Raw genomic sequence first — 49,738 nt, 5'->3', positions numbered from 1 at the left:
GGCGGGGCAAGCCGGATAATTGCGTGGCCAGCTGGCCCACGGTGATTTGCCGGCCAGCCAGCGTGGGGATGGCGTAGCCGGGCAGCAGCTCGGCCACCGGCTGATCCAGCCGGGCCTTGCCCGCCACGACCGCGTCGGCCAGCAGCAGGCCCGTCATGGTTTTCGTCACGGAGCCGATTTCATACACGGTGTCGGCATCGGGTACGCCCGAGTCGCCTGGCCGCGCGCGGCCGAAGCCATACACGGCGCTGTCCTTGCCGTCGATCACGGCGATCGCCAGGCTGGCATGCTTGCCGTCACGCACCAAGTTTTCCGCCCGCTCCCGCATGGCGGCGTCGAGCGTGGGGGCGGCCAGGGCCGCGGCGCCGGACAGGGACAGAATGGGCAACAGCAGAGTGCGCAGGCGTGGGGGCATCGTGGTTCCGTCAGGTTAATGATTGATGGGAAGATAGCATAGCATCTGCGCTGTAAAGATGACTGTTTTGGCAAGATGGCGGCGTTGCTATTGCCAGCAGCGCCGCCAGCTGCGCGCGCATGCCGTCGGCCATGCCATGTAGCAATTCGCCGCGCCGCCGCGCATCGGCGCGCTTTTTCGATGGCACGTCGGCCAGGTCGGGCGCCCGGTACGGCGCGCACGGCAAGTGATAATTGCCGTCGCGCATACGCAAGGCGTGCAACTCCTGCCACGCCAGGTCGTAGTCGGCGGCGATATGGCGCCGGCGCCGCGCATTCAGGGCGATGCGGTTGTCATTGCTGATCAAAAACAGGTTATTGCAGGCAAAAAAATCGCCGAAATCGCGCAAGGCCGTCACCATCAGGTTTTTCGGACGGCAACCGTGCAGCGCCCGCGTGGCTTCCTTGACGGCCAGCTTGCCCGCTTCCGAGCGCAAGCCTTGCAGCGCGCCGAGCTGCAGCGAGACGCCATCGGCGCGCGGCACGAACAAAAAGCTGGCCAGGTACAAAGGCTGGCCGTCGCGCGTCAGGCGCAGGCACAGTTCGCCTTCACGGTAGCTGTCGTGGATGGCCGTCAGCTGCAAGCGGTACAGCGCCCCGTCCTTGCCTTCGAAGGCGGCCAGCACCACGGGTCCGCACGCGGCACGCTCGACCAGCGCGCGGGCGCCGGCCTGCCACAGGAAGCGGTAGTGTCCTTCCAGCAAGGCCAAACGATCCGCGCAACCGAGCTGGCGCGAAGCGTAAGGACGGTAAATCTTGAAGCGCAGGCACGGGTGCAGCTGCGCCAGCGAGTTCAAGCCCGGCATGCTGCCGAGGAAGGCGTGCCAGCGCGTGCGCTGGCGGGGAAAGAAGAGGGCGCCCAGCGCCGCTTTCAGGCGGTGGCCGCTGGCGGGAGGCTGTGTCACTGCGGGCGGCACGGCGGCGCCGTGGCGCAAGGTTAAAGCGATGTCATTCATGGTTCTGCCGGAAAAGGGCAGGCGCTGCACAATGAGAGCCTTGCCAACATGAATGCTACGCGGGCCAGGTGAAGTTCATATTAAGAAGCTATCCCATGGGTATTTAGAGGATGGCAACTAAACATTTGCCTTCTGGCAATATAGACGGTTATGCTCGCCGCACCTTGATACGATGACTGACGCCTCTCATGAACCACCGCCATTTGCTTGCCATCCCCGTATTGCTCGCGACACTGGGCGTCCAGGCGCAAGACCGCACGGCCGATCCTTTGGCGCCCTTGGCGCAATGCATCAACCGCAGCCAGTTCCAGTTTAAGACGCAGGACCGCCTGCCGGCAGGCGCGACCACGCGCATCGTCAAGATGGCGGCGGGGGATAGGCAAATATCGACGGCCGATGGCTATCGGCTGATGCTGTTCCGTAAGAGCAGCTTGCCTTTCGTGAATCTGAAGATCGAACGCAGCGCCGAAGGCCAGTTCGCCGCCGACCGCGAGACCATCGTGGCGCAGATGCGGGAAATGGCCGCCAGGGGCAAGCTGCCGCAGCAACTGCCGCTGGAAACGGACGCGCGCGATGGCGTGGAAGTGCTAGGATTGAATAACGCCAGTATCGCGCAAGCGCAGGGCATCATCAGCTTGTATACACTGCTGCACGCCGCCAGCGGCACGGTCGCCACCGCCTATCTGCTGAACCAGCCGGCCGATCCGCGCGACTTTGCGACGGATGCGCAATACCAGGCGCTGCGCACACAATTGTTTGCCTCGCTTGCCAGCTGCATGGCCGATCCTGCGCAGTAAGGCAAGCGCACAGGGAAGGAGATGTCAGCCATGAAAAAAGCGGAAGCGGGTGCGCGGCCCGGCGAGGATGCGCAAAACGCAGGGTCCGCCGCCAGCCAGATCGACTCGAAGATCGCCTCGCTGGGGGACTGGCGCGGCAAAACCCTGGCCAATGTGCGGGCGCTGATCCGCCAGGCGGACCCCGAGGTGGTCGAAGAAGTCAAATGGCGCGGCGTGCCCGTCTGGTCGCACGCGGGCATGATTTGCACGGGCGAAACCTATAAATTGGCCGTGAAACTCACCTTCGCCAAGGGCGCCGCCTTGCCCGATCCGGCCGGCCTGTTCAATGCCAGCCTGGACGGTAACACGCGCCGGGCCATCGATATCCACGAGGGTGCGCATCTCGATGCCGCGGCGTTCAAGGCGCTGATACGCGCCGCCGTGGCCGCAAATACGGCGCCAAAACCAAAACGGACTTCTACTTGAGACATTATCTGTACATCTGGCACGACCCGGTCGAGCGCATGCTCGTCGCTTCCGGCATTGAATTCAAGGATGTTATCCCCGCGCTCGGCGAGGCTGACGGCATCGTGCTGCGCAAGGGCAGCGCCGGGACAATCAAAAAGCCTGCGGCTTTCCAGACCTTGGCGCGGCAACAACTGCCGGCCCTGGCGCTCGAAGACATGCATGCGTTGGGCAGCCACGCCTGGGCCGATTGGCAAGGCGCGCCGCCGGCTTCCCTCGATGCGGAAGTGGCCACGACGCTCGATCACCGTGGCGCCCTCACGCCGCTGCCCGCCCTGCAGGGCCGTTTTCTCGCCTTTGCCCACGACGACGGCTGGTATCTGAAACTGTTTTATGGCGAATGGGACGACGTGGCGGCCTTGCTCGCCGGCGCCATCCCGCCAAGTTTGGGCGCGCTCGACATGGCGGCACTGCAGCAGGGAGGCGACGGCTACTGGTTGCAGGACGGCACAGTCCAGGTGGAACTGAAAACCCACGCTATCGACAGCGTGCTGAATCGCCGCCTGTAACGAATGGATAGCGCGCCAGCCATGTGCCTGATTCGCCCTTTCGCCAGCGCGGACACGGAGTTTTGCACCGCCATCCTGGCCCTGGCCGGGCGCGACGCCTTCGGCCCTGTCGTCGGCAGCGCTACTTTTACGGCGACGACGCGGGGCGAAGCCATCCTCGTTGCCGAACGCGGCGGCATCGTCACCGGTTTTGCCGCCGTGTACACGGGCGATGCCCCCGACTATTTCCTGCATCACCTGTATGTACACCCGGCGCAGAGTGGGTCGGGCATCGGCGGGCAACTGCTGGCGGCCGTCGTGGCGTGCTTCGGTCCCCGCCTGAGCCTGAAAACGCAGCTGAGCAATACGGGCGCGCGGCGCTTTTATGCGCGCGCGGGCTGGGTCGAAGATGCGGCAGACAGCGGCGTGGACGCCATCGGCGCGTGGATACGGGTGCGCTACCGGCAGTAAAGCGTCAGATTCAGCGAGGCGCGCAAGGCAGTCATATAGACAGGTTCAAACATCGCGCTTCTCCTTGCTATCCGAAAGCAGGGCCAGGCGCGCCGCCATGCCGGCATTTTCGCGCAGCAAGCCATCGCGTTCCAGCGCCAATGCTTCCATTTTCTGCTGCGATAGTTGCCCGTTCTCCGCCAGCATGTCGAGCTGCCGGTCTTGCGCGGCCAGCGCCACCTTGGCGTCGTTCAGCGCCAGCAGGGCCGTGTCCAGCTTGTCCAGCAGGGCGTCGGCCGAGGCGGCCGCCTGCAAGTATTGAAATTCAAACTGGTCGCGCTCGGGGCGCACGGTGGCCAGCGCTGCGCGGTCGGCGGCCGCTTCATCAGCCAGGCGCGTGTGTTCCGCCTGCAGTTGCGCCAGGCGCATGTCTTGCTGTACCAGGGTCGCTTGCTGGCCTTGCAAACGCTGCTGCAGCTGGGCGTTCTCCTGTTCCAGGCGGCTGATCCGCTGCTGCGCCTGGGTCCGCTCCTCGCTGCGCTGCGCGGCCGCCGCTTCCTGGTAATGGTCGAACTGCGAGCGCACTTGCGCCAGTTGGCGGTTCAGGGCCGCGATTTCCTCGCTCCGGTCGGCCAGGCGTTGCGTCAAGCCGGCGTTATCGCTGTGCAAGGTGGCCAGCGTGACGGCGCGAAAATGGTGTTCTTCCTTCAGTTGCGCCAGCGCGTGCTGCGTGGCGCGCAATTCCTGGGTGAGGGCGGTGCGCGCCTCCGCCAGTTTCAGCCGTTCCGTTTCCGTCTTCTTCAGCTTTTCCAGCGCCGCGTCGAGTTCGGCGCGGTTTTGCTGCATGCCCGTTTCCAGCTGCCGCGCCACGTCGCGCTGCTGCTTGTCATAGACGCCGCGCATCGCTTCCATCAGCTCGGCCGGCAAGCCCGATTCCGTTTTCACGGCGCCCGCGCCCTGGAACTCTTCCTTCCAGCGCTTGAGCAGGGGCGCGATGGTGCTCTTGCTGCCCGTGCTGCCCAGCGCTTCGCGCACGCTGTCGACCGTGGGATTACGCCCATCGGCAGCGACGATTTGGGCTGCTTTCATAACGTCAGAGTACAAAATGCCGGTGCGGGCCATAAAACCACCTATGAACGAAATTTAGTAATATATTACATGATACGTAATATCAAATAATATTACGATACATATTTTATGGATTCTTGAAAAATATAAGTTGCGATAAGTTCGCTTATCGCGTGTTATTGGGGTGGTTTGCATGCTATTCTGCGTATCTCCCAGTACAAAACCGCGATTTCGCCGCCGCCATGCCCGATTTGCCCCTCTCGAAACGCCGTGCCGCCATGCCCAAAAGCACCGCCATCGCCGCTGCGCCATTACGCGGCGCCCTCATTGATGCCGAGCTGGCCGCGCGCCACCAGGCGTTTCTCGCCGCCGCCACGTCGGACAACACGCGCCGCACCTACCGTTCCGCCATCCGCCATTTCCAGGTATGGGGCGGGGCGCTGCCCGCAGACGAGCCCACCGTCATCCGCTACCTGATGGCGTATGCGGACAGCCTGAACGCCCGCACCCTGGCCCTGCGCCTGACGGCTTTGTCGCAATGGCATGTGTACCAGGCCTTTGCCGACCCCGCGTCCACGCCCACCGTGCGCAAGACCCTGGCCGGCATTGCCCGCCTGCACGGCAAGCCGAAAAAGAAGGCCAAGGCGCTGCCATTGGAAGACCTGGAACTGATCGTCGCCAAACTGGCCGCGCTGGGCACGAACAAGGCCTTGCGCGACAGCGCCTTGCTGCAGCTGGGGTTTTTTGGCGGTTTCCGCCGCAGCGAACTGGCGGGATTGACTGTGGAAGATGTTAGCTGGGAGCCGCAGGGCATGGTGATTACCTTGCCCCGCTCGAAAACGGATCAACTGGGGGAGGGCATCGTCAAGGCGATTCCGTTCGGCGACGGCGTCTGCTGCCCGGCGACGGCCTTGCGCGCGTGGCTGGCCGCGGCGCACATCCGCACGGGGCCGCTCTTGCGCACGGTGAACCAGTGGGGACACGTGGGCGCGAAGGGTCTGCACGCGAGCAGCATCAACACGATCTTGGAAGCTTGTGCCAGGCTGGCGGCGCTCGATTACGTGCCGGAACTATCGAGCCACAGCCTGCGCCGCGGCATGGCCACCAGCGCGCACCGGGCCGGCGCCGACTTTCAGGCCATCAAGCGCCAGGGCGGCTGGCGCCACGACGGCACCGTGCATGGTTATATAGAAGAGGCGGGCCGCTTCGAGGAAAATGCGGCCGGGAGTTTGTTGAAGGGGAAGAAGAAGCCGGCGGGGTGAGGGTGCCCACAAAAATATTGCGGTGGACCTTCAACAGGAATTGATGAAGTTCCGCTCGTCGCTCATGACGGATGCGCAGTCGCAAAATCGGTGTAGCCACCGAAGGGTTTGTTAAATGCCGCATCCTAACTGTTGATGAGAAGAGAGATCAGTCTAATGCTCATGCTATTGATTTGTGCATCTGCTTTCACCCCATTGCAGGCATTCGCTTCAGGCCGTCGTTGACTGCATTTCCGCCATCGCCTTAACCCGTTCGATAACGTGAAGAAGTTCCGTATCAAACGGATCACCTGTGAACTCAGATAGGCAAAGATCCCGCGTGGGTTGCCGCTGGAGCTTTTCGCGGCTGTCATCGATCATGATAATCTCGTCTACTGCATACCCCTGCTTCAACGCCTTGCGCAGATCTTTTATGTACACATAACCGTTACTTTTCGGATCAACTTTCTGAACGCACTTTGATACCGCCCAAGAAAATGCAACGGGATAGGAAGTTCCAAACAGCTCTGCGGTGACTAATTCGACATAGCGTTCGCTCGATGAAGACCAGACTCCGATATCGAAGTGCGACGCACAGAACCTGATCAGTTCAGATGCAAACGGTCGTACGTAGACAAAATATGGACCAGTGCGAAAGGAGTGGGCACAAGGTAATGCAACCTTAGTCGCATGTACCAAGGTTTCATCTAAGTCGAATACAATCAGTCGGACCCGCGCCATGTTCATGCCTTTCGTTGCCCGCTTTTGGCCGGAGGCTGCCTAAAAAGCATCACCTAAGCATAGCGGAAGAGTAGCGTCTCACTTTACAAGCGCTCGTCGTTAGTATCATGGATCGACGTACTCGGAAGCAGAAGCCTTGCCTCCCTCATTGGCGCACCAAACCGTAACACGGCGCCTGACGTTGACAGCACCACAACCCAGCCGCCCTTGATTGTTATTTGATCAAATGGATTGGATTGATCCGAAACAAACGTCCAAACAGGTTCATGATTTTGCAGCGATTCCAAAACGACTACGCCGATTGAGCCGTGTTCCATAGCCTCTCCGCATTTAACTATGTACTGTCCACCATACAGCTCTTCTTGCGCCAGAATCGCGACATTGAGCCAACCGCCAAGCTCCTGTTTTTCATGTACTCTGGCCATCCAGGTTTCTTGCACTTCGTAGATGTCACCGTTGCTGCACATGAGGCCATTGTAGCTTCGCACCTCCTGGTTCCTCCACTTTATTGCCATCACTGTCATTGATTCCATATTTAGGAACGGGCGACTGCACGCCCTGAATTAAACAACATCTACTCTATCGAACGGCTGCTCTTGCAGTAGTTAGCCTCGCTGAAAGTAGCCCAGGAAAATTCGACGCAAAATCGACTTGAGTTCAGAATCGTTGAAGACGATTGTGTTCTTGCCCGTAAAGGCAGGCAAGAAGCAGCGCATGCCTTTCAACGTCCGCTCCTGGCCGGCAGCAGGCGGTGTAGGTCAGGCTTCCAGAGGCTTGCCGTCGATGAGTACGCGAAATCGCTCACCTGAAAACCCTGCCCGGTGGCTACCGTAAATGGCCTTTCCGATAGACTCATACCATTTGGAATCGGTGGCCTCGACAGAAACGGTCATATCCGAATTTTCGGCGCCGATTTTCTCAAGAGCTTCCGCGACCTCACTTGTTGAGCGTAGTTTGACACCATTCAAGTCTACGCCGTCATTGTCGGAAATTCTCAATACAACTAGATTTTCCAAATCGATGCTCCAAAAATAAAAGTGGTGATGCTTCAGTTCTTGCATTGGCGAATGGCGGCAGATGGCCGGTTACCGTCGTTGCCAAGTTCCGTACCAAAGGAGGCATTCCGCGTTCAGGAAAAAGTGATGTCCGCGTGAGTTACTTGATCTGCGCAAGCACATCCAATACAGCCTGCACCACCGCATCGGGCTGGTCAGCCTGGATCACGTGCGAGGCGCCCGGGATGACCCGCTGCTTGCCCCTGGAAGACAGCGAGGCAATCTCCCGATGTATCTGTTCGTTTTCAATCTCGGTGGCTTTATTCATGGGGCTTTGCGGCTGGTCCGGTACCGCATACGGACTCACGCCACGCGTGAGCACCAGCAGCGGAAGGTCGCCGAACGGCTTGCGCAGGGCACGCAGCTGGTCGTCGCTCGTATCGATGGCGTTGTATTCGTCGACGCGCGCGCGCCAGTAGGAGGGTTTCTTCGTGATCGTTTGGACCGCTTTTCCCAGCACCGGCCCATAGAATGCAATCGTATCGCCGACACAATTATTCAGCGCTTCGCTACCTGGCTTGAACCCTTTTTTAGCTGCGGCCAAGCAATACGCGTCCTGCTGCTTCACCATGGCGTAGACCTGCTTGATCTTGCCAGCGGTTACCTTGTCCAATCTTGCCGTTTCGTTTTCTGTCTGCGGCTCCACCAGAACCAGACCTTTGATTTGGTCGGGATAACGGTAGGCATACACCTGCGCGTTGGCACCGCCAAGCGAATTTCCAACCAGCAGATACGGCGGCTTGATCCCGGCGGCAGCCAACGCCCCATGCAAATCCTCGACGGCGTTTGCGGAAGTGTTCGGGCGCGGCGCCGGGTCGCTGAAACCGAGTCCGGCGCGGTCGTACACGCAGGCGCGAGTATGCTTGGCGACTTCCGGCTGAACTTTGTACCATGACCAGCCGCCATCACCGGATGGGGCGTCGAACACGACGGTAGTGGCTCCCTCACCGCTGCAGTACAGGTGCAGTTTGCGACCGCCGAGGTCGACGCGCAGTTGCGGTTTGGCGAATGCCGCATCGGTCGAGGATGTTGCTTCGGCGTGGCCAGACAGCGGAATGCTCATTGCCAGCATGAGTGAAATGTTGCCAATCCAGATCTTGTGCATCGTCATCCTTGGAGTTAAGGCCGCAGTGACATCGATTCACTGCCGAGTTTTATAGCCGCGCGAATGGCCGATATCGGATAGCCAGAATAGCGCAGTGTATGGTGCTGTTGCTCCTTTGGCAAGCAAGACGGGCTGGCCGTCCGCTTCCGCACTGCTGCCGGGCCGTATCATGCGGCGGCTTGCTCCCGGGGACGGATGATCATGCAGGTGGCCGTCGCGTGGGCGTAGACTTTACCTGCCTCGTCGCGGATCGTGCCTTCGGAAATGACCAGGTTGCGTCCCGCGTTGATGACTTTGCCTTCCGCGTAGACCGTCACGTTGAAGGGCAGGGGACGGCACATCTTGATGTTCAGGTCCGTCGTGCCGTAACTTTCGCCGGCCGGCAGGACCGTGTGCGTGGCGCAACCCGTGACCGTGTCGAGCACGGTGGCGGCGAAACCGCCGTGCACGCCGCCCATGGGATTGGTGTGCGTTTCATTTGCCGTCGCCGTGAAGATGACACGGCCATGCTCCACCGTGTGCGCGTCCATGGGCATGGTCTTGGAAATGCCGGGCCGGGGAAACAGGCCTTGCGCGAAAGCCTGCATCAGTTGCAAGCCGGTCATGTCTTTCGGGTGCATGGGTAACTCCTGTGGTGGTGATGTGGGGATGGGTCAGACGTCCTGCGCAAAACGCAGGCGCGAGGCATGCAGCAGGAAGCGGGCGACGACGGCCAGTTCCTCCTCGCTGAAGCCTTGCTTCAGTTGTTGATTCAAACTGTCGAGCAGGGGCAGGGCAGCGGCCAGCACCTCGCCGCCCTTGGGCGACATGTGCAGGGTGCCGGCGCGCGCGTCCAACGCCGACTGGCCGCGCACGATCAGGCCGTTTTCTTCCATGCGCGCGACCAAGCCCGTGACGGCCGAGTTCTTCAGTTGCAGCGCCCGCCCCAAGTCCTTGAGCTGGCAGCCTTCCTCGCCCTTCAGGGCAAACAGGGCGACCACTTGCGTGCCGGAAAATCCCAGTTCGCTGGTGAAGACGGCGTCTGCCGAACGAAACAGATTCTGCCGCGCCAGGTTGAGCAGATTGAACAGGCGCGGCGAACGCTCGCCCAGCGGGCAGGCTGCGGCATCGGGGACGTCTGAAGCAGGAGAGGTATTGGTACGCATGCGAAGTATACTACTACGTATGCGTAATAAATCAAGCGTCGATTTCTAATCGCTCTGGTGGCGTCCGATATAGCGTGCGCGTGGACGGATCAGCGCCGCGCTGGCGGCTTGCTCGTTGGCATGCGCGATCCATCCGGCCGAACGGGCCAGCGCAAACACGCTCAATGCTGCGCCCGCGGGCCAGCCGAACGCCTGTTCCATGGCGGCCAGCGCCAGATCCGCATTCGGACGCGCACCGAGCAGTTCGCCCGCCGTGGCGCAGACGGACAGGATGGTGGCCACTTGCGGATGCGCGTGCGACAACGCTGCCAAACGGTCCAGCAGATAAGCGGCGCGTGGGTCGCCTCGCGGATACAGCGGGTGGCCAAAGCCGGCGAATTCCGGCGCGATGGTCTTGTAAAAAGCGCCGATGGCGTCCCTGGCGTCCGGCGCGGCCAGCGCCTGCGTCAACATACGCCGGGCCGCTGCGCTGCCGCCGCCGTGTCTGTCGCCGGACAAGGCAGCCAACCCTGCCCCCAGCGCGGCTGGCAGGCTGGCGCCCGTCGAGGCGACGCAGCGCACGGCAAAGGTCGACGCATTCAATTCATGGTCGGCCAGCAGCACGAGGGCCGCGCGCAGCAATTGCGTTTGTTCTGCGTCGGCTTGCCATGCCTGGGCCATCTGCCGGTGCAGCGGCAAGGCGGACGGGGCCGTCTGGAGCAGGGCGGCGGCCAACAATCGCATCAAGGCGGGGCCGGACTGCAGCATGTCAGCAGGCGCAGGCAGGGACGACAGCATGGCCATGGCCAGCATGGCGCGCGCCAGCGGCGGCGTATCTGGCACGCTGGCCAATCCCTGTGGCAGGGCAGGAGCATCTTGCTGGAAATAGTCGCCCGTGCAGTCGTCCCACAGCAGGCCGGCGGCCGTCTCCAGCGTCGCGGACTCGGCCAGCGCCGTCGCATCGTGTCCCCGGTACAGCAGCCGGCCATCGAGAATGTGGGAAATCTGCGTCTCGAGCACGGGCAAGCCCCAGTGCATGGCGGCCACGGCCGTCTGGCCGCCCCGCTTGGCGTCATTCTTGCGCGCCGCCAGGCGCAGCACGTCTTCCTGCGGATAGCGCTTGCTGCGCGAATCGCCATTGCTGACGGACGCCAGCAAACCCCGGCTCACGTAGGAATACAGGGTGGGCAGGCTGACGCCCAAGAGGCGCGCCGCGTCGAGGGCGGATAAGTCGTTTTTCATGGCGGCGATTGTATCTGTATATTGATTCGCAGAATCAAGATTGACGGGCCGGGCAGCGCGTCACTAGACTCATGCCTTTCCTGGAGTTTCCATGAGTACACACATCATTCGCACCCTGCGCTCCGACGACGCCGCGCCCTTGCTGGCCTTCGAACACGCCAACCGGGCCTGGTTCGAGCGCCATATCGACCGGCGCCCGGACGATTTTTACAGCGCTGACGGCATCCAGGCGCACGTCGCGCAATTCCTGGACGAGCACGCACAGGGCCGCATGCACCCCTGCGTCATCGTCGACGAACACGGACAATTGATCGGCCGCGCCAATCTCAAGGACATTGACCGGCAGCAAGGCGTGGCCGAAGTCGGTTACCGCATCGGAGAACAACAAGCGGGCAAGGGCCTGGCCACGGCCGCGCTGCGCTACTTGATCACTCTGGCGCAAGAGGAATGGCGGCTGCAACACCTGTGCGCCTACGCTATCGACGGCAATGCGGCCTCCATTCGCGTACTGGAACGCTGCGGTTTCGTGCAGGGTACGGCCGTGCCCGATATTGCCATCGTGGAAGGGAGCGTTGTCGATGGCCATGCCTATGCGCTGGATTTGCGGGCGGCTGGGGTAGACTCTGCCCTGTGATAAATAAACAAAGTTGGCAGATATGAATCATGGAAGACCCCAGCACATTATCGTCATCGGCGCCGGCATCGTCGGGGCGTCGCTCGCGTACCACCTGGCCAGCAAGGGTACAAAAGTCACCGTGGTCGAGGCGGGCGGCATCGCTTCCGGCGTGACGGGTACGTCGTTTGCGTGGATTAACACGTCCTGCGCCGGGCCAGACCCCATTGCGGCCCTGCACGGTGGCGCCATCGCGGCCTGGCGCCAACTGGAAACGCAGGTGCCTGGATTGAAAGTGCGCTGGCATGGTGCCTTGTCATACGGCACGCAGGATGGGCGGGTGTCGCCCGAATCCATATTGCTGGACCGCTCGCGCATCGTCCAGCTTGAACCGCACCTGCGGCAGCCGCCGGAACAGGCCATCCACGAGCCGGAGCAGGGCGCCCTCAACGCCGTTGCCGCCACACGCGCCATGCTGGCAGCGGCCAGGGCGCTGGGCGCGACCATCCGCACGCACACGCCTGTGCTGGGCTTTGTGGTCCAGGATGCGCGGGTGACTGGCGTGGAAACGGCCGCTGGCCTCATCGAAGCGGACGTGGTCGTGCTGGCGGCAGGCACGGGAACTGCTACGCTGGCGCAGATGCTGGGCGCCAGCCTGCCCATCGACGCCTCGCCCGCCATTTTCATGCGCTACCAGGCGCCGCCCGGCTTGGTGCGCGGCATTATTTCCAGCCATGCAATGGAGGTGCGGCAAGACGAAGATGGCACCATGCTGGCGGCGGAAGACTATGTGGACGAGGCGCCGGAAAACCAGCCCGCCGCCATGGCGCTGCGCACGGCCAGCGCGATCCGCGATGAACTGAAAGGAGCTGAGTCCATCGCGCCAGAATTCGCCCGCGTCGGCCTGCGCCCCATGCCCTTTGACGGCGTGCCCATCGTCGGCTATTTGCCGCAGGTGGGCGGCGTGTACGTGTGCGCCATGCATCCTGGCGTGGTGCTGGCCGCCATCGTGGGTCAGCTTGCCAGCGAGGAAATCGTCACTGGCAAGCCCGCGTCAGCCCTGGAGGCTTGCCGGCCCGCACGCTTTCTGGCGTGATTGCGCCGCGCTGATTCCTACGGCACGGGCACGACAAATACGGGCAGGACGAACGGCACTTGCTCCTGCTCATCGCCGTCCTCCGACGGGGCCTGCATATAATGTTCGTTGCGCCAGTCCACGTTCACCACGCGATCGGCGATCAGCGCCAGATCCTGCGTTTCGTGCAACTCGCAGCGAAACGGCAGCCGCCCATGCGAGCGCGACACCAGGCTGAAGCGCAACTGCCGGCATTGCGCATCGTGCCAGCAATAGAACAGCATGTCCTCGCCTTTGACTGCGCTGCGGCGCGCCGCGATCACCTCACCAATGAACTCAACGATATCGGCCGCATGGATCTGCGGCGTTTCCTCGTCCGTGGGCGAAAAGCTCCACATATTGTTTATCGCTTCGTGATTGATATCGTCGGGATCAATGAGCACTTCATCATTTTGCGCCATTTCCAGCCATGCATTGACTGTTTTGCATTTCATCATTGCATTATGCATCCCATGTTTCAAAAGCCGTCCATACCGACCTCCATGCGCCATGCGGAAGTTTGGCCTGCATGGAAAGTGACAGTGCGCCTACACCCAAACAATCACCCGGTTGCCATTGTGCATTTTCCAAACTAAGCGCCCGTGCTCTTCCCACGTCGACATTTTTCATTTCAGTTGTGTCATAGCCGATTTCCAGTACTGGATGGAGCACTTTTCCATTGGCTGTCAAATATAAAGTACTAACATGAACCTTGGGTTTGTCAAAACGTTCGTAGAGCCTTGTTGCAGCGGATTTGAAACCCTGGCCAATGGCGATGCTGACGGTCGTTGGGCCATTGCAGCCCAGAAGCGAGGCAAGCGCCCAATAGTCATGATCAGCAGTGACAAGTCTGGTTAAACAGCGCTCTATCCATGCCGATTCATCAGCTCTGAATTCTTTCCAGTAAGGAGAAAACGAATTTTGCAGGTAGCCAACTTCGTGCATCGCCCCAACCAGGTTAATCTGCTTGTCCACGCAGCCTATATCTTGTAATAAATGGGCTGCGGCTGCGGCGACCGCATACTCGCCTTTGGCCATGGCTTTATCTTCGAGTTTTTTCAGTTTGGCGTTAATACTCATTATTTTCCTGGTATGGACGATGTCGCGCCTGTTTTGTCATTTCATGCGGCTGTTTTCATTAATTCAAGTTCAATCCATTCTGGATTGTGCCATACCTCGGCCTTTAACTCCGGCTCCTTGTCGTACCGGATCAGCTATCAGGGGCTGGCTTCTATTGAGCATTAAAACCCCAAGCATTTTTACATTGACTGTATACATTTACCCCCGCGGCCCATCCGCCAGCAACTCCGCCAACCTGATCGTCAGCCACAGACTCGTCTCGCTGAGTTTCTTGCCATGAATCGACAGCCGCCGCACCGGCAGCCGTGACAAGGCCAGCGCAGGGCAGGGCACTTCCTGCAGATACCCTTTGTAGTTGTCGTAATTTGCGATGTTCAGGGGCAGAATCGCCCAGCCCAATTCATCCGCAACCATTTCCGCAATACTGTAAAAACTGTCGGAAAACCAGACGGCGGGGCTGAACGCGTGTTCGCGGTTGAGCTCGGAATCCATGATCAGCTGGCGGTAGCGGGTCAGCTCGTTGCGGCTCACTTCCTGGCCATGCGCCATGGAGTGGCCTTTTGCCACGAACACGCCTTGGGCCACGCTGCCGATGTGCTGCTGTTCCAGCACGGGAGAAATCGGGCCGCGGTCGAAGTGGAAGGCCACGTCGGCTTGCTGCTGTTCCACGTATTGCGCCACTTCCGACGCTGTGGCGTTGAGCATCACCAGTTCCAGCGCCGGGTAGCGCGCCGCCAGTTCCTTGACCAGGGTGCCGATGGCCAGATAGGGCAGGGCTTCGTCCAGCGCCAGGGTCAGCCGGGCTTCGGGCGCCTCGCTCAGCAACTGGGCGCGCAGCTGCAATCGCTCGGCCTGTCGCAGCAGTTCGCACGCTTCCAGGTGCATCACCTTGCCCGCTTCCGTCAGCACGGCGCTGCGGCGCGAGCGGTCAAACAGTTCCACGCCAAATTCCGCTTCCAGCAGCCCGATCGAGGTGCTGACCACCGATTGGGCGCGGCCCAGCCGGCGCGCCGCGCCCGAGAAAGAACCGGCCGCGACGGCCGCTTCAAAGTAGCGCATTTGTTCCAAAGTCCATTGCATGGCATCCACCTATCTGTTTTACAGATGGATTTTAACTTGAATGCCATTCAGGGGCGACATAAAATGCATTTCATTGTCAATAATACGAGATCCGCCATGAAAAACGCTCAAGCCAATTCACCCGCCATCAGCTTCAGCTGGTGCCACGACGCCACCGCCGAAGATACGCTCTGCAAGCTCTACCTCGACAACGTCAGCGCCGACTATATCTCCCATTCGGAGCTGCAGGGCGAACGCGCCGATGCGCCCGGCAACTGGCGCGCGGACTTGCCTGAGGTCATACGCGGCGAAATCCGCGCCGCCCTGTCGCATGACTGGGCGCATGGCGATTCGACCCTGCTGGCTGTCGCCACGTCGGGCGACGCCATCGTCGGCATGGCCTTGGTCTCCATCGACACGCGCCAGCGCGCCTCGAAATCGTTCGCCGCGCTCGATGACCTGGTATTGCTGCCCTCCGTGCGCGGCAGCGGCATCGGCAGCCAGCTGGTGGAGTGGGTGGCAAGCGAGCTGCACAGCCACGGCATCGCCCGGCTGTTCCTCGAATGCGGCGCGCACAACCTGACGGCGCAAAAATTCTTCCAGGGCCGCGGCTTCAAGCAAGTGTCCGTCGTCATGCTGCGCGAACTCGACGTACCGGCAGTAACGGCTGCTGTGGATGACAAGGATGGCGACCGTGGCTGACGCCCGCCGCCCCCGACAAGCCCAGGCCCGTGGCAGCCTGGAACGTGAATATTTGCGCAGTACCCGCTTTATCCATACCGATAGTTGTTAAAAGTTACATAAAATCCATGAGTTGTTTATGCATCCAATGAAAAAATGGCTGACGCTGGCCATCGTCTCCAGCGCCTTGTTCCTCATCGTGGTCGACATGACCGTGCTCTACACCGCCTTGCCCGCGCTGACGCGCGACTTGCAGGCCACTTCCTCGCAAAAACTGTGGATCATCAACGTGTACGCGCTGGTCGTCTCCGGTCTGCTGCCCGGCCTCGGCACCCTCGGTGACCGTTTGAGCCACAAACCCGTTTTCCTTGCCGGCCTGGCCGTATTTGGCATCGCCTCGCTGTGCGCCGCGTTTTCGCCCGCAGCCGAATGGCTGATCTTTGCCCGCGTGCTGCTGGCCATCGGCGCCGCCTTGATGATGCCGGCCACCTTATCCATCATCCGCCTGACCTTTACGGATAACCGCGAGCGCTCGTTCGCCATCGGCGTGTGGGCGGCGATCGCCTCCGGTGGTGCCGCGTTTGGCCCCGTGCTCGGCGGTTTCCTGATGGAACACTACTGGTGGGGTTCCGTCTTCCTGATCAACGTGCCCATCGTGCTGCTGACCCTGGTGCTTGCCGCCGTCGTCCTGCCGAAACGGGCCGGTAACCGCGACAAGCCGTGGGACCTGGCCGGTTCCTTGCAAATCATGATGGGTCTGCTCGGTGGCGTGTATGCGATCAAGGAACTGGGCAAGTCGCAGCCGTCGTATGCGCTGGCTGCCGCCTCGTTCGCCGTGGGCGCCTTCTTCATGCTGAAATTCGTGCGCCGCCAGAAGCGGCAAGCCAAGCCGCTGATCGACTTCGCCCTGTTCCGCGAACTGCCGTTTTCCAGCGCCGTGGCCGCCGCCATGGTGGCGTCCGCCGCCCTGATCGGCATGGAACTGGCGCTGAGCCAGCACATGCAGCTGGTGCGTGAATTATCTCCGCTCGAAGCGGGTCTGCTGTTGTTGCCGCTGCCGCTGGCGTCCGTGTTTGCGGGGCCGCTGACGGGTTTCATGCTGCCGCGCGCCGACAAGGCCAAGGTGTTGTGGGGTTCGCTGCTGCTGTCCGGTATCGGCATGGCATCGTATCTGGTGCTGCATGACGCCGCCGTCTCGGCGCAAGTGGCCAGCCTGGTGATTCTGGGCCTGGGCCTGGGCGCCGTCATGACGGCCGCGTCCAGCGCCGTGATGCTGAACGTGGCGCCGCAGCAAGCCGGCATGGCCGCCTCGATCGAGGAAGTGTCGTACGAACTGGGCGCCGTGATCGGCGTGACGGTGCTGGGCACCATCCTGTCGGCCGTCTACAGCGCCACCCTGGTGATTCCGGAAAGCGCGGGCCTGTTGCCGAATGCCCATGACACCCTCGATGCGGCGCTGCTGGCTGCCGAGCAATTGCCAGCCGAACTGGGCCTGCAAGTGTCGGAACTGGCCCGCTCGGCTTTCGACAAGGCATTTATTGTCGTGCTGGCCACGGCTTCCGCCATCCTGATGGCGGCCGCGGCCACCATCCGACATCTGCATCTGCGGGCGCGCCGGGCGATCTCGGTCTGATGGATCAGCGCTTGAGCAACGGCGCCACCTTGTCGCGCAAGACCGCCCACTGGGCGTCGAGCACGACCTGGTTGGGGTCGTGCCCTGCGCGTTTCACCACAGTAAAATCCTTGGCCGGCGCCGTGATGAGGTCAAAATATGTGCGCGCGATGGCCGGCGAGGTCAGCAAGTCCGCTTCGCCCATGATGAAAAACACGGGCAAGTCAAAGCGTGTGCCCAGTGCGGGCAGGTCGACCTTGGCGAACATGCCATCGCCGCGCAGGCCGATGAACTGGATGTATGAATAGTCATCGGCCGCCTCGGCATCGGCCAGCGCTTGCGGCGTGGCGTAGAACGGCGCCGGCTGCCACCAGTGTTTCGGCGGCGCATCCGTTGCCATTCCCTCATATTTGCGGTCGAAGCGGCGCAAGATGCCGAAGTTGCGCGGGTCCGTCCATGGCGGCGCACCGAGCGCCGTCAGCTTGTCCACCGTGGCCGTATCGCCGGCCGCCTGCGCCAGCGCCATCACTTCCCGGTACATGCCCGTTTCATTGTCCCGCGCATTGACTACCTGCGCCGTGCCGATATACGCGTGGAACAGGTCGGGGCGCGCCTTGGCCATGTGCACGCCCAGTATCGATCCCCAGGAACTGCCCATCAAAATGACTTTCCGCTGGCCCAGATGCCGTTCGATATAGCGGGCCACGGCGACGCCGTCGTCGCGCATCTGTTCCACGGTCAAGGTCACGTCTTCCGTCGGCCGCTGTTTCGCATACGTCATGCCGGCGCCGCGCTGGTCCCACTGCACCAGGGTGTAGTGGCGTTCCCAGCCGGCGTAGATGGCATCCGCGTACGGACTGAGCGCATTGCCGGGGCCGCCATGAATGAACAGGATCACGGGATTGCCGCAGGCGGCGCCCGTGATGGTGATCCACTGCTCGATGCCATTGATGGGCACATAGCCCTGTTCGCGGATGGCTTGTGCGGGCGAGGCGCAGATGGACGGGAAGGCGGGCGGCGCCGCTTGCGCCATGCCGTAACAAGATAACAGCAGCAATGCCAGGCCTGTGATGCGCATTTCGTCCTCTTCTCAGTAGTTGGTGGAACTACAGCGTGCAATCCTGCGCCGGCTTGCCGGCAATAAAGCGGGTGCTGGCCTGTTCAAAGCAGGCGGGCGCCGTCCATAAAATGAAATGCGGGGCGTTCTGCACGCTGGACAGGGCCACCTTGCCGGCCTTGCTTTGCGTCAGAGCCCGCACTTGCGCCTGCGCGCCCGCGTATGGCGTCTTCGGGTCCAGCGTTCCCTGCAGTACCAAAGTTGGCGGCATTTTCTCCGGCAAGACGCCGAAATAAGTGTCGCGCGGGTAGGTGGGCAAGCCGCCGCCCAGCAGGATGCGGGGCAGGGGACTGGTAAACAGCAAATCCGCCTCGTCGCGGGCGATGTCGGCAACCGTCCAGCCGGGGCGCAACGACGGCTGCAGATTGTTTTCCGAATTGCTGATGATGCTGACCAGCGGAATCGACAGCGGCGACTGGGGATAGCTGCCCAGGCTGGCCGCCGCGTCCGCCAACGTGGCGCGCACGGACACCAGCTCCGTCTCGCCGCCCCGGTCCAGGTCTTGCAGCAGATACGGGATGCGGGCGCGGGCGGCTGGCACGTCAAGCATGCCTCCAAGGAAGTTTTTCAGGTTCTTGCCGGGAATTTGCGCCAGCAGGGCGGGATCGGCTTGCATTTTATCCAGCATGCTGGCGGTACAGGGTTGCGGCCGGCTCGCCTAGTGCAGAGTGGCAAGCCGCATCCGCATCGCAGCGGGCCAGTACCTGCATGCCGACCGTGTTGACCACGTGCGAACGCTGGCTCAAGTCCCAGCGGGCATCCGTTTGCGGCGGCACCAAGGAGTCGAAGATGACGCCCTGGACGGGTAGCGGCCCCAGCTGCAAGGCGCGCAAGACCAGCTGCGTGCCATACGACACACTGTATACATACACAGGCGGCTTCTTCTTGCCCTGTTCGCCTTCGATCAGGGCTTTCAAGTCGCGCGCGGCCATGGTGATGGAAAACTGGCCCGCGTATTCCGGCACCAGGTTGATGCCGGCAAAGCAGCTGCCCCATTCGGCCCCGGCCAGGGCGCGGCCGCCGGGACTTTGTTCCGACTCTTCCACCTTGCACAGGCGCGAAGAATGGCCCGTGCCGCGGTGGTCGGGAATCAGGAATTCAAAGCCGGGAAAGCTGCGGCGCAAGGTAGGCAGCAGGCTGTAGAACGCGGCGCCCGATTCGCCGGGACCGCCCGCCACCAGCCACAGAGTGCCTTTGGCCGGCTTGCCGGCAGGCACATCGGCGGCAAATTTACGCACGAAGACGTGCATGGCATCCGCGTCGCCGATGGCGCGGCCTTGCTCGTCATAACTTCCAGGCATGGTCAAGCCCGAGCACAGGCTGCCGGGGGCGGCCGTATCGGAACAGGGGGTGAAGTACATCGGTTCGGCATGCAGGGAGGAGCCAGCCAGCAGAGTGACCAGCAGGGTCAGGCGGGGAAGAAAGGTCATCGGCTACTTTGGCGGCGGTAGGGAACAGCCGCCAAAGTAGCTTTTTTTACAGCAATTGTCCAGATGGAAATATCTTTGCGTGGGGCTATGCTTGCTTGGTCTTGCGCAGCAAACGCAAGCCGTTCGCCACCACCAGCAGGCTGGCGCCCACGTCGGCGAACACGGCCATCCACAAGGTTGCCATGCTGGCCAGGGCCAGGCCGAAGAAGACGGCCTTGATGCCGATGGCAAAACTGATGTTTTGCACGAGGATGCTGCGCGTGCGCTGGCTCAGGCTGATGAATTCAGGCAATTTGCCCAGTTCATCATCCATCAGGGCCACGTCCGCCGTTTCGATGGCCGTGTCGCTGCCGGCCGCGCCCATGGCAAAGCCGATGTCGGCCTGCGCCAGGGCAGGGGCGTCGTTGACGCCGTCACCGAGCATGGCCACCACGCCGAACTGCTGCTGCAAGGCCTTGATTTCATCGAGTTTGTTTTCCGGCAGCAACTCTGCCTTGACCAGGCTGACACCCACTTCGGCGCCGATGCGCTGCGCCGTCAGCGCATTGTCTCCCGTCAGCATCACGGTGGTGACACCCAGCGCATTCAATCTGGCGATGGCGGACGCCGCCGTCGGGCGCAGTACGTCGGCCACGGCGATCACGCCCAGCGCGCCGGCGGAGGTGGCCAGCACCATGGCCGTGTACGCCTGCTGTTCCAGGCCCACCAGGATGGCTTGCAGTGCCGGCGTCAATACCTTCAATTCCGTCATCAGGCGCGCATTGCCCAGGTAATACGTTTGGCCATTGATAGTGCCTTGCACGCCACGCCCATGCAGGGCGGCAAACTGGGTCACGGGCAAGTGGCTGCCGACCGGCGGACCGGCCTTGACGATGGCGGCGGCCAATGGGTGGGCCGAATTGGCGTCCAGGCTGGCGGCCAGCAGCAGGATAGCATCGCGGCTGTTGCCTTCCATGGCCACCACGTCCGTCACGGCCGGTTTGCCCATGGTCAAGGTGCCCGTCTTGTCGACGGCGATGGCCTTGATGCGATAACCCGTTTCCAGGAATTGCCCGCCTTTGACCAGAATGCCGCGCCGCGCGGCCGCCGTCAGGCCGCTGACGACGGTGACCGGCGTGGAAATGACGAGCGCACAAGGGCAGGCGATCACCAGCATCACCAGCGCTTTATACACCCAGGCCATGAACGGCTGGCCCAGCAGCAACGGCGGCAGCACGGCCACTAAAATGGCGAAGACGACGACGGCCGGCGTGTAGTAGCGGGCGAAATTGTCGACAAAGCGCTGCGTTGGCGCCTGTTTTCCTTGCGTTTCCTCGATCACCTTGACGATCTTCGCCAGGGTGCTGTTGCCGCTGTTGGCCGTGACGGTGACGTCGAGCAAGCCCCGTTCATTGATGGTGCCCGCATACACGACGTCGCCCACGGACTTGTCCACCGGCATGCTTTCGCCCGTGATCGGCGCCTGGTTGACGGACGATTCGCCGCTTTGCACGATGCCATCGAGCGCGATGCGCTCGCCCGGCTTGACGCGCATCAAGGCGCCGATCGCCACCGTGGCGACGCTCACCTGGTTCCAGGCGCCGCTCGCGTCGGCAACAGTCGCCGTGTCGGGCGCCAGCTGCATCAGGCTGTGCACGGCATTGCGTGCGCGGTTCAGCGACAAACCTTCGATCAGTTCGGCAATGGCAAACAGGAAGATGACCATGGCCGCTTCCGGCCACTGGCCGATGGCGACGGCGCCGAAAACTGCCAGGCTCATCAGGAAATTGATGTTCAGGGTGAACGTTTTCAGGGCAATCCAGCCCTTTTTCAGGGTCGGCCAGCCCCCCGTGGCGATCGACAGCAGGGCCAGCGCGATGACGAGGGGCGAACTGTCTTCATGCGTGGTCCAGGCCAGCGCTTCGGCGGCTGCGGCAGCGAGGCCGGAGACGAGCAGCAAGCCTTTTTGCAGGCCGCTCAGCTTGCCCTCGTCCGGATCGCGCGCAACTGGCGCGTCCGCCTCCATGGGAATGGCCTGCATGCCGATGCCGTGCAGGGCCGCTTCCACCGTGGCCAGCGATGCCAGGGTGTGGTGCACGTCCAGCACGCGGTTCATCAGGTTGAAATCGAGGCCCACGACGCCTGCCATATTGCTCAGCTTGTTGCGGATCAGCCGCTCTTCCGTGGGGCAATCCATGTTGGCGATGCGGTATTTGGCCGTGCTGGCGCCGGCGATGGCCGTACTGGGCAGGGCTGGGCCAGACGGGGCGGCAGGCGTGGACGAGCACGCATGCTGGCTGGCACAGCAACTGGCCGCCTTGGGCGCATGGTCATGCTTGTGGTCATGGTCATGGTCGTGCGCATGGTCATGCTTGTGTTCGTGGGTGTGGTCGTGGCTATCGTGCGGCATCGCATTCGTCCTTCCGGTTTCGTGTATGCTTCCATTAGAAACCCTGTAGCCGCTACAGGGTCAAGCGCAATTTGCATAAAGAATGAAAAGGGGATGCCATGCGTATCGGAGAACTGGCCAAACGGACAGATTGTGACGTGGAAACCGTGCGTTACTATGAAAAGGCGGGCTTGCTGCAGGAACCTGGCCGCAACAGCGCCGGCTACCGCGAGTACCGGGAAGAACACCAGGAACGGTTGCAATTCATCCGCCATTGCCGCTCCCTGCAGATCGGCTTGACGGATATCCGCGCCTTGCTGGAATTTAAGAACAACCCGGCCGAAGGCTGCCAGAGCGTCAATGAATTGCTCGACCACCATATCTTGCGCATTGCCGAGCAAATGGCGAATTTGCAAATATTGCAGCAGCAATTGGTGACCTTGCGCCACCAGTGCGACCAGCCGCAGCCGTCGCAAGACTGCGCGATCCTGCAAAACCTGTCCGAGGCGGCCAGCGGCCACGACTGTGCCTGCCATACGGAACTGCATTGAACGATTGCTGCATGCTGAAACTGAAACTAAAGCTGATACCGAGACCTGGAAGAACTTTACTGGCCATATCCCTGCTGTCGCCGCTGAGCCATGCGGCCGATGTGCCTGCCGCAGCCGGCCACTACCTGACCCTGTACGCCGCGCCCGGCGTGCCGCAGGACGATGACCCGTATACGTGGAGCACGGCTGGCGGCAAGCAGCTGACCAAAGGCGTGACGAAGGCCGACGGCCGCGCCTATGTCAAAGGGGAGGAGGGCGAAGACACGTATATGCTGAAAACCGTCAGCATGCGCTGGCAGTTGAAGGTCCCCGCCGCATGCTGGCAGGGCGCGCCGGACGCCTTCCAGCAATGCATGCAACTGACCAGGACCACGAGCCGCCATGACGAGGAGCAGGATGCGCGCAAGCTGGCGGAGCAGCAGAAAGAAGTCAAGATGCAGGCCAGGATCGCCGCCTACGCGGTGGCGGCCCGCGCCAACGACGATGCGCTGGCCTGGCTGGGCCGGCTGCCCCCGAGCTGGACGATAGAAAGTTATGGCACGCGCCTGCTGCGCAGCGGCGACAAGATTACCGCGCAGATTGGCAACGCGCTCAAGGATGGCGGGCCAGATGCGCGCCAGTTCGTCTGCCGCGCACCCGCTGACTACGGCCCCGTGCCGGACCAGGGCGCAGTCGAGGCGTGGATGGTATTGCCGGGCGACCTGCGCAAGATACGCTCAGGTTCCGCCTGGGATGCGCTGGTGGCGGCCGGCGAAAAGGGCAACTGGATGGCCCGATTGGAACTGTATTACGCCTTGTCCAGCGTCAATGTCAGTGAATTGAGCCTGCTGGAACAGTACCGCATCGTGCAATTGATGGAATGGCTGCACAAGAAACAGGTCGGCGGGCTATATGGCTACTTCAGCGCCGGCATGCCTGTCACTCCCGGCAATTTGTCCAGCGCCACCTGGCGCAAGCAGGACCAGGCCTCGCTGTATGCGGCCATGCTGGGCAGTTTCGAGGATCAGAACAGTCGGGGCAGCGTCTTGCTGACGGACCCGGACCCCGCGCTGGCAGATGCCGGCAGGAAAATGCTGGCCTGCGCCAAGGCTGCGATGCCGGACCGTTACTGACGCGGCAGCAACGGCGGGCCGCCATCGCCCAGGCGGAAGGCGTCGACCACGCGCAATAAATCATGCGCCTGGTCCTGCATGCTTTGCGCGGCGGCGGCCGATTGTTCGACGAGGGCGGCATTACGCTGGGTCAATTCATCCATTTCCGTGATGGCATTGTTGACCTCTTCGATGCCCTTGCTCTGACGCTGGCTGGCCGCCGTGATGTCGTTCATGATTTCCGTCACCTGCTGGACGGAGGCGACAATATCGCCCATGGTGCGCCCGGCGCTGTCGGCCAGCTCGCTGCCCGTTTCTATCCTGGCCACGGAATCCTCGATCAGCTGCTTGATTTCGCGGGCCGCCGTGGCCGAACGCTGCGCCAGGCCACGCACCTCGGTGGCGACGACGGCAAAGCCGCGCCCCTGTTCGCCCGCGCGCGCCGCTTCCACGGCCGCGTTCAAGGCGAGGATATTCGTCTGGAATGCGATGCCGTCGATGACGGCGATGATATCGACGATGCGCCCGGAACTGGCCTTGATCGAGCCCATCGTCTCGACCACCTGGCCCACGACGCGGCCGCCCTCGAGCGCCACGTTCGACGTCGACAGCACCATCTGGTTGGCCTGGTGCGCATGGCTGGCGTTTTCGCGCACGGTATCGGTCAAGGCATGCATGGATGACGCCGTTTCTTGCAAGGAATGGGCTTGCGACTCGGTGCGGGCCGACAAGTCCGCATTGCCCAGCGCAATTTCACTCGCTTCCACCGTGATGGTGGAGCCCGCCTGGCGTATGTCGCCCAATAACGTGTTCCAGTTTTTCAGCACGGTGGCCAAGGCCCGGGTCAGCTTGCCCACCTCGTCGTCGCCCTGGGCTTCGATATGCGTGGTCAGGTCGCCGGCGGCCAGGCTTTCAGCGGCGCGGCAGGCGTCGTCGATGGGCCCCACCACGGAACGCGCCACCCACGTGGCGATCAGGGCCAGCAAGGCAAAGCCGATGGCCATGGTGCCCAGCGACAACCAGCCGGCGCGCTGGCCCGCATTTTTTGTCTCCTGCAAGGCCTCGACCGTGTGGTGGTCGAGGTTGAGGAGCACCTGGCGCAGCTGCCCGCGTACTTGCTGGTAGTGTCCGGCGGCATTTTGCATCGCCGCCACGCCCGTATTCGGGTCCATGGACGCCAGGTCCAGCGCCTGCGCCACGCTGGCACGGTAGCGCTCGACACCGGGCAGCGCCTGGCCCGCTTCCGTGGCGGCGCCCGAGAATTTCTGCAGTTCCTTCAAGCCTTGCGCGATGGCGTTCAGCTGGCCATCCGTTTGCGCGCCGAACTGCTTGAACTGCTCGTCCGACAGGCTGGCCGCGATGGCGATCTTCGCGTACACGTCGGCGTGCACCTGGCCCAGGGCAATGGCTTGCTGGTTGGCCAGCCGCTCGGCCGTCAGGGTGACGTCTTTCAATTCGTGCATGCGCTGCTCGTTTTGCTGCATGGCGAAATAGGACAAGGCGCCCATGGCCAGCAGGCAGGCCAGCGCGACCACCGGGACGATCAACATCTTCTGTGCGATTTTCATTGCGGCCCATCTCGTTGAAAAATTCGTTGAGAAATTCGTTGACAGATCGGTGTGCCATCCCGGCGCTGGCGGCGCAGCGGCTGGCTACAGGTAGATGCCGCCGCAGACGACGGAATCAGCCAGCTTTTCGCAGTACATCACTTTCGGTTCAATTTTCTTGGTTTCCGGATTCGTGAATTTGTATTCCTGCCAGAACGTGCCCTTGCTCTTGGCCAAGTCGACCCGTTCCTTGACGAAGGCCTTGCCGTCGATATCCTTCAGCTCGATCAAGTTCTTGCCGACCATTTTCGGGTTGGCGCCATGCGCGGCAACCGTGCCGTCAAGTTTGTAGACGACAAGGTACAGGTCGTGCAGGATGAATTGCGGCGACTTGGCCGTGATCTCGCCATACGCCTTGGCGTCGCCGGCGCTCTTGATATAGGCCACGCCTTTCTTGACCATGGCTTCCGCGTCGGCGCGCGTGGCGCCGCCTTCGGCAGCGCTGGCGATACCGGGCAGCGTCGCGGCGGCAAGCATGACCGACAGGCAGATGGCAGGGGCGAACTTGGGCATGAGAATCTCCTTCACATTGCGGCAGGGGAAACCGGCGGGGAACCGGTGCGGTGAGGCGGCGCCTATCGAAGTGCCGACGGTTCATGGTAGCGCGATGCCAGCAGACATGCGCTGGTGCAACAGTATTTTTTTGAGTGGGGCGTTTTTGCAACGCTGTGTGCAAGCGGCCGCAATCGCGTTTACAGAGGGAAAGAGATCCTGCAAGCTATCGTGTCGATAGTGTGGCGTTGGCGCCGCGCTACCAGCTGGCCGGATCTTCCGCCGCCGCGCGCGCCAGGTCGTCGCGCCAGTCCTGCTGCGCCAGCCGGTAAATGTCCGCGAAAAAGGCGCGCGGGTCGTCCATCTCGTCCCAGCGGGCGGGCAGGGCGTAGGTGCTCTCGGGGTCATGCTCGAGGATGGCCTGGAAATCGTAGGCGGGGTCTTGCAGCGCCTGCGCCAGCACGGCCACCAGCGCATGGCGGTGGCGGTAGCTCAGCTCCTTGTACTGCGATGTGATGTGGCGCCGTATCAGCGCCGCGCGCTGGACGGGGTCGTTCATGTCCCAGGTGTCCAGCTCCAAGCCCAGAATGTGTTCGCGGTCGTACACGTCGAAGGGACCGAGGAAATGGTAGAGCGTAGGTTCATACGGCACGTCGACCCAGGGTCCGCGCAGCCCCTTTTGTTTTAGTTCTTGCATGGTCGCTCTCCGCTCACGCGCATACAGGCAGGGTCCAGCCTTCATCACCGAGGTCCGTCGGGTAGATGGCGCGGGTCTGGTTATCGCCCCAGCGCGCATGGTCGAGAATGCCGTCTTCGTGCATGTCCAGCACCCATTCCGTGCTTTCCAGTAAGGTGCCATCTTTGTGGTAGACGCGGAAGAAAGTGGACGTGCTCAGTGCGCGCACGATGTTCTGCGGCACGCCGTTGCCGTAGTGCGGCACATAGGTCTTGATCACGCACGTGCCCCGGTCGTTCCACTGCTGTGCATATACGGTGGCATTGCGCGCCGCGCTGACCTTGATGAAGAGCCAGCCTGCCAGCAGGAGGATGAGCAGGAAGGCGGCGGCGATCAGGCCGGTTTTCTTGAGTAGCTGCATGAGGTCATGGCATGGCCAAAAACGAAGTTGCCGCATTGTATGTCAAGAGCAGATATGCTTGCCGTACGGCACGTACAGCAAGCATATCCCCGCTAATTGCCGTCAACTTGGCTATTTCCCCACCGCCGAGTGCAGGGTATTGGCCATTTCCAGGTGATGTTGCAACGCTGGCAAGGTCTTCGCGGCAAAGGCCTTGATCTCGGGGTCGCTGGCCTTTTGGCTGGCGTCCGTAAACAGCTTCACGGCATCCTTGTGCGCCGCCACGCCGATGGTGGCCGCATATTCCTTGTCGAACTGCGGGCCTTCCAGGCGGCTCAGCTTGTCGATCTGCGCCTTGTGCTTGGCGCCAGGCTGGTCGCTGACCTCGATCTGCTTGCTGCTGGCCAGCTGTTTCAGTTCGTCAGCCACTTTCGTATGGTCCGTGACCATGGCATCGGCGAATGTCTTCACTTGCGCATTGGTGCTCTTGCTTTGCGCCACTTTACTAGCGGCAATTTCCGTGCTGCCCGCATCGGCGGCCTTGCTGAGGAATTGCTTGTCGTACGCGCCCGGCGCGGCAGCGGCGATGCTGTTGATGGCGATGCCGCTCAATAAGGCCACGGCGGCACCGATGGCCACGCTTTTCAGGGAGGGCGTGCGGGAACTGGTGGTAGGGATAGGCATGACAAGTCCTTTCATGTGTGGTTTTTTCTGCAAACTGATGACAATGTTAAGCCCGCAGCCTGCGCACACCCATAGGACAGTCGCGATTCTGCCCGTAGGACTAGTCCTGTTCGTTAGCGCACAATTCGACTTGTTTAAGGGCATACAAAGCGGCGATGCCGGCATCGCGGCGCCAGGCTGGCATGCCGATATCGAGCCACTGCGCCATCGCGTCCAGGTGCGATGGTTCCGAGACGCTGTGTTCGAGTTCATCGAGCACCGTGTCGCGGTCGATGTACAGGCTGTCCAGCCAGGCGTCGAACGAGGGCGCCAGCTCCATCAGGCCGTGGGCGCGCTTGCCCGTCCAGTCCGGCAACTCCTGCACATAGGCCAGCACCCGGCCGCCGCCTTCTTCCGTCATATCCAGGTAGAGCATGGAATTGCCGCCATCGCGGGCGAACGGCAGGATGCGCACGGGCATGTCCGTATGCTTGCGCGCGGCGCGGATTTCGCCGACCAGTGTCTCATCGCAGAAATCGCCTTCATCCGCGCTGAAGAAGGTATTGAAGCCCATTTTTTCCACGCCGCCATTGCCGTCTGGCACATCAGTGGTGTAGTCAAAATAGGCGCCGTTGGCCACTTGCAAGAACGCCAGGAAGGCGCGCGGCAGGGACGCTTCGAGCAAGGTTTCGATGGCGGCGATCTGCCGCGGCGTGGGGGCGGGCTTGGCGCCCTCGATCGCCAGGTGGCGGTAGCGCGTGTAATAGTTGCTCATTGATTATCCTGGTATTTATCCTTGTATATATGCACTGGCGCCACATCGTCGCAGCCCGTCTCCACCTTGGCCAGTGCATCGACGAGGCCGGCGCGCAGCACGGCCATCGAGCGGGCCTTGTCGTCGATCTGGGCAATTTTCGTTTCCAGCATAGCTCGTTTGGTCTGCGCGTCGAGCGCGTTTTCCTGCCACACGGCAATCACGTCGGCGATTTCCTTCAAGGTAAAACCCAGCGCCTTGGCGTGGCCGATCAGCTCGATGCGCCGCAAGGCTTGCGCCGAATATTCCTTGTAGTTATTCGTCAGGCCCGGCTGCGGGGCTTCGTCCAGCAGCCCTTGGCGCTCGTAAAAGCGCACCGTGTCCTTGCTGACGCCCGTCAGGCGGGTGATTTCTCCGATGCGCATCGATTCCCCTTGACCGTGGACTAAAGTCTACAGTTTACATTAAACGCTCCATTTACTCCACAACAATGCCATGACCGCTTTCAACTACACCAACCAGACCGTGCTTATCACGGGCGCCTCGTCCGGCATCGGCCGCGTCTTTGCGGAAACCCTGGCCGCGCGCGGCGCCCATTTGCTGCTGCTGGCCCGTTCCGGCGCCGTGCTCGACAGCCTTGCCAAGGAACTTTCGCAGCGCCACGGCATCCGCGCACATGCGCTGGTGGCCGACCTGAGCCTGCCCGGCGCCGCTGCGCAAGCCCATGCGCAAGCTTGCGCGCTGGGCATGCCGCCCGACGTACTGATCAATAACGCGGGTTTCGCCACGCATGGCCGCTTCGAAAGCATCGACCTGGCGCGCCAGGCGGCCGAAGTGACCGTCAATTGCACGGCGCTCATGGAAATGACGCACTGCGTCTTGCCGCACATGCTGGCAAAAGGACGGGGCGCCATCATTAACGTGGCCTCCACGGCGGCACTGCAACCTGATCCCTACATGGCCGTGTATGGCGCCAGCAAGGCTTTCGTGCTGTCGTTCTCGGAAGCGCTGTGGGCGGAAAACCGCAGCCGCGGCGTGCGCGTGCTGGGCCTGTGCCCTGGCGCTACCGAGACGGCCTTCTTCGACGTGGTGGCCGCGCCGGAAGCGGCCGTGGGCAAGCGCATGGATCCGCAAGCCGTCGTCGATGAAGCGCTGCGCGCGCTGGACCAGGGCCGCAGCAGCCACGTGGCAGGCCGGCCGAACCGGCTGCTGGCCTGGCTGCCGCGCTTGCTGCCCCGTCAAACTGTGCTGGGCATCGTGGAAGGCATGCTCAAGCCGAAGACGGCCTAGGCATCAGAAGGCCATGGTAGCGAACATGGCCAGCACGGCCGTGGCCATGACGATGGTCGACAGCCAGCCCAGCGCCCGCAGGCGGCGCGAAATGGTAAGCGTTCCCATGATGGTGGTGCGCGACGCCATCACCATCATCAGGGCCATGATGGGCACGGAAATCACGCCATTGACGACGGCGCTCCAGTACAGGGCCTTGATGGGATCGAGCGGCGTGAAGCACAGGGCCGCGCCGATCACGGTGGCCGTGACGATGATGCCGTAGAACTTCTTGGCGGCCCGGGGCGCCAGTTCCAGGCTGTTTTTCCAGTGAAAGGCGCCCGCCATGGCATAGGCGGCCGAGCCGGCCAGCACGGGAATGGCCAGCAAGCCCGTGCCGATGATGCCCAGGCTGAACAGGGCAAAAGCGAACTCGCCGGCGATGGGGCGCAGGGCGGATGCGGCCTGGGCGGACGTATCGATATGCGTGATGCCTTGCGCGCCCAGGGTCACGGCCGTAGTCAGCATGATGAAAAACGCCACCAGATTGGAAAAGCCCATGCCGATGGCCGTGTCCATCTTGATGCGCTGGAATTGCCGTGGCGCCTGTTCCGGCGCGCGGCGCAAGGCTCGTGCGCCAGCATCCGCCTGCAAGTCTTCCACTTCCTGCGATGCCTGCCAGAAAAACAAGTAGGGGCTGATCGTCGTGCCGAACACGGCCACGATCATGGTGACCGAGGCGGCCGACCAGGTGAAATGGGGCCAGACGGTGCGCAGCGCCACTTCGCGCCACGGAATGTGGATCGTCAGCACTGTGGCCACATAGGCCAGCAAGCCCAGGGTCAGCCATTTCAGGATGCGCACATATTGTTGATAGGGAATGAATACTTGCAGCAGCAAGGACAGCAGACCGAAACCGACGGCGTACAGGTGCGTGGGACCGCCGATGATCAGGGTGAGGGCATCGCCCATGGCGGCCACGTCGGCCGCGATATTGATGACATTGGCCAGCAGCAGCAAGCCGACGATGGCGTACAGCAGGGAACGGGGATAGTGGCGGCGGATATTCGTCGCCAGCCCGTGGCCGCTGACCCTGCCAATCTTGGCGCTGATGACCTGGATGCCTAGCATCAGGGGGAACGTCAGGCACACGGTCCACAACATGCCGAAGCCGAACTGGGCGCCCGCCTGCGAATACGTGGCGATGCCGCTGGGGTCGTCATCGGCCGCACCCGTGATCAGGCCGGGGCCCAGCTTGCCCAGCCAGGTGTCGGATGGGGCTGCCTGCTGGCGGACGGCGTCGGTGCGCATGCGTGGCTCCTGTGTCGTGAAGCGAGCAGCGTATCACAGGCGGGTGGGGTCTTTTACAGATAACTCACAGGGCCGCCATGATGCGCTCGCGCAGCCAGCGGTGCGCCGGGTCCAGGTGCATGCGCTCGTGCCAGACCATGGCCATCTCGTAGTCGGGCAGGCTGACGGGCGGCTCCCACGTGCGCAAGCCGCCCAGCGCGTTTTTCAGCAGGTGCGATGGCAGCAGGGCCACCATGTCGGAGGCGGCCAGCAAGGGCGGGACGATGAGGAAATGCGGCACGGACAGCACCACCTTGCGCGTTCGGCCCAGCAATTCCAGCGCCGTATCGACGTTGCTGCGGAAACCGCCGCCGTTGGGCGAGACGACGATGAATTCCAGCGCGCAAAATTGATCGAGGTCGGGCGGCGCTTGCAGCTGCGGGTGGTCGCGGTGCCCCGCCAGCACGTAGTGCTCGGTAAACAGGGTGCGGTGGCGCAAGCCGGGCGGCGCTTCTTCCTGCGCCAAAAAGCCCAGGTCGACCTGGCCGCTTTCCAGGTCTTGCGCCATGCGCGCCGGCACGGCCTCGAACACGGCCATGCGCGACAACGGCGCCTGCGCGCGCAGGGCGGGCAGCATGGGCAGCAGGATCGCATATTCGGTGGCGTCGGCCGCCGTCAGGTTCCAGCGTACCTCGGCCGTGGCCGGATCGAAGGCCTGTTCCGGCTGCAAGACTTGCTCCAGCTGGGCCAGCACGGCTTGCAAGGGCGCGAACAGGGCCAGCGCGCGGGCCGTGGGCAGCATGCCGCGTGGGCCGGGCAGCAGCAGCGGATCGTCGAAGGCGGCGCGTAGCTTGCCCAGCTGCACGCTGACGGAAGGCTGGCTCAGGTGCAGCCGCGCGGCCGCCCGCGTCACGTTGCGCTCGATCAACAGGGCATTCAGGGTCAGCAGCAGGTTCAGATCCAGCTTGCGCAAATTGTTCATGGCTATACCTTGTATATCAATTATTCATTTCCACTATGATAGCGCAAGCCCTACAGTGGTTCCTGTGATTTTCACTCTTCATCTTTTACAGGAACTAACTGATGCAACTCCATGAATATACAAGCTTTGATGGCTTAGGACTGGCCCAGCTGCTGCGTGATGGCGCCGTTTCTGCCGTCGAATTGCACGATGCGGCCATGCGCGCCTGCGTCGTCGTCAACCCGCACATCAATGCCGTGGTCGAGCTGTGGCCGGCGGATGTGGCGGCCATTGACCACGCGGCGCCGTTCGCCGGCGTACCCTTCCTGATCAAGGACGTGGCCGTCACCATGGCGGGCCAGCGCAGCGAAGCGGGCAGCCGCCTGGGCGCTGGCCACGTCGCCGCGTTGGACTCGCACCTGATGACGCAGTTCCGCCAGGCGGGATTCGTCACCTTCGGCCGCACGAGTACGCCCGAAATGGCCTTTGCCACCACCACGGAACCCGTGCTGTACGGCGCCACGCGCAATCCCTGGAACCTGGCACTGAGCGCGGGCGGCTCCAGCGGCGGCGCGGCGGCGGCCGTGGCGGCCGGAATCGTGCCGCTGGCCCATGCGACGGATGCGGCCGGTTCCATCCGCGTGCCGGCCGCGTCGACGGGCCTGTTCGGCTTGAAACCGAGCCGGGGACGGGTGTCGAACGGCCCGGCCATGGACGAAATCTTCAGTGGCCTGGGCGTGCAACTGGGGGTGAGCCGCACGGTGCGTGACAGCGCCGCCTTGCTTGATGCGGTGCAAGAAATACTGCCGGGCGAGCCGTATGTGACGGCTGCGCCCGACCACAGCTGGCTGTCGCAAGTGAGCGTGGCGCCGGGCAAGCTGCGCATCGCCGTGCAGCGCGCCGCCTGCAATGGCGCCCATCCCGTGCCCGCCATCGATGCCGCGCTCGATGCTACCGTGCGCCTGCTGGAAAGCCTGGGCCACCACGTGGAAGAAGTCCCGCCCGCGCTGGGCGTGTCATGGGAAGCGTTCGTGCACGCCAACGCCAGCATCTGGTGCGCGAACCTGGTGCCGTGGATAGACGCCTTGGCGCAAGAGAGTGGGCGCACCGTGTCGCGCGACACCCTGGAAGCGGCGACCCTGGCTTGCTACCGCCATGGCAAGACGGTCTCGGCCGTCGATTTCGTGGCCGCCCTCGACGTGCGCAACACGGTCACGCGCCAGGCCGGCGCCTTGTTCGGCCGGTACGACGTGCTGCTGACGCCCACCATGCCGGATGTGCCGTGGCAGCTGGGGCGCTATGGCGAAAAGGAGGAAAAACTTGACGGTGTTGGCTGGACGGCGCGCCTGTTCGAGCATTCGCCGTACACGCCGCTGGCGAACGTGGCCGGCTTGCCGGCCATGTCCGTGCCGCTGGCGCAGTCCGCAGACGGATTGCCGATCGGCATGCAGTTCATGGCTGGCTATGCGAACGATGGGATCTTGCTGCGCCTGGCGGGACAGCTGGAGCGGGCGGCGCCGTGGGGGAAAAGGAGGCCTCACGTGTGGGCGGGCAATGTGTAGGCATGCTTTGCGGACGGCCTAAACCGGCCACCATACCGGCTTTGGCCAGCGGCAAGAAGCTGGGGTCGGACCTGCCGGGTCCGACCCCAGTCCTTGTTCTTGGGTGAAAAATATCAGGTGGGTAGCGTCGCCAGCGGCGCCGCGCCACGGCTTTCCAAACGGAAGCGGGCTCTTTCCCACAGCCGATCATGGAAGGGCAGGACGATCACGTTGCAGATCGGTTCGACCACGGCCAGCAAGCCGCCGAAGGCCATGGAACCCGTGGCCCAGTACATGACACTGAAAGCCACGCCCATGTGCAGTGCCGTCTGGCTGAGCTTTTCACCGGCCAGCGCGGCAAAGCCCAGGCGGCTGGCGGCGTAGCGGCGGCGTATCGCATGCCAGGCTTTTTCGTGCCATGGCAGCAAGGCAACGTTGATGACCGGCTCGATGATGGCTGCCAAGCCACCGAGTGCCAGGGAACCCGTCAGCAAATAGGCGAGGCCGAAGGCGATCGACATGTGCGTGCAGACCTGGCTGAATGTTTTGATGGCTGTGAACAAGGGATGCTCCTTTCTGTTGAATTCGCTTATCCTTGATTCAGATAGTAACGATTCTCATTTACAAAAGAAAGCAAAATATTTCAACTGGACTAATAGATTTAAGCTATGGGTTGAGAAATATCAATTGCCCCTGCTTTGGGGGAGACATCGCGCTGCGCCGGGTCGACGCGACTGCCGCGCAAGTGGCCGGCTTGCTGGTGGCCACCATGGACGGCGTCAAGCACAGACAAGGGGGAGGGGAGGCGCTACGCCAGGGCATGGCGCTGCACATACGCTTGCTGGGCGCGGCCCTGCTGCGCATGTAAGCGGCAAAGCTCGCATGCGCAGTGGGGTCAAGGCTGTTACGGCAAGGTTTTCAGCACGGTCTTCGTGGGCACGGAGAAATTATAGTTGTCGTGGCGGTCCCAGTTGATCGACCACGTCATGACGCCACGGAAGTCCGGATACGCCTGCAGCGGCTTGATGGTGCCGCAGTTGAGTAAGCGCGTCAGGCAATTGAGGGCGTTGCTGACGTCGGCATTTGTCGTGAAACCCGAGCCGGCCGAGCTGCGCCCCGACGGCACGCCAAAGCCCACCTGGTCCGGACGCAGGCCCGCGAAGGTATTGCTGCCGTAATTGAAACCTTCGATCAGCATGCGCGCCGTGGCCACCAGCTGGTCGGCCGAGCCCGCCTTGATGGCGCCCGTCGCGTACGGTGTATAGATATCGCCATTGTTGTAATACTGCGGGTGCAGCACCGTCAGCTCGCTGCGCAGGGCGTTGATGATGGGAATGTAGGCGCCCCAGATGCTGCCATAGCTCGTGTACCCCCCTTCCACATACACCCATTCCGGCGCCATCGACAGGTAAAAGCTGTTGCCGACCTTGGCTTTCAGGTTTTTCACTGCGATCGGTAAATATGTCTGGATGGCCGCGCCTTGCGCCACGCCGTTTTCCAGGTCCAGGTCGATGCCGTCGAAACCATATTTGGTGATGATGGCGTACAGGCTGTTGGTGAAATTCGTCGCTTCGGCCGTGTTGCCGACGGAAACGGAGCCATTTTGCCCGCCCAGCGACAGGATGACTTTCTTGCCTTTCGCACGCTTGGCGGCCACGTCGGCGATGAATTGCGCTTCCGTACCCGCGCCCGGATCGATGGTCAGGCTGACATTGCCGCCGCCCGCATTGTCGCCGAACGACACGACGATCACGTCCCAGTCATCGCTGACCTGGCTGATCGGATACGTCGCGCCGCTGGGGTTGGTGAAGTTGTGCCAGTAGCCGATCAGCGCATGTTTCGCCAGGCCTGTGGGGGTAGGCGTCGGTGTCGGTGTTGGAGTCGGGGTAGGTGTTGGCGTCGGTGTCGGGGTGGGAGTCGGCGTGGGTGTTGGGGTAGGCGTGGGTGTCGGAGTTGGCGTAGGAGTTGGTGTCGGCGTGCCGCAGTCTCCCACTGCCGTCCAGGGCTGGCCGCTGCCGGCGCCGCCGTTGCTGGTCGACGGGTTATTGCCTTGCGTCCACCAGTTGGCCGTGTAATTGACGTTGTTGTAGCTGGCCTGGCCGCCACCGTTGTAGGCCATGCCGCTGTTCCACGGCGCGTAGCAGGCGACCGCTTGCGTGGCGCCGGCCAGCAGTTGGCTTGCACCTGCGCTGGATCCTTCGCTGCCACCGCCGCAGGCTGCCAACGTTCCCCCGAAGAGGGTAATGATGAGGGTATTCATGACTGTCCGGTTCATTGCGTCTCCTAGTATATTTTTTTGCCGGCCGGCTGGACACCGTCCGATTTTTCAGAGTGCAAGCATTACAGGTGGTAGTCAACTGGTTTTATTCTTTGCGCAAAATCACAATACCAGTTGCCGCCTTACCCCAGACGATGGTCGATGCGTACCATACCAGTAGCTGTTTTCCAATGCGCTGGTATGGTGTCCGGAACGGCGGCGGGAGCAGGGCGGGGAAGGGAGGAATCTCATAGCGGCTACGGCGTTGTTTCCTGGCGTAATACGGCATACGGCACGCGCCACAAGTCCAGCAGCATCTGCGTCAAAGCCACAGTCGAACCATCGGAATTCGGTGTTGAGAATTCTTATTGAAAGTAATTCGCAAATAGCTGATTTCATTATTTATTTTTCTAATATTGCTGGCAGTGGAAGCTGGTTTCCGACGGCAATTTACCGCGAGCCAAGGCGATGTGCTGGCACGCATCACGGGGCTTGCTTTTCAAGCGCATGCGTTCCTTCTGTCAAATAAAGCCTGTAACTTCTTGCATGGCACCGTGCCGATACGAAAGCAAGAATATGAAAAAGATAGTGATACTGGGTGCAGGCGGACAAGGGGCGCAGTGGGTCATTCGCGCCTTGGCGGGCCGTGAAGACATTGCTTTGACGTTGTTGTTGCGCAATCCCGCCAAGCTGCTTACGCCAGTTCCGGCAAACGCCTGTGTGCTGGCCGGTGACGTATTGGACCAGGCATTGTTGCGGCAAACTATGCCCGGTCACGACCTGATCTACGCCAATCTGGTCGGCGACGATATGGAAGACCAGGCCAACAGCATTATTGCCGCTATGCAGGCCTCGCATGTCGAGCGGCTAATTTTCGTACTGTCGATGGGCATCTACGATGAAGTTCCTGGCAAATTTGGCGAGTGGAACAATGCCAGGCTGGCGGAACACCTGAAACCATTCCGCCGCGCCGCCGACGCCATCGAAGCATCGGGCCTGGCATACACGATCGTGCACCCAGCCTGGATGACGAACGAAGACGAAGTCGACTACGAACTGACGACACGCCATGCGCCATTCAAGGCACCGTGGTGTCGCGCAAGAGCGTGGCAGACTTGATCGTCAGCATCATCGAAGCGCCAGAATTGCACCTGCACGCCAACCTGGGCGTGAACAAACCAAACACGGACGGGGACAAGCCGTATTTCATGTGGCTTGTTCAAGCGGCAGCGACAGAGGCAGCGCAGATAGGGGAAATCGCGTTTGCGATTGGGGCGTTGGTAAAATGGAGGTTTTCTCAAACCCAGCCATAACTTCGCATAATTTATAGAGTGTAGTGCCAGCGCAAAAACTGTTATCAGCGCGTCAAGAACGAGGCTTGGCGCGGGCTGGCGCCCAATAACAGTAAATTAAAAGACAGTGAGAATTTTTCCATGACGCCCGACCAGCGCGCACGCTGCTCGGGCGTTTTTGCACGTTCCGCATTCACGGATGCAATCACTGTGAACGGATGGACATCAAGTGCCAGGGCGATAGTCAGCGCGGCGTCGTCATCAAGCACGCGGCGGCCTGTCCGGTAATTGCTGACCGTGGACAGCGAGAAACCAAGGCGCTTAGCCAGGGCGTAATCGGACTCAATGCCGAGTTTTTCCTTGACGGCGTCAAGGAATTGAATAGTGGTTTTCATAGCTCCTCCTCAGGGCTTTGCCGTGTGTACACACAGTATTTCGTGAACATACACGCTTAGAAGTCATGCGACAAGCTACACACATGAAACATGTTTCCGTTGACACATGTTTCATGTGAAGCGTATTCTTCGTGCTGTCGGGCGGATTATTCCGTCCCTCCTCAGGCAACTAGCGGCCCAGCCGCCCGCCCGGCACTCTCGCCTGAGGAACGAAACCAGCCTGAGGAGGCCATCTTGAGCGTTACAGAATCTTACAAAACAGTCACGTTTTCATTTGCTGAGCAGAAATGAGAACGGCGGACGACACTCAAACGCTTGAGTTGCCCGGCATCAAACCGCCAATGGTGACGAAAAAGCGTGGGCGCAAAGCCATTTACGCAAACGCCGCCGCCCGGCAGCGCGCCTACGTGGCGCGCAATGGCCTCGTGGTCATGACCGTGCAACTGCCTGAGGCGCTGCACGCCGATTTCATGGCCTGGCTCAAATTCAAAGACAAACAGCAAAGCGCCGTTGTCGCGCATCTGATCCGCACTCAATTGCTGAGGAAACGATAATGCGCGTTATTACTGCCCCTGCCGAAGTCGCCGCGCTGGTTGCCGCTGAAAAAGTGGAAGAGGCGCGCATTACCATCTGGCTCCTGCTGCCCGCGCAGGTGCGCCGTCTGGTGCTGGCCTTTGCAGAAATGCCACGCGAGCGGGCCGAAGACGACCTAACAAAATTTTCCCGCAATGAGCGCGCCCGCATCACTGGTGCGCTGCAATCCATGATGGTGCACCTGTCCATGGCTGAAAATTGCATGCGGGACACTGAGCCTCGTACAACGGTGTTGCACTGATGCCGACAATCCAGCAAGAAAACGGCATACGCACGGTCAAGGGCTTGCCTGCACGCTGGGCCGCACGCGCCTACAAGGAACTGCATGCGGCGCAAGAGGGCGCCATTGGCGCCATGCCTGCACGTTACAAACAGCTTTCCGCCTTGCTGGACGAGGTGACAGACGCGCCGCTACCGCTGGACGCTACGGACGCACAAATCTGCATCTTGGCTGAACGCTACGCAAACGACTGCATCAGCCAGGCCGCCACCATTCACGACCTGAAAGCCTTGCGCGCACGCCTGGCCTGGATGGTCACGGATCGCGGTATGGAAGTGCCGGACGAGTCCGACGACAAGCAATTCATCTACCGCTGCAACGATGCCGGGTGGTGGCGCAAGAGCTTGCGCCGCGTGCATGGTCGCGCCTTTGAGCATGCCGCTATCCGCCTGGGCTTTGTGTCGGTGCGCGCTGGCGCCTATTGCAGCGACGAGACGGTCAAGCGCCGCCTGGCGCAAAATCGCCGCAATGCCAAGGCGCTCGATGCAATGACGATGACGAACGAAGACGGCCAGGAATTTGCGCTGTCGGCGCTGGCGGCCAAGTCCACAAGCAACAAATCTATTCGCCGAGGCGAGTTGATGCTGCGCATGGCGGGCTGCGAAGAGGTGGCGGCGGAAATGGGCCACGTCGGCCTATTCGTGACGCTCACGGCGCCGTCGAAGTATCACGCGGTATTGGCCAAGAGCGGAACCCTGAACCCCAAATACAACGGCGCCACGCCCCGCGAGGCGCAACAGGCGCTGATGGACGTATGGACGTCATGGCGGGCGAAGAATTCCCGCGATGGCGTGCGCCCCTACGGTTTCCGCATTGCTGAACCGCATCACGACGGTTGCCCGCATTGGCACGTTCTCATGTTCGTACCAGCCGACAAGGTAGACCGAGTGACGGAAACTCTCACCGCCTACGCGCTGGCCGAAGACGGCGACGAGCCAGGCGCACGCGCCAATCGTGTCAAATTCGTGCAGATTGATCCGGCGCTGGGTACGGCGGCGGGCTACATCGCCAAGTATGTCGGGAAGAATATTGACGACGCCCATGTGGACGCGCACCGGGACGACGACGGCGAGGTGCGAACAGATATGGTGGGCGATGAAGTCATCCGGCCATCCCAGCGCGTCGAGGCCTGGGCGGCTACGTGGGGAATTCGCCAGTTTCAGCCCATGGGACAGCCACCTGTAACGGTATGGCGCGAACTGCGCCGGGTGCAGCAAGAGCGCATCGCCAACGCGCCAGCGCACGTCGTGCAAGCCTGGACGGCGTGCCAGCGCGAAACGGCCACCGATGCCGACGGCGTGGTGGAAGTGACCAAGCCAGCCGATTTTGCCCCGTACATTCGGGCGCAGGGCGGCGTCAACCAGGGGCGCGCCTATCGCATCGCCGTCGCGGCGCCCATCAAGGCCGTGGAAGGCCGCTACGGCCTGGCCGACAGGCCCGTGCCGGTGGGCGTGTATTGCCGCCAGGCGCCAGACATCACCTATGCGTCTAAACGCTACACCTGGCGCCGCACGGGGGCTGCTGTTGCTCTTCGCAGTCCTCGGAGTCCTGTCAATAACTGTACGCCTGCCGCCGCACCATTTTGGGAAGAGGGCGCGCCATGGCCGGAAAAAATCCCGCCGCACAACGATTTAGCCTATTACGCCGACTGCGATTTCGCCTGTTTTGACAAGTTTGGCGACTTCAACCCGGATTTATTCATCGAAATACCACATGAGGAGCGTCACCAGTGACGAATATCGAACAGGGCCAGGCGCTTGAGCGCGAGGCCGTCGCGTTGTACCGGCAGTACGGGTTCATCTTGCCAGGCCCGGCGAAAGCGTTTTTTCGCAAACTGGCAATTCACCTGCAATGGCAAGACTTGATGAAAGTGGCGAAATAATGGTCAACCGCAATCCTTACGTGCCGCCCGAAGACCGGGCGGACTATCTGAAAAGCTCGATCGTGAACGAGGCTCCCAAGCCTGCTACGGTCGCCCGCAAACCAGCAGCCAAACCGGCCCATAAGGCGCCGGTCAAACGCCGCAAATAACCGGGCGCGGCCTAGCGGGCCGCGTACATCATGAAAAAAACTCCAATCGGGCATGTGGCATGCCCTGTCTGCGACTTCCCGGACGCCCAGGTGAAGGAAGACAAGAACGGCCATGCCTACATCCATTGCGGCGACTGTAACGCGCAGACCTTCACCCGGAACGAATTCCGCAACGGCAAGTTGCGGGGGCGCATGCGGGCTGTAACGGTAACGGTAACGGACGATACCGTTACCGTTACAGCGCCTGAGCCCGTGCTGGTTCCTGTGCCGAAGGTGCAGGAAAAGCCGGTTCTAATGCCGCCGCCAGCCAAAAAGGCGGGCTGGCTCCAACCAATTCTAGCGAAGGGATAGGCAATGGCCGACTTAAACGAGAGCCAGGCCGAACCGCCCAAGCTCGACCCAAATGATCCGTTTGACCGGATCGCCATGGAAGCAGGCCGCGTAGAGCAAGAGCAGGCGCAGGCCGACGCCGACTTTATTGATCCGCCGCCACCGCCAGGCATCGACCCGGCGCAGACCTGGGGGCAAATCCCGTTCATGTTCGGCAAGGTGCTGTCTATGGCTATGCCGGAACTGGCTGGCGTCTACACGGAAGAGAAATGCTATCAATGGGGCGTGGGCATGGCTGCGGTGTCCGAGAAATACGGCTGGGATGCTGGCGAGGTAATTGGGCGCTTCGGCCCTGAAATCGCCTTGGCGGTGGCTTCCGTGCCGCTGGTGGTGCCGACTTATCAGGCGATCAAGGCGCGCCGAGAGGAAAAGGAGCGCGAGAAGGCCCCGTCACGCGAAGAAAAAGATATTACGCCAAAGGCGGATCATCCAATGGGCCAGGCGCCGGGAGGCTTCGTTGACCCTACCTAACGCAGGCCGGGCGACGGCCGGTACAAAAAACAAGGCCAGCATTTACGGCGTCATCGGCGCAACTGGCACGGGAAAAAGCTCGTACATCAAGGGCGATCTGTTGCGCACTTATACGCGGCTGCTGATCTGGTCGCCGCTGGAAGAAACCGACGACTATGAGTCGTTTTGCGGCGGTGTGGTGACAACAAAAATGTCCGACTTTGTCAAGGAAGTTAAGGCCGGAACCAAGGCCATTATCTTTGTGGCGTCGAGTCGTGTGGACGTAAAAAAGGAGCAATTCGACTGGTTTTGTCGTGCCGCCTGGCTTACCCCTGGCGCGCACGTTCTGGTTGAGGAACTGTCGGAGGTGACATTGCCGTCCTGGGCGCCGGATGCATGGAAACGACTGTCAACAGCAGGAAGACACAAGGGATTGACGGTAATCGGCGTGGCCCAGCGCCCGGCAAACATGGACAAGAACTTCCTGGGCAACTGCACTGAGATTCGATGTTACGGCTTGAATTGGGAGCCGGACGCAAAAGTGATGGCGTCCGTAATGCGATTGCCGACCGTGTACGAAACGGACTCCAAAACAAAGAAACCAGTTGCACGAAAGCCACATGAACAGTTGCTTATGCTGCCTCCACTTCAATTTTTTCATAGAAATCCTGACAAATCAGTCCGCTACGGCGTCAACAAGCCGCTGTAACGGTAACGGATACCGTATCCGTTACAGCTTATTGCCGGTTTCCTGTGGGGCGGGCAGCATCGGGGCTTGTTAATACCGAACAAATAACCCCATAGGAACCGAATATGAACAAGGCCACCATCCATACCGCGCTGATCGCCCTGGCTGCTTTCGCCGGTGTGTATTTCATCCAAAAATCGTTTGTGAAAATCCCCGTCGTCGGCGTCTATCTGCCGGGCGGCCAGTAACCCGGCCAAGCGGTCAGCGGTAACTTTCACCAACACCACCTTCAGGACAAGAGAATATGAGTTCCAATATTGATCGCATGATCGATCTGCAAAACGTCAAGCCAGGCGCTACGGCGGTGCTGAAGCTGTCGTACAACGCCACTTTCGACAAGCTGCATTTCATGCTGTCGGGCGGTCTGACGAAGGCCAACGTGGGCCGTATCGAAGGAAAGGCCAACGGCGTGACGTTCTTCGTGGACGATGGCGCCTTGCTGGGCGTGCGCGATGCCTATCAAGGCCTGTTCGTTGACGAGAACGTCATCACGCTCGACTTTACGGAGCCTAACACCCGTGGCGGTGCTGCTGCGCAGTACCTGGCCGCGCTGCCGCGCAACATGCTGGCGTCGCTGACGTTCGAAATCGAAATCAAGCAGGCGGCAGCAGCCGGCAGCGACATCAAGGCGGTGGCGGAATACCGCGATGGCACGCAAAACCCGTTCGTCTTGCAGCGCAAGGACTTCAATGTCCCGCTGACACTGATCGGAGAAAACGACGTCATGTTGCCGGTGATGGCAAATGGCGGTCTGATCAAGCGTATCTGGCTGCACCACACGGGCCATATCACGGTCGCCGAACTGCGCACCGATGGCACGCCGCGCATCCGCGCCAAGGTGGGCGAACTGAACTACCAGCAAAAGCGCAATCGCCTGGTGCCGCAAGCAAACTTGCTGGTCCTGGACTTCATCGGCGACGGCAACCTGATGAACATGCTGGATACGTCGCGTATCACCGAAGCGCTGTTGCGCATCACGACGGACGCGCCGGACAGCCTGAAAGCGTACATCGACTACGTTTCAGACATCAAGCTCCTGAAATAAGGCGGGCGCCATGGGCCAATTTGATAACTTTTTGGGCTTCGGATCGGGTGACTACGATTCCGACCCATATAACGCGCTGGGCGCAGGCGGCACGGTCGTGCAAGACGTGTCCTACGGTGCGCCAGCGATGGAAACCAGCACGGCGACAGGCAATGGCTTTGGCGACTTCTTCGACTCCAAGGCGGGCAATTTCGTCCTGGGCAGCTTGAACACGGCGCTCAATTACGCCATGTACCGCGATCAACGGCAATTTACGGCCGTGGCCAACGCGCCGCAACAGGCCGTGCAGCAGCAAGTCGCGGTACAGCAGGTGCGCAACAACAATCTGCTGCTGTGGGCGGCCATCGCTGGCGGCTTGATCTTCCTGGTGAAGAAATGACGCCAGCCATGCCATCCCTACCGCCGCTGCAAATGGCATCGACTGCAACGTCGGGCGCCAAGGGCGGGGAGCAGGGCGGCGCATCGGGCGGCGTCAGCAGTGGCGACTGGATCATCAATAGCGGCGCTGGCGCAAGCAGTGGCATGACGTCGAAAACCTGGCTGATGCTGGCCATTGCGGGAGCGGTGGCATGGGCGCTGTTCAAGAAGAAGGCGGCGTAATCCGCGCTGGTGTGCTCGATGACGCGGCGCGGGCCGCCTACGCTGCCGCTTACCGGCCTGACCGGCAAACGGGCGGCGGGCTGGGTTCGATGGACGCGGCTATGCGCGGCGCCCAGCTATTCGAAGTGGTGTGCTGCGGGGCCGTGGTGGCGCGTTATGCACTGCGGACGGTGGATCATGCCAACGGGCGCGAAATCGTCGTCGTGGCGGCTGCTGGTGGTCTTCCTGGCGTCGATCTGGTCGCCTCAGTCCTGCCAAACATTGAACAGCAGGGGGCAGGCGTGGGGGCGGATCGGCTGACGATACGCACGCGGCGCCCTGGTCTGGTCAGAAAATTGAAAAAACAAGGCTGGGTGCTTGACGCCTACTGCATGGGAAAAAACCTCAAATGAGTTCAAGCGATAGCAAGAGCGATTCCAGTCAAACACAGACCCAGGAATCGCAGGACAACCGGATTTCAGGAACTGGCGAGTCGGTCAATTTGGTGGCCAGCCGCTCCAATATCGGTAACGTGTCGATCAGCCAAACCGACCACGGCGCGGTCGATGGCGCTTTCAAGTATGGAAACGCCATCACGGATGGCGCCCTGAAATTTGCCGATTCCACCGTCACGGGCGCGCTCGGCACGATCAAGGCCAGCGTCAAAGACAGCCTGGATACGGCGCGCGCCGCACAGGACAGTTCCTTCAAATTCGCCAACGCCGTATCTGACAGCGCATTCAAGTCGAACGACGCCGCCATGGGCGGCGCGTTCAAATTCGCCGCGGATATTACGGCCGGCGCCGCGAACGAGCTGGCCGCCGCTGGCGCCCGCTCGGACGCGGTAGCGAAAAACGCGCTGCAGTCGGTCAAGGATGCCTACGGCGACGTGGGGCAGAAGCTGGAAACGGCCTACACCAACAGCAAAGCCGGTGAGCAAAAAGTACTCGTCGGCGTGGGCCTGGCCCTGGTCGCGGTCGTGGCATTCAAAGCGATGGGAAAAGCAGCATGAGCTACCAGTTAATTCGCCTGTCGGCGGGCCTTGAAATGCGCGTCGACATTCCGGGGCGCCTGATTCTGGTCGATTCCGTATCGACAGGGCAGGGCGTGGATATTGCCCTGGTGCGCTCGGGCACGCCATCGCCTTACATTCCAGGCCGCCAGGCGGGTTTCCGCCTGGTGGAAGACTTCGGTGGCGTGCTGCTGCGCTCGGCGCTCGATTGCGAGGTGGGCATCTTCCTGTCCATCAACGATGTGCAGCTCGGCGGCACAGCTGGCGGCAACGTGGTCGTGCCCGATGGGGTCAGCGTCGTGAATGACCTGGCGCACTCGATCCCCGTCACGCTCACGTCAAGCAGCAACACAACGCCGATTCCCGTATCCCTGGCCAGCATCCGCGTCAATAACACGCCAGAACAGGCAATTCCGGTCTTGTTCAGCGGAACGGTGGCGCCAGTGCTAGGCGTCGTCACGGTGGACAACACCAACGCCGAAGCAATCCCCGTGCTGCAAAAGCCGGGCGAAACGTTCGAGGTCCACGTCAACAACGCCGCACCGATGGCCGTGTCGCTGACTTCAACAAAAATCAGCAATACCAATGCCGAAGCCGTCCCAGTGCTGCAAAAGGTGGGGGCGGTTTTTGAGTCCCGCGTCACCAATAGCGACGCAGACGCGGTGCCCATGCGGCAAAAGGCCGGGGTCACGTTCGTGGTGCAGGCTGCACCCATGCCCGTCATTACAGACTTCGCACCGGTTGTGGTGGGACTGGTGCGCACCCTGCTGGTGTCGGACGCCACGCAAAAGCGCCTGCGCATTCGCAACACGCACCCTGTCGCCAGCGTGGTGATCGGCGGGGCGGGCGTCACGCTGGAAAACGGCCCGGTTGTCATTGGCCCAGGTGGCCTGTGGGTGGAAGACGATGGCGCCGCCGCCGAGTGGTACGCGATCAGTGATACCGCTGACGTAACGATGCAAATTCAAGGGTTGAAATAATGAGCGGACTGTATCCGACAATGAGTCCTGGCCTGCCGGGCATGCTGGCCGCCGATACTGGCGCCGAAATGATCGGCGTGGCAGATGGCCGCACGCTGGCTGAATGGATCGAAAGCGACGGCCTGTTCAACGGTGGCACGAGAAAATTCACGCGCTGGCAGGCTGCGCTGGCCAAGTCGCGTACCTGGGCGGGCCGCGCCTATGTCGCCATCGTCGGCAACTCCGTCCCGGCTGGTGTGGGTTCGAACGGTGGCGACGGCCAGACGGACGCCCGCAAGAATGCCTGGCCGACCGTGCTGGCCGACGCGCTGACGAAGTGCTACAACGGCTATGCCCGCGCCAATTCCGTGTGGGGCGATTCGTTCGTGGGCATGAACCTGCCGACGTTTGACCCTCGCGTCACGCTGGGCAGCGGCTGGGTTATATCCAATACCTTCTGCCTGGGCGGCCATGCGCTAAAGAACGAAACTACCAACAGCGGCACGGGCATTGCGCTGTCATTTGAGCCTGACGAGCCGACGGACACATGCGACATTTACTACATCACGTATCCCGGCTATAGCTATTTTGTGACCGAAGTCAATGCAGATGGCGTAAATCTCGGCACGTTCAATTCGCATGGCAATGAGGGTATTGCGAAGGCCACTATCACGGCGCCGCTGGGGCAAAACCGCTGGGATATCAGCAAGTCCACGCCGGGCACGTTGATGATTGTCGGCATTGATGCCTACCGCGCCGAAACCTGCCGCACCTCCGTGTGGAACATGGGCGCCAGCGGCTCGACCGCCTCGCATTGGGCCACCGGAAACGCGCCCTACAATTTCCGAAACGCGTTGCCAGCGGTGGCGCCGGACTTGACGATTATTGCCCTAACGATCAATGACTGGGCGGGCCTGGCAGGCTCCGATCCGGTCAACTATAAGCGCGATATGTCAACCATCATTGCAGCCGCAAAAATCAGCGGAGACGTGCTGCTGATGGTGGACATTCCGTCAAACGCCGGCACGGCATCGCTGGCGGATCAGGCGCGTTTCAGGGGCTACTGCTATGAGTTGGCTGTCGAAAACGATGTGCCATTGCAAGATTTAACCTACCGCTGGCGTAGTCAGCTGTACCTGCCGATGCTGGGCCGTTACCACGATGGTGTGCATCCAAGCAAAGTGGGTAATGCCGATATTGCCTATGCCGTGGCCAAGGAAATCGGAAACCCATGAGGAAATTGATGCTTGTGGGGATGATGGCAGCAGCCGCATTCCTGCTGCTGCGTCATTCAGGGAAGGGCGGGGAGGGCGAGGGCGATGCGAACTATGAGGCGCCTGACTTGCTCGATCAGGCCGATGCACTTTTTCAGGAATTTACCGATATGAATTCAAGCGTTTCACCAGAACAGCAGGGCCGCAACCTGGCCGCGTTCATGCAAATGATTCGCGTCAGCGAGGGCACGGCGGGGCCAGACGGCTACCGCACCATCGTGGGCGGTTCGCTGTTTGACGACTATCACGACCATCCGCGCCAGCTCATCTGGATACCCAGTATCAACGACTATTCCAGCGCGGCCGGAGCCTTCCAGATCATCCGCCGCACGTGGGATGGCGTGCAGGGAAAGCTGGGCCTGCCAGATTTCAGCCCGGCAAGCCAGGATCAAGCGTGCGTCGAACTGATCCGCCAGCGCGGCGGCCTGCGCCTGGCCATGAACGGTGAGTTTGCCGCCGCCGTCGAAAAGTGCAGGAAGGAATGGGCCAGTCTCCCAGGCGCAGGCTACGGCCAGCGCGAGAACAGTCTGGCCAAGCTGCAAACCGCATATCTCAACGCAGGGGGCCAACTGGCATGAACAAGAGCGACATTCAAGATTTGGTCATGGGCGTGGCGCTCGTCGGCCTGGGCTACGTGCTGTACACGCAATTCAAGCCGGGCAAGACCGTGGGCGGCGCCGCTGGCGCGCTGTCGCCCATCCTCAACGGCCAGATCGGCACAAGCTATAACCCGATGCAAGGCGCGCCGTATGACCAGAATACGGCCTTGGGATCGTTCGGCCTGGCCGGGCTGCTGAGCGGCACGACGAACGACTGGACGTATGGCGGCAAGGACTACCTGTCGAGCATTGCCAGCCCGGCCATCACGGGCAACGGTGGCAAGGACAGCATCTACGTGAAAGGCTGGTGGAACTGATGTTGGGCGAAAGCAAATACATGCTGATCGGCGTGGCGGTGGCGGCCCTGGCGCTTCTGGTGCTGGTAAAAAAAAAGGGTGCGGCTGCGGATGTGGGGATCGCTGTCGGTGAGGCGGCTGCTGATCTGGCTGGTGGTGTTGTCGGTGGTGTTGCACTCGGCATTGGCGATCAAATAGGCATCCCGCGCACCAATATGACGGAGTGCGAGAAGGCGCTGGCCGAGGGCCGCACCTGGGACGCCAGCTTCGCATGCCCAGCTGGAAAATTCATCGGGAGTTTCTTTTGAACCTGAAAAGCATTATCCCTACGGGGCCGCAAGTGGCGCGTGAGGCGCTGATCGTCCTGGGCGGGCTGCTGGTGGCGGCCTTCATCCTATCCAGGTTTCCAAAGCTGCAAAAGTTCGTCACACAAAATAGCCTGACCATCAAGGATGACAAGGGCAACACCATTTATTAAGGGATGAAATGAAACGATTTTTCGATAGTTTTAAAGAGGCGTCCACCTGGGCGGGCGTGGCGGCTGTGGCGCTGTCCGTGTCGCCGTTCCTGCCGCCGCCGTTCCATATCTGCGCGCAAGGCTTGGCGGGCGTGGCCGGTGCGCTGGCCGGCGCCATCCGTGAAGGTGCCAAAGCATGAGCGGCCTGAGCCAGAAACACATGCTGGTCCTGGCCGCCGCCGTGGCCGCGTACTTCATGTACAAGCAGCACAAGGCGGCCAACGTGCTGAATGATCGCTATCCGATGGCGTACAAGAGCTAGGCCGAATCGGGAATTCTTGATAACATTGAATCTCATTTCTTGGGAGAAACAATGAGCGGCGCAGTAGAAACCACGTATTACACGAATGACAGAGTGACCGTAACAAATGCCCGTTTCATGGTCGATGGCGAAACTCATGCAATAAGTGGCATTACATCGGTCAAGCTCGGGGTGAAAAAGCCGAATAGATTCTTGCCTGCTGCGCTCATAATTTTTGAATTTTTGGCGCTCACAAGTGGTAAGAACTTGGCAAACCTGTCTATCTGGCACTGGGCCATTATCTTGCTTCCGGGGCTAATCTGGATGTGTCTTCAACGAACTCACTATACGGTCACGCTTGCAAGCGCTTCCGGCGAGCACCGTGCCTTGAAAAGCAAGGTAAAGCCGTTCGTCAGCGAGGTGGTCGAAGCAATAAATCAAGCGATTGTCCGTCGAGCTTAGATGGATGTTCAAAGGGCGATCTGTACCTGGTCGAAGTCATCGAGCCGCAAGTCTGTAACTTGCGGCTCTTTTTTTGGCCTTCGTGTGGCCAGTTCGATTACGTTGCCGCGCACGATACCCAGGCGCGGGCCAAGGGCTGTCATGTTCATCTGGCGCCGAATGTCGGCTTGCTCCATCTGGCGCAGGCGCATGTACTCAGGAACCCACCAAGGAAGGCGCTGTTTTGCGCTGAGCCAATCGCGCACGGTGCGCTCGTCGCGGCGCAGGGTGCGCGCCAGGTCTTTAAGTGGGATGCCCATGGCGTAGTGTGCAAACTCGGTGGGGTTGCCGTAACGAAGGTTCGGAAATCTCATGCGTAGGTCTGGAAAATGAAGGGACAAAGATGGTAAATCGCTATTGCGATTTTCATAATGAGGAAAAAGGGGAATTTTTCGCACTGGCACTACACTTCGCATAATTTATATTATGTCAAATGATGGATGGGGCAGGAAAATACTTTTAGTACTTCTACTCTCAAGAGTTTCGGGTGTGAAAATAACAGGGCTACACCAAAAATATTATATTTTCAATAAGCCCAGAATGAATTTTACTCTCCCTTTTTTGCTTGCGAACTTAGCCGATTTTTCGTTGATGCACCAGGCCTTGCCACAGGTGCAGGCGGACGCACATAGCAATATTTGGAGATGATCTTATCTTGAGTGGCTTTGGGAAGCATTTTTAATTT

General features: G+C 61.4%; 69 protein-coding genes. 39 read left to right on the top strand and 30 right to left on the bottom strand.

Going from position 1 to position 49,738, the window contains the following annotated elements:
- Both ASN89_RS05910 and ASN89_RS05905 read right to left on the bottom strand, forming a co-directional pair.
- The coding region (locus tag ASN89_RS05910; RefSeq protein ID WP_152988458.1) for a serine hydrolase domain-containing protein at window positions 1–415 on the bottom strand (415 nt) is incomplete at its 3' end.
- Between the two features lie 10 nt (window positions 416–425).
- Entirely contained in the window at window positions 426–1,409 is a 984-nt protein-coding gene (locus tag ASN89_RS05905; RefSeq protein WP_152988457.1) for a VirK/YbjX family protein, read from the bottom strand.
- 188 nt (window positions 1,410–1,597) lie between these two features.
- Between ASN89_RS05905 and ASN89_RS05900 the strand changes: the two genes are divergently transcribed.
- Genes ASN89_RS05900 through ASN89_RS05885 form a run of 4 tightly spaced genes read left to right on the top strand, consistent with a single transcriptional unit; the run spans window position 1,598 to window position 3,669 of the window.
- Window positions 1,598–2,206, top strand: coding sequence for a hypothetical protein (locus ASN89_RS05900; RefSeq protein WP_058048597.1), 609 nt, complete (start codon window positions 1,598–1,600; stop codon window positions 2,204–2,206).
- A gap of 30 nt (window positions 2,207–2,236) precedes the next feature.
- The gene (locus ASN89_RS05895; protein ID WP_058048596.1) at window positions 2,237–2,671 is read left to right on the top strand and encodes a DUF1801 domain-containing protein; all 435 of its coding nucleotides are present in this window, start codon (window positions 2,237–2,239) and stop codon (window positions 2,669–2,671) included.
- Window positions 2,668–3,219, top strand: a complete 552-nt coding sequence (locus ASN89_RS05890; protein ID WP_058048595.1) for a hypothetical protein — start codon at window positions 2,668–2,670, stop codon at window positions 3,217–3,219. Before ASN89_RS05895 ends, ASN89_RS05890 begins: the two co-directional genes overlap by 4 nt.
- A 21-nt stretch (window positions 3,220–3,240) precedes the next feature.
- Entirely contained in the window at window positions 3,241–3,669 is a 429-nt protein-coding gene (locus ASN89_RS05885) for a GNAT family N-acetyltransferase (protein ID WP_161911735.1), read from the top strand.
- Window positions 3,670–3,714: 45 nt separating this feature from the next.
- Here ASN89_RS05885 and ASN89_RS05880 read toward each other — a convergent pair whose 3' ends face one another.
- Entirely contained in the window at window positions 3,715–4,737 is a 1,023-nt protein-coding gene (locus ASN89_RS05880; protein ID WP_235501884.1) for a DNA-binding protein, read from the bottom strand.
- Between the two features lie 257 nt (window positions 4,738–4,994).
- On the opposite strand from ASN89_RS05880, the gene ASN89_RS05875 reads away from it, so the two are divergent.
- Entirely contained in the window at window positions 4,995–5,978 is a 984-nt protein-coding gene (locus tag ASN89_RS05875) for a tyrosine-type recombinase/integrase (protein ID WP_058048604.1), read from the top strand.
- A 210-nt stretch (window positions 5,979–6,188) separates the two neighbouring features.
- Here the strand turns inward: ASN89_RS05875 and ASN89_RS28020 are convergent, their stop codons facing one another.
- The 7 genes from ASN89_RS28020 to ASN89_RS05840 all read right to left on the bottom strand — a co-directional run bounded on the left by ASN89_RS28020 (window position 6,189) and on the right by ASN89_RS05840 (window position 11,224).
- Complete coding sequence (locus ASN89_RS28020) at window positions 6,189–6,704, bottom strand: HAD family hydrolase (protein ID WP_082654416.1); 516 nt, start codon at window positions 6,702–6,704, stop codon at window positions 6,189–6,191.
- Window positions 6,705–6,781: 77 nt separating this feature from the next.
- A complete protein-coding gene (locus ASN89_RS05865; RefSeq protein WP_058048591.1) occupies window positions 6,782–7,222 on the bottom strand; it encodes a hypothetical protein in 441 nt (146 codons plus the stop codon).
- A gap of 234 nt (window positions 7,223–7,456) precedes the next feature.
- On the bottom strand, window positions 7,457–7,759 hold the full coding sequence (locus ASN89_RS05860; protein ID WP_046685237.1) for a hypothetical protein: 303 nt from the start codon (window positions 7,757–7,759) through the stop codon (window positions 7,457–7,459).
- A gap of 94 nt (window positions 7,760–7,853) precedes the next feature.
- On the bottom strand, window positions 7,854–8,858 hold the full coding sequence (locus ASN89_RS05855; protein WP_058048590.1) for an alpha/beta fold hydrolase: 1,005 nt from the start codon (window positions 8,856–8,858) through the stop codon (window positions 7,854–7,856).
- A 167-nt stretch (window positions 8,859–9,025) separates the two neighbouring features.
- The gene (locus ASN89_RS05850; protein WP_046685238.1) at window positions 9,026–9,478 is read right to left on the bottom strand and encodes a PaaI family thioesterase; all 453 of its coding nucleotides are present in this window, start codon (window positions 9,476–9,478) and stop codon (window positions 9,026–9,028) included.
- 33 nt (window positions 9,479–9,511) lie between these two features.
- Window positions 9,512–10,003: a MarR family winged helix-turn-helix transcriptional regulator gene (locus ASN89_RS05845; RefSeq protein ID WP_058048589.1), complete on the bottom strand. Its 492-nt coding sequence runs from the start codon at window positions 10,001–10,003 to the stop codon at window positions 9,512–9,514.
- A 45-nt stretch (window positions 10,004–10,048) separates the two neighbouring features.
- The gene (locus ASN89_RS05840; protein WP_058048588.1) at window positions 10,049–11,224 is read right to left on the bottom strand and encodes a citrate synthase family protein; all 1,176 of its coding nucleotides are present in this window, start codon (window positions 11,222–11,224) and stop codon (window positions 10,049–10,051) included.
- 91 nt (window positions 11,225–11,315) lie between these two features.
- On the opposite strand from ASN89_RS05840, the gene ASN89_RS05835 reads away from it, so the two are divergent.
- Both ASN89_RS05835 and ASN89_RS05830 read left to right on the top strand, forming a co-directional pair.
- Window positions 11,316–11,858: a GNAT family N-acetyltransferase gene (locus tag ASN89_RS05835; protein ID WP_058048587.1), complete on the top strand. Its 543-nt coding sequence runs from the start codon at window positions 11,316–11,318 to the stop codon at window positions 11,856–11,858.
- Window positions 11,859–11,880: 22 nt separating this feature from the next.
- Window positions 11,881–12,933 (top strand): NAD(P)/FAD-dependent oxidoreductase, encoded by a 1,053-nt coding sequence (locus ASN89_RS05830; protein WP_058048586.1) that lies wholly within the window; start codon window positions 11,881–11,883, stop codon window positions 12,931–12,933.
- A gap of 17 nt (window positions 12,934–12,950) precedes the next feature.
- On the opposite strand, the gene ASN89_RS05825 is transcribed toward ASN89_RS05830, so the two are convergent.
- The 3 genes from ASN89_RS05825 to ASN89_RS05815 all read right to left on the bottom strand — a co-directional run bounded on the left by ASN89_RS05825 (window position 12,951) and on the right by ASN89_RS05815 (window position 15,111).
- Window positions 12,951–13,433, bottom strand: coding sequence for a hypothetical protein (locus ASN89_RS05825; RefSeq protein WP_235501883.1), 483 nt, complete (start codon window positions 13,431–13,433; stop codon window positions 12,951–12,953).
- Window positions 13,414–14,031 (bottom strand): hypothetical protein, encoded by a 618-nt coding sequence (locus ASN89_RS05820; protein ID WP_058048585.1) that lies wholly within the window; start codon window positions 14,029–14,031, stop codon window positions 13,414–13,416. The genes ASN89_RS05825 and ASN89_RS05820 overlap by 20 nt, the downstream gene beginning before the upstream one ends.
- A 198-nt stretch (window positions 14,032–14,229) precedes the next feature.
- The gene (locus ASN89_RS05815; protein WP_058048602.1) at window positions 14,230–15,111 is read right to left on the bottom strand and encodes a LysR family transcriptional regulator; all 882 of its coding nucleotides are present in this window, start codon (window positions 15,109–15,111) and stop codon (window positions 14,230–14,232) included.
- A gap of 96 nt (window positions 15,112–15,207) precedes the next feature.
- On the opposite strand from ASN89_RS05815, the gene ASN89_RS05810 reads away from it, so the two are divergent.
- Both ASN89_RS05810 and ASN89_RS05805 read left to right on the top strand, forming a co-directional pair.
- Window positions 15,208–15,792: a GNAT family N-acetyltransferase gene (locus ASN89_RS05810; protein WP_058048584.1), complete on the top strand. Its 585-nt coding sequence runs from the start codon at window positions 15,208–15,210 to the stop codon at window positions 15,790–15,792.
- A 127-nt stretch (window positions 15,793–15,919) separates the two neighbouring features.
- Window positions 15,920–17,404 carry an MFS transporter gene (locus tag ASN89_RS05805; RefSeq protein ID WP_409929626.1) on the top strand — a complete coding sequence of 495 codons (1,485 nt, stop codon included), beginning with the start codon at window positions 15,920–15,922 and terminating at the stop codon, window positions 17,402–17,404.
- A gap of 4 nt (window positions 17,405–17,408) precedes the next feature.
- On the opposite strand, the gene ASN89_RS05800 is transcribed toward ASN89_RS05805, so the two are convergent.
- The 4 genes from ASN89_RS05800 to ASN89_RS05785 form a co-directional block, all read right to left on the bottom strand.
- Window positions 17,409–18,461 (bottom strand): alpha/beta fold hydrolase, encoded by a 1,053-nt coding sequence (locus ASN89_RS05800; protein WP_200968982.1) that lies wholly within the window; start codon window positions 18,459–18,461, stop codon window positions 17,409–17,411.
- Between the two features lie 28 nt (window positions 18,462–18,489).
- The gene (locus ASN89_RS05795; RefSeq protein ID WP_161911734.1) at window positions 18,490–19,116 is read right to left on the bottom strand and encodes an alpha/beta hydrolase; all 627 of its coding nucleotides are present in this window, start codon (window positions 19,114–19,116) and stop codon (window positions 18,490–18,492) included.
- Between the two features lies 1 nt (window position 19,117).
- Window positions 19,118–19,930: an alpha/beta fold hydrolase gene (locus ASN89_RS05790; RefSeq protein WP_058048582.1), complete on the bottom strand. Its 813-nt coding sequence runs from the start codon at window positions 19,928–19,930 to the stop codon at window positions 19,118–19,120.
- A gap of 85 nt (window positions 19,931–20,015) precedes the next feature.
- Window positions 20,016–22,319 (bottom strand): heavy metal translocating P-type ATPase, encoded by a 2,304-nt coding sequence (locus ASN89_RS05785; RefSeq protein ID WP_058048581.1) that lies wholly within the window; start codon window positions 22,317–22,319, stop codon window positions 20,016–20,018.
- Window positions 22,320–22,417: 98 nt separating this feature from the next.
- Between ASN89_RS05785 and cadR the strand changes: the two genes are divergently transcribed.
- On the top strand, window positions 22,418–22,849 hold the full coding sequence (gene cadR, locus ASN89_RS05780; RefSeq protein ID WP_034748257.1) for a Cd(II)/Pb(II)-responsive transcriptional regulator: 432 nt from the start codon (window positions 22,418–22,420) through the stop codon (window positions 22,847–22,849).
- An 11-nt stretch (window positions 22,850–22,860) separates the two neighbouring features.
- Window positions 22,861–23,961, top strand: coding sequence for a hypothetical protein (locus tag ASN89_RS05775; protein WP_058048580.1), 1,101 nt, complete (start codon window positions 22,861–22,863; stop codon window positions 23,959–23,961).
- Here ASN89_RS05775 and ASN89_RS05770 read toward each other — a convergent pair.
- The 7 genes from ASN89_RS05770 to ASN89_RS05740 all read right to left on the bottom strand — a co-directional run bounded on the left by ASN89_RS05770 (window position 23,955) and on the right by ASN89_RS05740 (window position 28,957).
- Window positions 23,955–25,508 (bottom strand): methyl-accepting chemotaxis protein, encoded by a 1,554-nt coding sequence (locus ASN89_RS05770; protein ID WP_235432977.1) that lies wholly within the window; start codon window positions 25,506–25,508, stop codon window positions 23,955–23,957. The genes ASN89_RS05775 and ASN89_RS05770 overlap by 7 nt on opposite strands.
- An 84-nt stretch (window positions 25,509–25,592) precedes the next feature.
- Window positions 25,593–26,060 (bottom strand): cache domain-containing protein, encoded by a 468-nt coding sequence (locus ASN89_RS05765; protein WP_082654412.1) that lies wholly within the window; start codon window positions 26,058–26,060, stop codon window positions 25,593–25,595.
- Between the two features lie 238 nt (window positions 26,061–26,298).
- Window positions 26,299–26,736 (bottom strand): hypothetical protein, encoded by a 438-nt coding sequence (locus ASN89_RS05760; RefSeq protein WP_058048579.1) that lies wholly within the window; start codon window positions 26,734–26,736, stop codon window positions 26,299–26,301.
- A 13-nt stretch (window positions 26,737–26,749) separates the two neighbouring features.
- On the bottom strand, window positions 26,750–27,136 hold the full coding sequence (locus ASN89_RS05755) for a hypothetical protein (protein WP_046685248.1): 387 nt from the start codon (window positions 27,134–27,136) through the stop codon (window positions 26,750–26,752).
- A gap of 111 nt (window positions 27,137–27,247) precedes the next feature.
- Window positions 27,248–27,799, bottom strand: coding sequence for a DUF4142 domain-containing protein (locus ASN89_RS05750; RefSeq protein ID WP_058048578.1), 552 nt, complete (start codon window positions 27,797–27,799; stop codon window positions 27,248–27,250).
- A 100-nt stretch (window positions 27,800–27,899) separates the two neighbouring features.
- Window positions 27,900–28,553, bottom strand: coding sequence for an SMI1/KNR4 family protein (locus ASN89_RS05745; RefSeq protein WP_058048577.1), 654 nt, complete (start codon window positions 28,551–28,553; stop codon window positions 27,900–27,902).
- Window positions 28,550–28,957: a MerR family transcriptional regulator gene (locus ASN89_RS05740; RefSeq protein ID WP_058048576.1), complete on the bottom strand. Its 408-nt coding sequence runs from the start codon at window positions 28,955–28,957 to the stop codon at window positions 28,550–28,552. The genes ASN89_RS05745 and ASN89_RS05740 overlap by 4 nt, the downstream gene beginning before the upstream one ends.
- Window positions 28,958–29,027: 70 nt before the next feature.
- Between ASN89_RS05740 and ASN89_RS05735 the strand changes: the two genes are divergently transcribed.
- Entirely contained in the window at window positions 29,028–29,822 is a 795-nt protein-coding gene (locus ASN89_RS05735; RefSeq protein WP_058048575.1) for an SDR family NAD(P)-dependent oxidoreductase, read from the top strand.
- Window positions 29,823–29,825: 3 nt separating this feature from the next.
- On the opposite strand, the gene ASN89_RS05730 is transcribed toward ASN89_RS05735, so the two are convergent.
- On the bottom strand, window positions 29,826–31,112 hold the full coding sequence (locus tag ASN89_RS05730) for an NRAMP family divalent metal transporter (protein WP_058048574.1): 1,287 nt from the start codon (window positions 31,110–31,112) through the stop codon (window positions 29,826–29,828).
- A gap of 64 nt (window positions 31,113–31,176) precedes the next feature.
- Complete coding sequence (locus ASN89_RS05725) at window positions 31,177–32,073, bottom strand: LysR family transcriptional regulator (protein WP_058048573.1); 897 nt, start codon at window positions 32,071–32,073, stop codon at window positions 31,177–31,179.
- Window positions 32,074–32,174: 101 nt separating this feature from the next.
- Here ASN89_RS05725 and ASN89_RS05720 point away from each other — a divergent pair, with 101 nt between their 5' ends.
- Window positions 32,175–33,614 carry an amidase gene (locus ASN89_RS05720; protein WP_058048572.1) on the top strand — a complete coding sequence of 480 codons (1,440 nt, stop codon included), beginning with the start codon at window positions 32,175–32,177 and terminating at the stop codon, window positions 33,612–33,614.
- A 113-nt stretch (window positions 33,615–33,727) separates the two neighbouring features.
- On the opposite strand, the gene ASN89_RS05715 is transcribed toward ASN89_RS05720, so the two are convergent.
- Entirely contained in the window at window positions 33,728–34,156 is a 429-nt protein-coding gene (locus tag ASN89_RS05715) for a DUF2061 domain-containing protein (protein ID WP_058048571.1), read from the bottom strand.
- 110 nt (window positions 34,157–34,266) lie between these two features.
- On the opposite strand from ASN89_RS05715, the gene ASN89_RS05710 reads away from it, so the two are divergent.
- Window positions 34,267–34,461 (top strand): hypothetical protein, encoded by a 195-nt coding sequence (locus ASN89_RS05710; RefSeq protein WP_152988455.1) that lies wholly within the window; start codon window positions 34,267–34,269, stop codon window positions 34,459–34,461.
- Window positions 34,462–34,497: 36 nt separating this feature from the next.
- Here ASN89_RS05710 and ASN89_RS05705 read toward each other — a convergent pair whose 3' ends face one another.
- The gene (locus ASN89_RS05705) at window positions 34,498–35,853 is read right to left on the bottom strand and encodes a chitinase (protein WP_082654411.1); all 1,356 of its coding nucleotides are present in this window, start codon (window positions 35,851–35,853) and stop codon (window positions 34,498–34,500) included.
- 573 nt (window positions 35,854–36,426) lie between these two features.
- Here ASN89_RS05705 and ASN89_RS05700 point away from each other — a divergent pair.
- Together ASN89_RS05700 and ASN89_RS29400 are read left to right on the top strand one after the other, a co-directional pair.
- A complete protein-coding gene (locus ASN89_RS05700) occupies window positions 36,427–36,969 on the top strand; it encodes an NAD(P)H-binding protein (protein WP_235501880.1) in 543 nt (180 codons plus the stop codon).
- Window positions 36,966–37,163, top strand: coding sequence for a hypothetical protein (locus tag ASN89_RS29400; RefSeq protein WP_235501879.1), 198 nt, complete (start codon window positions 36,966–36,968; stop codon window positions 37,161–37,163). The genes ASN89_RS05700 and ASN89_RS29400 overlap by 4 nt, the downstream gene beginning before the upstream one ends.
- Window positions 37,164–37,207: 44 nt before the next feature.
- Here ASN89_RS29400 and ASN89_RS05695 read toward each other — a convergent pair whose 3' ends face one another.
- The gene (locus tag ASN89_RS05695) at window positions 37,208–37,537 is read right to left on the bottom strand and encodes a DUF3693 domain-containing protein (RefSeq protein ID WP_058048569.1); all 330 of its coding nucleotides are present in this window, start codon (window positions 37,535–37,537) and stop codon (window positions 37,208–37,210) included.
- A gap of 287 nt (window positions 37,538–37,824) precedes the next feature.
- Between ASN89_RS05695 and ASN89_RS05690 the strand changes: the two genes are divergently transcribed.
- The 23 genes from ASN89_RS05690 (at window position 37,825) to ASN89_RS05605 (ending at window position 49,014) form a co-directional block, all read left to right on the top strand.
- Complete coding sequence (locus ASN89_RS05690; RefSeq protein ID WP_152988454.1) at window positions 37,825–38,091, top strand: hypothetical protein; 267 nt, start codon at window positions 37,825–37,827, stop codon at window positions 38,089–38,091.
- Window positions 38,091–38,372 (top strand): hypothetical protein, encoded by a 282-nt coding sequence (locus ASN89_RS05685; protein ID WP_058048567.1) that lies wholly within the window; start codon window positions 38,091–38,093, stop codon window positions 38,370–38,372. The genes ASN89_RS05690 and ASN89_RS05685 overlap by 1 nt, the downstream gene beginning before the upstream one ends.
- Window positions 38,372–40,144: a replication endonuclease gene (locus ASN89_RS05680; RefSeq protein ID WP_058048566.1), complete on the top strand. Its 1,773-nt coding sequence runs from the start codon at window positions 38,372–38,374 to the stop codon at window positions 40,142–40,144. Before ASN89_RS05685 ends, ASN89_RS05680 begins: the two co-directional genes overlap by 1 nt.
- The gene (locus ASN89_RS28930; protein ID WP_161911733.1) at window positions 40,141–40,293 is read left to right on the top strand and encodes a hypothetical protein; all 153 of its coding nucleotides are present in this window, start codon (window positions 40,141–40,143) and stop codon (window positions 40,291–40,293) included. Before ASN89_RS05680 ends, ASN89_RS28930 begins: the two co-directional genes overlap by 4 nt.
- Complete coding sequence (locus tag ASN89_RS28925) at window positions 40,293–40,442, top strand: hypothetical protein (protein WP_161911732.1); 150 nt, start codon at window positions 40,293–40,295, stop codon at window positions 40,440–40,442. Before ASN89_RS28930 ends, ASN89_RS28925 begins: the two co-directional genes overlap by 1 nt.
- A 30-nt stretch (window positions 40,443–40,472) precedes the next feature.
- Window positions 40,473–40,793, top strand: coding sequence for a hypothetical protein (locus tag ASN89_RS05675; RefSeq protein WP_152988453.1), 321 nt, complete (start codon window positions 40,473–40,475; stop codon window positions 40,791–40,793).
- Between the two features lie 3 nt (window positions 40,794–40,796).
- Window positions 40,797–41,303 (top strand): hypothetical protein, encoded by a 507-nt coding sequence (locus tag ASN89_RS05670; protein WP_058048564.1) that lies wholly within the window; start codon window positions 40,797–40,799, stop codon window positions 41,301–41,303.
- The gene (locus ASN89_RS05665; RefSeq protein ID WP_058048563.1) at window positions 41,290–41,991 is read left to right on the top strand and encodes a hypothetical protein; all 702 of its coding nucleotides are present in this window, start codon (window positions 41,290–41,292) and stop codon (window positions 41,989–41,991) included. Before ASN89_RS05670 ends, ASN89_RS05665 begins: the two co-directional genes overlap by 14 nt.
- Before the next feature lie 104 nt (window positions 41,992–42,095).
- Window positions 42,096–42,218 (top strand): hypothetical protein, encoded by a 123-nt coding sequence (locus ASN89_RS29675; RefSeq protein ID WP_268766380.1) that lies wholly within the window; start codon window positions 42,096–42,098, stop codon window positions 42,216–42,218.
- A 56-nt stretch (window positions 42,219–42,274) separates the two neighbouring features.
- Window positions 42,275–43,075: a major capsid protein P2 gene (locus ASN89_RS05660; RefSeq protein WP_152988452.1), complete on the top strand. Its 801-nt coding sequence runs from the start codon at window positions 42,275–42,277 to the stop codon at window positions 43,073–43,075.
- 10 nt (window positions 43,076–43,085) lie between these two features.
- A complete protein-coding gene (locus ASN89_RS05655) occupies window positions 43,086–43,454 on the top strand; it encodes a hypothetical protein (RefSeq protein WP_058048561.1) in 369 nt (122 codons plus the stop codon).
- An 8-nt stretch (window positions 43,455–43,462) separates the two neighbouring features.
- Entirely contained in the window at window positions 43,463–43,675 is a 213-nt protein-coding gene (locus tag ASN89_RS05650; RefSeq protein WP_152988451.1) for a hypothetical protein, read from the top strand.
- Window positions 43,645–44,067 (top strand): hypothetical protein, encoded by a 423-nt coding sequence (locus ASN89_RS05645; RefSeq protein WP_152988450.1) that lies wholly within the window; start codon window positions 43,645–43,647, stop codon window positions 44,065–44,067. The genes ASN89_RS05650 and ASN89_RS05645 overlap by 31 nt, the downstream gene beginning before the upstream one ends.
- Window positions 44,064–44,666 (top strand): hypothetical protein, encoded by a 603-nt coding sequence (locus ASN89_RS05640; protein WP_152988449.1) that lies wholly within the window; start codon window positions 44,064–44,066, stop codon window positions 44,664–44,666. Before ASN89_RS05645 ends, ASN89_RS05640 begins: the two co-directional genes overlap by 4 nt.
- Window positions 44,663–45,646 carry a hypothetical protein gene (locus ASN89_RS05635; protein ID WP_058048557.1) on the top strand — a complete coding sequence of 328 codons (984 nt, stop codon included), beginning with the start codon at window positions 44,663–44,665 and terminating at the stop codon, window positions 45,644–45,646. Before ASN89_RS05640 ends, ASN89_RS05635 begins: the two co-directional genes overlap by 4 nt.
- Window positions 45,646–46,860: an SGNH/GDSL hydrolase family protein gene (locus ASN89_RS05630; RefSeq protein WP_058048556.1), complete on the top strand. Its 1,215-nt coding sequence runs from the start codon at window positions 45,646–45,648 to the stop codon at window positions 46,858–46,860. The genes ASN89_RS05635 and ASN89_RS05630 overlap by 1 nt, the downstream gene beginning before the upstream one ends.
- Complete coding sequence (locus ASN89_RS05625) at window positions 46,857–47,477, top strand: glycoside hydrolase family 104 protein (protein WP_235501876.1); 621 nt, start codon at window positions 46,857–46,859, stop codon at window positions 47,475–47,477. The genes ASN89_RS05630 and ASN89_RS05625 overlap by 4 nt, the downstream gene beginning before the upstream one ends.
- Window positions 47,474–47,815 carry a hypothetical protein gene (locus ASN89_RS05620; protein ID WP_058048555.1) on the top strand — a complete coding sequence of 114 codons (342 nt, stop codon included), beginning with the start codon at window positions 47,474–47,476 and terminating at the stop codon, window positions 47,813–47,815. The genes ASN89_RS05625 and ASN89_RS05620 overlap by 4 nt, the downstream gene beginning before the upstream one ends.
- A complete protein-coding gene (locus ASN89_RS28535) occupies window positions 47,806–48,102 on the top strand; it encodes a hypothetical protein (RefSeq protein WP_152988448.1) in 297 nt (98 codons plus the stop codon). The genes ASN89_RS05620 and ASN89_RS28535 overlap by 10 nt, the downstream gene beginning before the upstream one ends.
- Entirely contained in the window at window positions 48,099–48,272 is a 174-nt protein-coding gene (locus ASN89_RS05610) for a hypothetical protein (protein ID WP_219137056.1), read from the top strand. Before ASN89_RS28535 ends, ASN89_RS05610 begins: the two co-directional genes overlap by 4 nt.
- A gap of 8 nt (window positions 48,273–48,280) precedes the next feature.
- Window positions 48,281–48,451 carry a hypothetical protein gene (locus tag ASN89_RS28920; protein WP_161911731.1) on the top strand — a complete coding sequence of 57 codons (171 nt, stop codon included), beginning with the start codon at window positions 48,281–48,283 and terminating at the stop codon, window positions 48,449–48,451.
- Window positions 48,448–48,573, top strand: coding sequence for a hypothetical protein (locus ASN89_RS29670; RefSeq protein WP_268766379.1), 126 nt, complete (start codon window positions 48,448–48,450; stop codon window positions 48,571–48,573). The genes ASN89_RS28920 and ASN89_RS29670 overlap by 4 nt, the downstream gene beginning before the upstream one ends.
- 51 nt (window positions 48,574–48,624) lie before the next feature.
- Complete coding sequence (locus ASN89_RS05605; protein ID WP_058048552.1) at window positions 48,625–49,014, top strand: DUF6232 family protein; 390 nt, start codon at window positions 48,625–48,627, stop codon at window positions 49,012–49,014.
- 8 nt (window positions 49,015–49,022) lie between these two features.
- On the opposite strand, the gene ASN89_RS05600 is transcribed toward ASN89_RS05605, so the two are convergent.
- On the bottom strand, window positions 49,023–49,367 hold the full coding sequence (locus ASN89_RS05600) for a hypothetical protein (protein ID WP_152988447.1): 345 nt from the start codon (window positions 49,365–49,367) through the stop codon (window positions 49,023–49,025).
- Between the last annotated feature and the right edge of the window lie 371 nt (window positions 49,368–49,738).

Source organism: Janthinobacterium sp. Ant5-2-1, from assembly GCF_001445815.1.
GTDB lineage: Bacteria > Pseudomonadota > Gammaproteobacteria > Burkholderiales > Burkholderiaceae_D > Janthinobacterium > Janthinobacterium lividum_E.
The sequence above is the reverse complement of the archived record's forward strand: the minus strand, read 5'-3'. Positions and strand labels throughout refer to the sequence as shown.

Bases quoted from the DNA above. Each gene is read 5' to 3' on its own strand.
- ASN89_RS05905 (WP_152988457.1), bottom strand. From the start codon at position 1,409: ATGAATGACATCGCTTTAACCTTGCGCCACGGCGCCGCCGTGCCGCCC.
- ASN89_RS05900 (WP_058048597.1), top strand. From the start codon at position 1,598: ATGAACCACCGCCATTTGCTTGCCATCCCCGTATTGCTCGCGACACTG.
- ASN89_RS05895 (WP_058048596.1), top strand. From the start codon at position 2,237: ATGAAAAAAGCGGAAGCGGGTGCGCGGCCCGGCGAGGATGCGCAAAAC.
- ASN89_RS05885 (WP_161911735.1), top strand. From the start codon at position 3,241: ATGTGCCTGATTCGCCCTTTCGCCAGCGCGGACACGGAGTTTTGCACC.
- ASN89_RS05880 (WP_235501884.1), bottom strand. From the start codon at position 4,737: ATGAAAGCAGCCCAAATCGTCGCTGCCGATGGGCGTAATCCCACGGTC.
- ASN89_RS05875 (WP_058048604.1), top strand. From the start codon at position 4,995: ATGCCCAAAAGCACCGCCATCGCCGCTGCGCCATTACGCGGCGCCCTC.
- ASN89_RS28020 (WP_082654416.1), bottom strand. From the start codon at position 6,704: ATGAACATGGCGCGGGTCCGACTGATTGTATTCGACTTAGATGAAACC.
- ASN89_RS05865 (WP_058048591.1), bottom strand. From the start codon at position 7,222: ATGACAGTGATGGCAATAAAGTGGAGGAACCAGGAGGTGCGAAGCTAC.
- ASN89_RS05860 (WP_046685237.1), bottom strand. From the start codon at position 7,759: ATGCAAGAACTGAAGCATCACCACTTTTATTTTTGGAGCATCGATTTG.
- ASN89_RS05855 (WP_058048590.1), bottom strand. From the start codon at position 8,858: ATGCACAAGATCTGGATTGGCAACATTTCACTCATGCTGGCAATGAGC.
- ASN89_RS05850 (WP_046685238.1), bottom strand. From the start codon at position 9,478: ATGCACCCGAAAGACATGACCGGCTTGCAACTGATGCAGGCTTTCGCG.
- ASN89_RS05845 (WP_058048589.1), bottom strand. From the start codon at position 10,003: ATGCGTACCAATACCTCTCCTGCTTCAGACGTCCCCGATGCCGCAGCC.
- ASN89_RS05840 (WP_058048588.1), bottom strand. From the start codon at position 11,224: ATGAAAAACGACTTATCCGCCCTCGACGCGGCGCGCCTCTTGGGCGTC.
- ASN89_RS05835 (WP_058048587.1), top strand. From the start codon at position 11,316: ATGAGTACACACATCATTCGCACCCTGCGCTCCGACGACGCCGCGCCC.
- ASN89_RS05830 (WP_058048586.1), top strand. From the start codon at position 11,881: ATGAATCATGGAAGACCCCAGCACATTATCGTCATCGGCGCCGGCATC.
- ASN89_RS05820 (WP_058048585.1), bottom strand. From the start codon at position 14,031: ATGAGTATTAACGCCAAACTGAAAAAACTCGAAGATAAAGCCATGGCC.
- ASN89_RS05815 (WP_058048602.1), bottom strand. From the start codon at position 15,111: ATGCAATGGACTTTGGAACAAATGCGCTACTTTGAAGCGGCCGTCGCG.
- ASN89_RS05810 (WP_058048584.1), top strand. From the start codon at position 15,208: ATGAAAAACGCTCAAGCCAATTCACCCGCCATCAGCTTCAGCTGGTGC.
- ASN89_RS05805 (WP_409929626.1), top strand. From the start codon at position 15,920: ATGAAAAAATGGCTGACGCTGGCCATCGTCTCCAGCGCCTTGTTCCTC.
- ASN89_RS05800 (WP_200968982.1), bottom strand. From the start codon at position 18,461: ATGCGCATCACAGGCCTGGCATTGCTGCTGTTATCTTGTTACGGCATG.
- ASN89_RS05795 (WP_161911734.1), bottom strand. From the start codon at position 19,116: ATGCAAGCCGATCCCGCCCTGCTGGCGCAAATTCCCGGCAAGAACCTG.
- ASN89_RS05790 (WP_058048582.1), bottom strand. From the start codon at position 19,930: ATGACCTTTCTTCCCCGCCTGACCCTGCTGGTCACTCTGCTGGCTGGC.
- ASN89_RS05785 (WP_058048581.1), bottom strand. From the start codon at position 22,319: ATGCCGCACGATAGCCACGACCACACCCACGAACACAAGCATGACCAT.
- cadR (WP_034748257.1), top strand. From the start codon at position 22,418: ATGCGTATCGGAGAACTGGCCAAACGGACAGATTGTGACGTGGAAACC.
- ASN89_RS05775 (WP_058048580.1), top strand. From the start codon at position 22,861: ATGCTGAAACTGAAACTAAAGCTGATACCGAGACCTGGAAGAACTTTA.
- ASN89_RS05770 (WP_235432977.1), bottom strand. From the start codon at position 25,508: ATGAAAATCGCACAGAAGATGTTGATCGTCCCGGTGGTCGCGCTGGCC.
- ASN89_RS05765 (WP_082654412.1), bottom strand. From the start codon at position 26,060: ATGCCCAAGTTCGCCCCTGCCATCTGCCTGTCGGTCATGCTTGCCGCC.
- ASN89_RS05760 (WP_058048579.1), bottom strand. From the start codon at position 26,736: ATGCAAGAACTAAAACAAAAGGGGCTGCGCGGACCCTGGGTCGACGTG.
- ASN89_RS05755 (WP_046685248.1), bottom strand. From the start codon at position 27,136: ATGCAGCTACTCAAGAAAACCGGCCTGATCGCCGCCGCCTTCCTGCTC.
- ASN89_RS05750 (WP_058048578.1), bottom strand. From the start codon at position 27,799: ATGCCTATCCCTACCACCAGTTCCCGCACGCCCTCCCTGAAAAGCGTG.
- ASN89_RS05745 (WP_058048577.1), bottom strand. From the start codon at position 28,553: ATGAGCAACTATTACACGCGCTACCGCCACCTGGCGATCGAGGGCGCC.
- ASN89_RS05740 (WP_058048576.1), bottom strand. From the start codon at position 28,957: ATGCGCATCGGAGAAATCACCCGCCTGACGGGCGTCAGCAAGGACACG.
- ASN89_RS05735 (WP_058048575.1), top strand. From the start codon at position 29,028: ATGACCGCTTTCAACTACACCAACCAGACCGTGCTTATCACGGGCGCC.
- ASN89_RS05730 (WP_058048574.1), bottom strand. From the start codon at position 31,112: ATGCGCACCGACGCCGTCCGCCAGCAGGCAGCCCCATCCGACACCTGG.
- ASN89_RS05725 (WP_058048573.1), bottom strand. From the start codon at position 32,073: ATGAACAATTTGCGCAAGCTGGATCTGAACCTGCTGCTGACCCTGAAT.
- ASN89_RS05720 (WP_058048572.1), top strand. From the start codon at position 32,175: ATGCAACTCCATGAATATACAAGCTTTGATGGCTTAGGACTGGCCCAG.
- ASN89_RS05705 (WP_082654411.1), bottom strand. From the start codon at position 35,853: ATGAATACCCTCATCATTACCCTCTTCGGGGGAACGTTGGCAGCCTGC.
- ASN89_RS05700 (WP_235501880.1), top strand. From the start codon at position 36,427: ATGAAAAAGATAGTGATACTGGGTGCAGGCGGACAAGGGGCGCAGTGG.
- ASN89_RS05695 (WP_058048569.1), bottom strand. From the start codon at position 37,537: ATGAAAACCACTATTCAATTCCTTGACGCCGTCAAGGAAAAACTCGGC.
- ASN89_RS05690 (WP_152988454.1), top strand. From the start codon at position 37,825: ATGAGAACGGCGGACGACACTCAAACGCTTGAGTTGCCCGGCATCAAA.
- ASN89_RS05685 (WP_058048567.1), top strand. From the start codon at position 38,091: ATGCGCGTTATTACTGCCCCTGCCGAAGTCGCCGCGCTGGTTGCCGCT.
- ASN89_RS05680 (WP_058048566.1), top strand. From the start codon at position 38,372: ATGCCGACAATCCAGCAAGAAAACGGCATACGCACGGTCAAGGGCTTG.
- ASN89_RS28925 (WP_161911732.1), top strand. From the start codon at position 40,293: ATGGTCAACCGCAATCCTTACGTGCCGCCCGAAGACCGGGCGGACTAT.
- ASN89_RS05675 (WP_152988453.1), top strand. From the start codon at position 40,473: ATGAAAAAAACTCCAATCGGGCATGTGGCATGCCCTGTCTGCGACTTC.
- ASN89_RS05670 (WP_058048564.1), top strand. From the start codon at position 40,797: ATGGCCGACTTAAACGAGAGCCAGGCCGAACCGCCCAAGCTCGACCCA.
- ASN89_RS29675 (WP_268766380.1), top strand. From the start codon at position 42,096: ATGAACAAGGCCACCATCCATACCGCGCTGATCGCCCTGGCTGCTTTC.
- ASN89_RS05660 (WP_152988452.1), top strand. From the start codon at position 42,275: ATGAGTTCCAATATTGATCGCATGATCGATCTGCAAAACGTCAAGCCA.
- ASN89_RS05655 (WP_058048561.1), top strand. From the start codon at position 43,086: ATGGGCCAATTTGATAACTTTTTGGGCTTCGGATCGGGTGACTACGAT.
- ASN89_RS05650 (WP_152988451.1), top strand. From the start codon at position 43,463: ATGCCATCCCTACCGCCGCTGCAAATGGCATCGACTGCAACGTCGGGC.
- ASN89_RS05645 (WP_152988450.1), top strand. From the start codon at position 43,645: ATGGGCGCTGTTCAAGAAGAAGGCGGCGTAATCCGCGCTGGTGTGCTC.
- ASN89_RS05640 (WP_152988449.1), top strand. From the start codon at position 44,064: ATGAGTTCAAGCGATAGCAAGAGCGATTCCAGTCAAACACAGACCCAG.
- ASN89_RS05635 (WP_058048557.1), top strand. From the start codon at position 44,663: ATGAGCTACCAGTTAATTCGCCTGTCGGCGGGCCTTGAAATGCGCGTC.
- ASN89_RS05630 (WP_058048556.1), top strand. From the start codon at position 45,646: ATGAGCGGACTGTATCCGACAATGAGTCCTGGCCTGCCGGGCATGCTG.
- ASN89_RS05625 (WP_235501876.1), top strand. From the start codon at position 46,857: ATGAGGAAATTGATGCTTGTGGGGATGATGGCAGCAGCCGCATTCCTG.
- ASN89_RS05620 (WP_058048555.1), top strand. From the start codon at position 47,474: ATGAACAAGAGCGACATTCAAGATTTGGTCATGGGCGTGGCGCTCGTC.
- ASN89_RS28920 (WP_161911731.1), top strand. From the start codon at position 48,281: ATGAAACGATTTTTCGATAGTTTTAAAGAGGCGTCCACCTGGGCGGGC.
- ASN89_RS29670 (WP_268766379.1), top strand. From the start codon at position 48,448: ATGAGCGGCCTGAGCCAGAAACACATGCTGGTCCTGGCCGCCGCCGTG.
- ASN89_RS05605 (WP_058048552.1), top strand. From the start codon at position 48,625: ATGAGCGGCGCAGTAGAAACCACGTATTACACGAATGACAGAGTGACC.
- ASN89_RS05600 (WP_152988447.1), bottom strand. From the start codon at position 49,367: ATGAGATTTCCGAACCTTCGTTACGGCAACCCCACCGAGTTTGCACAC.